At 37.8% G+C, this 57671-nt stretch carries 56 protein-coding genes (2 of these 56 running past the window's edge); 20 read left to right on the forward strand and 36 right to left on the reverse strand.

All coding sequences use genetic code 11. The features are described 5' to 3' along the window. Window positions 1-94: the 3' portion of a glutamyl-tRNA reductase gene (gene hemA, locus ACE01P_RS10960; RefSeq protein WP_379697401.1), read on the forward strand. It extends 1211 nt beyond the left edge of the window; 94 of the gene's 1305 nt are visible here — the last part of the coding sequence; its start codon lies beyond the left edge, outside the window; it ends in the stop codon at window positions 92-94. 863 nt (window positions 95-957) lie between these two features. Here hemA and ACE01P_RS10965 read toward each other — a convergent pair. The 3 genes from ACE01P_RS10965 to ACE01P_RS10975 form a co-directional block, all read right to left on the reverse strand. Beyond that, window positions 958-1746 (reverse strand): anti-sigma factor domain-containing protein, encoded by a 789-nt coding sequence (locus ACE01P_RS10965; protein ID WP_243234836.1) that lies wholly within the window; start codon window positions 1744-1746, stop codon window positions 958-960. Further along, window positions 1746-2276, reverse strand: coding sequence for an RNA polymerase sigma factor (locus ACE01P_RS10970; protein ID WP_243234835.1), 531 nt, complete (start codon window positions 2274-2276; stop codon window positions 1746-1748). The genes ACE01P_RS10965 and ACE01P_RS10970 overlap by 1 nt, the downstream gene beginning before the upstream one ends. A 504-nt stretch (window positions 2277-2780) precedes the next feature. Further along, a complete protein-coding gene (locus ACE01P_RS10975) occupies window positions 2781-3767 on the reverse strand; it encodes a GlxA family transcriptional regulator (protein WP_379697405.1) in 987 nt (328 codons plus the stop codon). A 140-nt stretch (window positions 3768-3907) separates the two neighbouring features. On the opposite strand from ACE01P_RS10975, the gene ACE01P_RS10980 reads away from it, so the two are divergent. Further along, window positions 3908-4588, forward strand: coding sequence for a DinB family protein (locus ACE01P_RS10980; RefSeq protein ID WP_379697408.1), 681 nt, complete (start codon window positions 3908-3910; stop codon window positions 4586-4588). Between the two features lie 77 nt (window positions 4589-4665). Here the strand turns inward: ACE01P_RS10980 and ACE01P_RS10985 are convergent, their stop codons facing one another. Beyond that, window positions 4666-5142 carry a DinB family protein gene (locus ACE01P_RS10985; RefSeq protein ID WP_379697409.1) on the reverse strand — a complete coding sequence of 159 codons (477 nt, stop codon included), beginning with the start codon at window positions 5140-5142 and terminating at the stop codon, window positions 4666-4668. Window positions 5143-5321: 179 nt separating this feature from the next. Here ACE01P_RS10985 and nhaA point away from each other — a divergent pair, with 179 nt between their 5' ends. Then, window positions 5322-6515, forward strand: a complete 1194-nt coding sequence (nhaA, locus tag ACE01P_RS10990) for a Na+/H+ antiporter NhaA (protein ID WP_379697412.1) — start codon at window positions 5322-5324, stop codon at window positions 6513-6515. On the opposite strand, the gene ACE01P_RS10995 is transcribed toward nhaA, so the two are convergent. From ACE01P_RS10995 to ACE01P_RS11005, 3 genes are all read right to left on the reverse strand, one after another. After that, on the reverse strand, window positions 6512-7822 hold the full coding sequence (locus ACE01P_RS10995) for a DUF389 domain-containing protein (protein ID WP_379697414.1): 1311 nt from the start codon (window positions 7820-7822) through the stop codon (window positions 6512-6514). The two genes, nhaA and ACE01P_RS10995, sit on opposite strands and share 4 nt — an antisense overlap. A 139-nt stretch (window positions 7823-7961) precedes the next feature. Beyond that, complete coding sequence (locus tag ACE01P_RS11000; protein WP_379697416.1) at window positions 7962-9746, reverse strand: chloride channel protein; 1785 nt, start codon at window positions 9744-9746, stop codon at window positions 7962-7964. An 83-nt stretch (window positions 9747-9829) separates the two neighbouring features. Further along, window positions 9830-10354 (reverse strand): hypothetical protein, encoded by a 525-nt coding sequence (locus ACE01P_RS11005; protein ID WP_379697419.1) that lies wholly within the window; start codon window positions 10352-10354, stop codon window positions 9830-9832. A 363-nt stretch (window positions 10355-10717) separates the two neighbouring features. Between ACE01P_RS11005 and ACE01P_RS11010 the strand changes: the two genes are divergently transcribed. Then, on the forward strand, window positions 10718-11299 hold the full coding sequence (locus ACE01P_RS11010; protein WP_379697422.1) for a Crp/Fnr family transcriptional regulator: 582 nt from the start codon (window positions 10718-10720) through the stop codon (window positions 11297-11299). Window positions 11300-11477: 178 nt separating this feature from the next. Beyond that, window positions 11478-11855, forward strand: a complete 378-nt coding sequence (locus ACE01P_RS11015) for a helix-turn-helix transcriptional regulator (RefSeq protein ID WP_379697425.1) — start codon at window positions 11478-11480, stop codon at window positions 11853-11855. Between the two features lie 389 nt (window positions 11856-12244). Here ACE01P_RS11015 and ACE01P_RS11020 read toward each other — a convergent pair whose 3' ends face one another. The 7 genes from ACE01P_RS11020 to ACE01P_RS11050 form a co-directional block, all read right to left on the reverse strand. After that, window positions 12245-12721, reverse strand: coding sequence for a hypothetical protein (locus ACE01P_RS11020; protein WP_379697428.1), 477 nt, complete (start codon window positions 12719-12721; stop codon window positions 12245-12247). Window positions 12722-12809: 88 nt separating this feature from the next. Next, window positions 12810-13994, reverse strand: a complete 1185-nt coding sequence (locus tag ACE01P_RS11025) for a DUF3570 domain-containing protein (RefSeq protein ID WP_379697431.1) — start codon at window positions 13992-13994, stop codon at window positions 12810-12812. Window positions 13995-14012: 18 nt separating this feature from the next. After that, entirely contained in the window at window positions 14013-14246 is a 234-nt protein-coding gene (locus tag ACE01P_RS11030) for a DUF4266 domain-containing protein (protein WP_379697434.1), read from the reverse strand. Then, the gene (locus ACE01P_RS11035) at window positions 14243-15136 is read right to left on the reverse strand and encodes an FAD:protein FMN transferase (protein ID WP_379697437.1); all 894 of its coding nucleotides are present in this window, start codon (window positions 15134-15136) and stop codon (window positions 14243-14245) included. Before ACE01P_RS11035 ends, ACE01P_RS11030 begins: the two co-directional genes overlap by 4 nt. A gap of 40 nt (window positions 15137-15176) precedes the next feature. Further along, window positions 15177-15611, reverse strand: coding sequence for a thioredoxin family protein (locus tag ACE01P_RS11040; protein ID WP_379697440.1), 435 nt, complete (start codon window positions 15609-15611; stop codon window positions 15177-15179). 112 nt (window positions 15612-15723) lie between these two features. Further along, entirely contained in the window at window positions 15724-16413 is a 690-nt protein-coding gene (locus ACE01P_RS11045) for a VIT family protein (RefSeq protein WP_379697442.1), read from the reverse strand. Further along, window positions 16403-16807 (reverse strand): hypothetical protein, encoded by a 405-nt coding sequence (locus tag ACE01P_RS11050; RefSeq protein ID WP_379697445.1) that lies wholly within the window; start codon window positions 16805-16807, stop codon window positions 16403-16405. The genes ACE01P_RS11045 and ACE01P_RS11050 overlap by 11 nt, the downstream gene beginning before the upstream one ends. 267 nt (window positions 16808-17074) lie before the next feature. Between ACE01P_RS11050 and ACE01P_RS11055 the strand changes: the two genes are divergently transcribed. Further along, on the forward strand, window positions 17075-17503 hold the full coding sequence (locus tag ACE01P_RS11055) for a hypothetical protein (protein WP_379697448.1): 429 nt from the start codon (window positions 17075-17077) through the stop codon (window positions 17501-17503). Between the two features lie 98 nt (window positions 17504-17601). Here the strand turns inward: ACE01P_RS11055 and ACE01P_RS11060 are convergent, their stop codons facing one another. Both ACE01P_RS11060 and ACE01P_RS11065 read right to left on the reverse strand, forming a co-directional pair. Continuing rightward, entirely contained in the window at window positions 17602-19110 is a 1509-nt protein-coding gene (locus ACE01P_RS11060) for an ATP-binding protein (RefSeq protein WP_379697451.1), read from the reverse strand. Between the two features lie 119 nt (window positions 19111-19229). Beyond that, entirely contained in the window at window positions 19230-19520 is a 291-nt protein-coding gene (locus tag ACE01P_RS11065) for a TIGR03643 family protein (RefSeq protein WP_379697454.1), read from the reverse strand. A 245-nt stretch (window positions 19521-19765) separates the two neighbouring features. On the opposite strand from ACE01P_RS11065, the gene ACE01P_RS11070 reads away from it, so the two are divergent. The 6 genes from ACE01P_RS11070 to ACE01P_RS11095 all read left to right on the forward strand — a co-directional run bounded on the left by ACE01P_RS11070 (window position 19766) and on the right by ACE01P_RS11095 (window position 25549). Further along, on the forward strand, window positions 19766-20449 hold the full coding sequence (locus ACE01P_RS11070) for an SDR family NAD(P)-dependent oxidoreductase (RefSeq protein ID WP_379697457.1): 684 nt from the start codon (window positions 19766-19768) through the stop codon (window positions 20447-20449). A gap of 12 nt (window positions 20450-20461) precedes the next feature. Then, the gene (locus ACE01P_RS11075) at window positions 20462-21874 is read left to right on the forward strand and encodes an SDR family oxidoreductase (RefSeq protein ID WP_379697460.1); all 1413 of its coding nucleotides are present in this window, start codon (window positions 20462-20464) and stop codon (window positions 21872-21874) included. 193 nt (window positions 21875-22067) lie between these two features. Next, a complete protein-coding gene (locus ACE01P_RS11080) occupies window positions 22068-22574 on the forward strand; it encodes a response regulator (protein ID WP_379697463.1) in 507 nt (168 codons plus the stop codon). A gap of 570 nt (window positions 22575-23144) precedes the next feature. Continuing rightward, the gene (locus ACE01P_RS11085; protein ID WP_379697466.1) at window positions 23145-24074 is read left to right on the forward strand and encodes an ADP-ribosylglycohydrolase family protein; all 930 of its coding nucleotides are present in this window, start codon (window positions 23145-23147) and stop codon (window positions 24072-24074) included. A gap of 405 nt (window positions 24075-24479) precedes the next feature. Next, window positions 24480-25112 carry a class I SAM-dependent methyltransferase gene (locus ACE01P_RS11090; protein ID WP_379697469.1) on the forward strand — a complete coding sequence of 211 codons (633 nt, stop codon included), beginning with the start codon at window positions 24480-24482 and terminating at the stop codon, window positions 25110-25112. 191 nt (window positions 25113-25303) lie between these two features. Beyond that, window positions 25304-25549 carry a hypothetical protein gene (locus tag ACE01P_RS11095; protein WP_379697472.1) on the forward strand — a complete coding sequence of 82 codons (246 nt, stop codon included), beginning with the start codon at window positions 25304-25306 and terminating at the stop codon, window positions 25547-25549. 92 nt (window positions 25550-25641) lie between these two features. On the opposite strand, the gene ACE01P_RS11100 is transcribed toward ACE01P_RS11095, so the two are convergent. The 4 genes from ACE01P_RS11100 to ACE01P_RS11115 are packed head-to-tail and all read right to left on the reverse strand — an operon-like array spanning window position 25642 to window position 28161. Continuing rightward, window positions 25642-26961 carry a PcfJ domain-containing protein gene (locus tag ACE01P_RS11100; RefSeq protein WP_379697475.1) on the reverse strand — a complete coding sequence of 440 codons (1320 nt, stop codon included), beginning with the start codon at window positions 26959-26961 and terminating at the stop codon, window positions 25642-25644. Next, a complete protein-coding gene (locus ACE01P_RS11105; protein WP_379697478.1) occupies window positions 26958-27344 on the reverse strand; it encodes a PcfK-like family protein in 387 nt (128 codons plus the stop codon). The genes ACE01P_RS11100 and ACE01P_RS11105 overlap by 4 nt, the downstream gene beginning before the upstream one ends. Window positions 27345-27370: 26 nt before the next feature. Beyond that, window positions 27371-27730 (reverse strand): hypothetical protein, encoded by a 360-nt coding sequence (locus ACE01P_RS11110; protein ID WP_379697481.1) that lies wholly within the window; start codon window positions 27728-27730, stop codon window positions 27371-27373. A 44-nt stretch (window positions 27731-27774) separates the two neighbouring features. Beyond that, entirely contained in the window at window positions 27775-28161 is a 387-nt protein-coding gene (locus tag ACE01P_RS11115) for a single-stranded DNA-binding protein (RefSeq protein WP_379697484.1), read from the reverse strand. 317 nt (window positions 28162-28478) lie between these two features. Here ACE01P_RS11115 and xseA point away from each other — a divergent pair, with 317 nt between their 5' ends. Together xseA and xseB are read left to right on the forward strand one after the other, a co-directional pair. Continuing rightward, window positions 28479-29915, forward strand: a complete 1437-nt coding sequence (gene xseA, locus ACE01P_RS11120; protein ID WP_379697487.1) for an exodeoxyribonuclease VII large subunit — start codon at window positions 28479-28481, stop codon at window positions 29913-29915. Beyond that, window positions 29890-30099 carry an exodeoxyribonuclease VII small subunit gene (gene xseB, locus ACE01P_RS11125; RefSeq protein WP_379697490.1) on the forward strand — a complete coding sequence of 70 codons (210 nt, stop codon included), beginning with the start codon at window positions 29890-29892 and terminating at the stop codon, window positions 30097-30099. The genes xseA and xseB overlap by 26 nt, the downstream gene beginning before the upstream one ends. A gap of 224 nt (window positions 30100-30323) precedes the next feature. On the opposite strand, the gene ACE01P_RS11130 is transcribed toward xseB, so the two are convergent. Further along, window positions 30324-32636, reverse strand: a complete 2313-nt coding sequence (locus ACE01P_RS11130; protein ID WP_379697493.1) for an ATP-dependent helicase — start codon at window positions 32634-32636, stop codon at window positions 30324-30326. Window positions 32637-32966: 330 nt separating this feature from the next. On the opposite strand from ACE01P_RS11130, the gene ACE01P_RS11135 reads away from it, so the two are divergent. From ACE01P_RS11135 to ACE01P_RS11145, 3 genes are all read left to right on the forward strand, one after another. After that, window positions 32967-33431, forward strand: coding sequence for a hypothetical protein (locus tag ACE01P_RS11135; RefSeq protein ID WP_379697496.1), 465 nt, complete (start codon window positions 32967-32969; stop codon window positions 33429-33431). A gap of 55 nt (window positions 33432-33486) precedes the next feature. Further along, window positions 33487-33879: a hypothetical protein gene (locus tag ACE01P_RS11140; protein WP_379697498.1), complete on the forward strand. Its 393-nt coding sequence runs from the start codon at window positions 33487-33489 to the stop codon at window positions 33877-33879. Between the two features lie 73 nt (window positions 33880-33952). Beyond that, a complete protein-coding gene (locus ACE01P_RS11145) occupies window positions 33953-34384 on the forward strand; it encodes a DUF1810 domain-containing protein (RefSeq protein WP_379697501.1) in 432 nt (143 codons plus the stop codon). 12 nt (window positions 34385-34396) lie between these two features. Here ACE01P_RS11145 and ACE01P_RS11150 read toward each other — a convergent pair whose 3' ends face one another. The 4 genes from ACE01P_RS11150 to dinB form a co-directional block, all read right to left on the reverse strand. Continuing rightward, entirely contained in the window at window positions 34397-34840 is a 444-nt protein-coding gene (locus tag ACE01P_RS11150; protein ID WP_379697504.1) for a hypothetical protein, read from the reverse strand. Window positions 34841-34850: 10 nt separating this feature from the next. Further along, window positions 34851-35474, reverse strand: coding sequence for an SOS response-associated peptidase (locus ACE01P_RS11155; RefSeq protein ID WP_379697506.1), 624 nt, complete (start codon window positions 35472-35474; stop codon window positions 34851-34853). Window positions 35475-35767: 293 nt separating this feature from the next. Beyond that, on the reverse strand, window positions 35768-38821 hold the full coding sequence (locus ACE01P_RS11160) for a DNA polymerase III subunit alpha (protein ID WP_379697508.1): 3054 nt from the start codon (window positions 38819-38821) through the stop codon (window positions 35768-35770). 4 nt (window positions 38822-38825) lie between these two features. Beyond that, the gene (dinB, locus tag ACE01P_RS11165) at window positions 38826-40007 is read right to left on the reverse strand and encodes a DNA polymerase IV (RefSeq protein WP_379697511.1); all 1182 of its coding nucleotides are present in this window, start codon (window positions 40005-40007) and stop codon (window positions 38826-38828) included. 402 nt (window positions 40008-40409) lie between these two features. On the opposite strand from dinB, the gene ACE01P_RS11170 reads away from it, so the two are divergent. Continuing rightward, on the forward strand, window positions 40410-40859 hold the full coding sequence (locus ACE01P_RS11170; RefSeq protein WP_379697513.1) for a response regulator: 450 nt from the start codon (window positions 40410-40412) through the stop codon (window positions 40857-40859). Window positions 40860-40915: 56 nt separating this feature from the next. Here the strand turns inward: ACE01P_RS11170 and ACE01P_RS11175 are convergent, their stop codons facing one another. The 6 genes from ACE01P_RS11175 to ACE01P_RS11200 all read right to left on the reverse strand — a co-directional run bounded on the left by ACE01P_RS11175 (window position 40916) and on the right by ACE01P_RS11200 (window position 48699). Beyond that, window positions 40916-41227, reverse strand: a complete 312-nt coding sequence (locus tag ACE01P_RS11175) for a DUF6965 family protein (protein ID WP_379697515.1) — start codon at window positions 41225-41227, stop codon at window positions 40916-40918. A 369-nt stretch (window positions 41228-41596) separates the two neighbouring features. Beyond that, complete coding sequence (locus ACE01P_RS11180) at window positions 41597-42895, reverse strand: hypothetical protein (protein WP_379697518.1); 1299 nt, start codon at window positions 42893-42895, stop codon at window positions 41597-41599. Between the two features lie 92 nt (window positions 42896-42987). Next, window positions 42988-43830 carry a tetratricopeptide repeat protein gene (locus ACE01P_RS11185; protein WP_379697522.1) on the reverse strand — a complete coding sequence of 281 codons (843 nt, stop codon included), beginning with the start codon at window positions 43828-43830 and terminating at the stop codon, window positions 42988-42990. Window positions 43831-43945: 115 nt separating this feature from the next. Further along, window positions 43946-44833 (reverse strand): hypothetical protein, encoded by an 888-nt coding sequence (locus ACE01P_RS11190; RefSeq protein ID WP_379697525.1) that lies wholly within the window; start codon window positions 44831-44833, stop codon window positions 43946-43948. Further along, complete coding sequence (locus ACE01P_RS11195; protein WP_379697528.1) at window positions 44821-47112, reverse strand: Piwi domain-containing protein; 2292 nt, start codon at window positions 47110-47112, stop codon at window positions 44821-44823. The genes ACE01P_RS11190 and ACE01P_RS11195 overlap by 13 nt, the downstream gene beginning before the upstream one ends. Before the next feature lie 207 nt (window positions 47113-47319). Further along, window positions 47320-48699, reverse strand: a complete 1380-nt coding sequence (locus tag ACE01P_RS11200) for a hypothetical protein (protein ID WP_379697531.1) — start codon at window positions 48697-48699, stop codon at window positions 47320-47322. 1119 nt (window positions 48700-49818) lie between these two features. Between ACE01P_RS11200 and ACE01P_RS11205 the strand changes: the two genes are divergently transcribed. Together ACE01P_RS11205 and ACE01P_RS11210 are read left to right on the forward strand one after the other, a co-directional pair. Beyond that, complete coding sequence (locus ACE01P_RS11205) at window positions 49819-50322, forward strand: hypothetical protein (protein WP_379697533.1); 504 nt, start codon at window positions 49819-49821, stop codon at window positions 50320-50322. Window positions 50323-50458: 136 nt separating this feature from the next. Next, window positions 50459-50635 carry a hypothetical protein gene (locus ACE01P_RS11210; protein WP_379697535.1) on the forward strand — a complete coding sequence of 59 codons (177 nt, stop codon included), beginning with the start codon at window positions 50459-50461 and terminating at the stop codon, window positions 50633-50635. Here ACE01P_RS11210 and ACE01P_RS11215 read toward each other — a convergent pair. The 5 genes from ACE01P_RS11215 to ACE01P_RS11235 form a co-directional block, all read right to left on the reverse strand. Beyond that, the gene (locus ACE01P_RS11215; protein WP_379697536.1) at window positions 50628-51953 is read right to left on the reverse strand and encodes an McrC family protein; all 1326 of its coding nucleotides are present in this window, start codon (window positions 51951-51953) and stop codon (window positions 50628-50630) included. The genes ACE01P_RS11210 and ACE01P_RS11215 overlap by 8 nt on opposite strands. Then, window positions 51946-54267 (reverse strand): McrB family protein, encoded by a 2322-nt coding sequence (locus ACE01P_RS11220; protein WP_379697538.1) that lies wholly within the window; start codon window positions 54265-54267, stop codon window positions 51946-51948. The genes ACE01P_RS11215 and ACE01P_RS11220 overlap by 8 nt, the downstream gene beginning before the upstream one ends. A 79-nt stretch (window positions 54268-54346) precedes the next feature. Next, window positions 54347-54979, reverse strand: coding sequence for a hypothetical protein (locus ACE01P_RS11225; protein ID WP_379697541.1), 633 nt, complete (start codon window positions 54977-54979; stop codon window positions 54347-54349). Further along, entirely contained in the window at window positions 54972-55592 is a 621-nt protein-coding gene (locus ACE01P_RS11230; RefSeq protein WP_379697544.1) for a hypothetical protein, read from the reverse strand. The genes ACE01P_RS11225 and ACE01P_RS11230 overlap by 8 nt, the downstream gene beginning before the upstream one ends. Window positions 55593-55594: 2 nt before the next feature. Next, window positions 55595-57671, reverse strand: the 3' portion of a protein-coding gene (locus tag ACE01P_RS11235; RefSeq protein WP_379697547.1) for an ATP-binding protein. The gene runs 44 nt beyond the window's last position; the window shows 2077 of its 2121 coding nt (coding positions 45-2121); its start codon lies beyond the right edge, outside the window — the gene reads right to left on this strand; the stop codon is at window positions 55595-55597.

The following is a 57671-nucleotide window of genomic DNA, read 5'->3' on the forward strand; positions in this document are numbered from 1 at the left end:
TGAATTTATTGAAAAAGTATTTCAGATAGGACAGCTTGCACCGAATAAGGCTTCTTCACCAATAGAAAAAAAATACAAAATCAATCTGTCATAAATGCTTAATCAGCTTCATTTTCAGATCTATAGCAAAGTTCTGAAACAAGCGATACAAAAATAGAACCCGTCAGCTGCGCTGTACGCTGCGACGGGCTTGTCCATAAACATAATCTTCCAAAAAATGTTTACTTAATTCTGCATGGGAGTAATCAATTCCTCATTTGGTAAAGTTAGACTAATTAATTTGGTGATAATTACATGATTATTAATTAATTTTATCGTTACCTTGTTTACTATAAATAATATGAGATCATTGATCCATATTATAAAAAAGGCAGGCCGGCGTGCCAGCTTGAGTAGTAAACTAATTTTCTGCCCCAGCTGAGCAATAATTGATAATAAGATAATGAGAGTGGAAAATTCAATAAATGATAAATAGTTAACGATTTAATGGGTTTTCATTATTTCAATTAAATAGAAATTTAAATAAAAAGAGTATGGGTCTATTCTATTTTTGGCGTTCGAATCCTGTTAACTTTTAACTTACGCTAAGTTTCAATTTATCTTATTTTTCAAGTGAATTTGGAAGATTACTATTTGAAATTGTTGGTCAAAAACAGTTTATAAACATCCTCGAGGGTTAAACGCTAAAAAACGTTAAGCTTAAATTTTTTAATTAAATAAAGTATCAGTCGAAAGTATCTAATTATTGAAAGAATGCTTTAAAATTCTACTTTGGCTACACAAATTTAAACTATTATCATGAGAAACTATTCAAATCAAAATTTGACGATGATTTTAGATTTTTTTACTATGGCTAAGGGGTTTGGTTAAAGTTCCGCCAGAGTGCAGTATTGAATCCCAAAAAGTGCATATTGAATAGTATCAATATGCGCTTTTTAGTTAGGACTTTTTATGGAATTAGACTTTTCCTAAAGTATAAAGCTGCTCCATTGTAGGTGTAAGGCTTCCCCCTGCAGGTTCCAGCGTGATGCCAAAAGCTTCAGCTGAATCGGTTTGGCTTACAGCGAAGATTTTTTGAGAGTTTTCTTCAAAATTATCCAGCAGACCAATACTTGTCGGTGTAAGCACCGGACTTAGTTTTAAAGACCAAACCTGGTAAACCATTCCTTTTGGAGGGTTTGGCAGACCTGCCGCGTCGATATAAGTCGTTTTTGTTTCTTTGTTCCAGTACACTTTTGCAAATGATGCCGGAGATACTGATTGTCCGCCCAGAGTAACGCTTGTATTTTTAATGTCTCTCACAATGCTCAGATTTTTCTCAGTCTGTTTATTCTGCTGGTCTAAAAAAGCATATTCTCTTTCAATTTTATTTTTTTCGCCTCCAGCCTCAGAGACTGCCTGTTTGGATTTTGTCAATTCTAAAGTCTGATATCCAAAACCTAGCAATAATAATACTGCAGCCGCCCAGCCGAAGTATTGCGGCAGGTTTGATGCTGGTTTTATATCGACAACTTTAGTATGTTTAAGCTCTAAACGCGCTTTTATTTTCTCGAAATTGGCAACCGAATGGAAAGGTGAGAAGCTTGATGATAAGGCTGAAACAGCTTTTTCTATAGCAATGATTTCACTTTCAACCTCAGGGTTTTTTCTGGCCAGTTCGGCAATTTCCAGGTTCTCTTTTTCTGTCAGCAGGCCGTAAACGTAAAGTTCTAAAATGCCTGATTCAATATATTCCTTATCTTCCATTATATCTTTAAATAATTTCTTAAATCGTTGATACAGTTTCTGTTTTGTGTTTTGATAGTGCCCAGCGGCATGGCAAGCTCTTCCGATGCTTCCTGCTGGGTATATCCTTTAAAGAATAGCAGATCAATAATCTCGATACATTTTGGTTTCAGTTTTTTTACGAATTCCTGAATTCCTATAGAATCAATTCTGTTTGTGAGCTTGTTGCTATCATCTAATAGATTTACGAAATTATCCGAGGAAAGGTTTTTTTGCGTGTTGTTGAAATTTTTGGATCGCAGCTTGTCAATAGATGTATTTCTTGCAATATTAAGGATCCAGGTGTAGAACCGGCCCTTGCTTTCGCTGTATGTATCGATGTTCTTCCAGATTTTTACAAAGACTTCCTGCAGGACATCTTCGGCTTCTTCCCGGTTTTTCACCAGAATATTTATGACCGAAAATAAGCTTTTTGAGTACATATCGTAGAGATGGGTGAAAGCTCTTTCATCTTTTTTACGGATTAATACCAATAATTCTTCTTGGCTCATAGGATTGGATTTAAAGCTTAAATAAATTTTAATTTCTTATAAAGTGGTAATGCCGGATAAAGGTAATTTATTTTTTACGTAAATAGTCTAAAAGCAGAAATAAAGGGTATCACTTTCAAAATGCCAATTTTCGAGGGGTAAGCTGTGAGGATGTTCTTCTCTTGCACCGTTGCTTTTTCTATTTCCATAAACAGGAATAAGTCAATTTTTAACCTCTGTCGAGCGGCAATTATTAATATCATTTATTAGAACTTAAGATTCAACTAATGATTGAGATGATGAATAATTTTCTAAATGAGATTGGCCTTACTGGAAGTAGAAGATGTCTTTATATTTTTTAGTATTTCGGTTTGGATGCCCCGCTAGGCACTGAAAAAAAATATTTGATTTCACAAATGATTTTAAATAAGATATTTCTTTCATGATTTATTAGAAGCAGACAGCCAACATTACCTTTTTGTGGCAAAAAGGAAGCATACCCAGTTTAGTTAGTTGAATTTAGAGTTATCCGCCTTGCAGTACATCTTTATTGTATTTGTTCCGATATTCTAATGGCGACAGCCCTGTAATTTTCCTAAACACTTCCCGGAAGGCTTTAAGGTCTGAATAACCCACCTCGTACATAATTTCATTAATAGTCCTGCGGCTTGTTTCGAAAGATTTTTTTGCAGCTTCTACTTTTATCCTTTGCAGATATTCTGTTGGCGTATTACCAGTAGCTTTTATAAAGCGACGGTCAAAGTTGCGCCTGCCAATGGCAAGACTGGCGGCCAGATGTTCAATTGAGATCTTTTCTTCCGGTTTGCTTTCCATATATACCTGTGCTTTTTTAACCAGTTCATCGCTATGTGTTTTTTGTCCCTCGAAAATAATAAAAGTTGACTGATTTTGCCTGCCTATATCAATCTGGAAAACCTTGGAACAAAAAATGGCAGTTTGTCTGTCGTAATATTTCTCCACCAGATAAAGGATAAGGTTTAGGAAAGAATAAGCTCCGCCATTGGTATAAATTCCCTTTTCATCTGTGATCAGTTGATCGGTTTGTAGATTGACTTTAGGATAGCGCTTCTTTAACTCATTTGCAGCCGACCAATGGGTAGAACAACTCTTACCGTCCAGTAATCCTGATGCTGCCAAAAGGTAAGCTCCGGTACATATACTGGCAATGCTGGCACCATACCGATATTGTTTCCCTAACCAATCTATCAATTGGCCATTAACTTTAACAGCCTGCTGATAATTATGGTTTAACGATGGTATAATAACAAGGTCGGTTTTGCTGATTTCTGCTATATTTTTGTGCGGTCTAGCAGTAAACAACCCGCCATAGAACTCGACTTCGCTTGAAATCCCTGCCAGTTCAATGTTAAATATTTCTTTTTTTCCGATTTCTTTCTGATAGTTGTTGGCACGCGTAAAAATTTTATAAGAGCCAACAATGCTGCTCAGGTTATTTTCGCCGTCAGGAACAAGTATGGTTAAGTTTTTCATAAATACTGCTTTGCGTAAAGATAAAACTTTATACTGTCCAAATCAACCCATTATGTTGTCTGAATAACACCCTTTAAAAACGTAATTTGGACAGTACATTTGTTATTCAATGTTCCTATAAAAAACTAAATATTTAATTTATGAAAAACACAGTTACCTTTTTTATACTGGCTTTTATCAGCCTTAGCGGTTATAAATGTAATGCCCAGCAAATAAATGCTAATCGAATAAAAGCGACAACTATGACAACAACACCTGTTAAAACTGAAAAAAATCTTCTTACAGCTAAGGAAAGGGATTATGCTGTTCAATTTTTAAAAGAAACCGAATCAGGGGTTTTTGATGCAGTAAAAAGCCTGAACGGGGAACAATCAACATTTAAGCCTGCTGCCGGGAAATGGAGTGTGGAAGATTGTGTTAAACATATTGCTGCTGCAGAAAAAGTACTTTGGGCGATGATCGAAGAATCATTAAAGCAGCCAGTAAACCCCGAAAAAAGACAAGGAATTAAATTTACAGATCAGGAATTAATCAAGGCCGTGGAAGATCGCTCGCAAAAATCAAAAACATTCGAGGCTTTAGAACCGGCAAATTCGAATCATAAAACAATGGCTGAGGCGCTTGCTTCTTTTAAAGAGAACCGCGAAAAATTGATCACTTTTGTTAAAAGCACAAGAGGAGACTTACGAAACCATGTAGCTGTGCTTCCTATCGGCACCTATGATGCGTATCAATTCATACTGCTCATTTCGGCCCATAGTAATAGGCATACGCAGCAAATTGAGGAGATAAAATCTAATATTGATTTTCCAAAGAAATAATAATACTGAAACCAAGCCAGATTAAATTAGGATTGACACCTTGTCTGGTGATGATTTAAATTTACAATTTAATTGTTTTATGGGGTTAATTTACGATACTTTGTTCCTATGTAATCCAGAAAGTCGGGTTCAATTCCCTGCTGGCGAATCAGCGTTTGAATTTGTGCCCTGTGATGAATCGAATGATAATTTAACTGTAAGGCAATATCTTTAGGGCTTGCTGCCCATTTGGTATTGTCAAATCCAATGAATGTGACTTCATCACTTAATTCTTCATCAGTCTTCGATGCGATATATTTCAGCCATAAATCAAGACTTTGATTCCATTGTTTTTCTAAATCATCAAAGCAATAAAGAGGATCCCACCAAGACATTTCTGCTGCTTTTGGATCATGTAAGATTCTTGCCATCCATTTATATTGAGAATTTATTAAGTGGCTAAAAAGTTTAACCGCGCCGGTTTTATCGGATAACTGCAGGATTTTCAAAAGAAGTTTTTTGTTGGCAGTATCATTATAGATAAAGGTATCTATCAAATATTTCTTCATACTCATAATCAGATTTTTTAATTAGGAAAAAAATTAAATCTAAACCTTATTGCTATATTCTTTCGGATTAATATTGTTAAATATTTTATTGAGCTAATATAAAACTAAAAATTAGAATAATTATAAAATGAATTGCCCAGCCTAAATATTTGCAGAGACAGTTTTGAAAAGCTAAATTTGTATTTATGGCAAAACTTATAAACCTTAAGATATTTTCTCATTTCTTCCGTTCTTCAGCAGCAGGAGGCATTATATTGTTAATCTGTGTAATGATATCGCTTTTTATCGCTAATTCCGGGTGGTCGGAAGGTTTTAAGGAAATCCTTAATTTAGAACTCGGATTCAATACAAATACGGTACATCTTCGTTATCCTGTTTTACTTTGGATTAATGACGGGCTTATGGCGATCTTTTTTCTTCTTGTAGGATTGGAAATAAAAAGGGAAATAATTGAAGGGGAGCTCTCTTCATTTTCCCAGGCTTCCCTGCCGGTTTTAGCGGCAATAGGGGGAGTAGCCGTTCCGGCTTTGATTTATGCTTTTTTCAATGGTGGAGATTCACTGACTGCTAAAGGCTGGGGGATTCCTATGGCCACAGACATTGCATTCGCACTGGGGATTTTGTCCCTTTTGGGAAATAAAGTCCCTTCAGGGCTTAAAATATTTTTAGCTGCCCTGGCTATTGTCGATGATCTTATTGCTATTTTGGTAATTGCTATATTTTATTCCTCAGAATTGAATTTTGTCTATTTAGGATATGCAGGGGCACTTTTTGTGTTACTGATTATTTTTAATCGGACGGGGATTAAAAATCTGCTTTTTTACCTGGTTCCTGGGGTTGTTATCTGGTATTTTATTCATCACTCGGGCATTCATGCCACTATTGCCGGTGTACTGGTAGCCATTACGCTGCCCACTAATGAAGAAGATACCGATTCGCCGCTTGAAAAATTAGAACATGCCCTCACGCGTCCGGTCAATTTTATCATTATGCCTGTCTTTGCCCTTGTCAATACCAATATTACTTTTGAATCCACTATGGTAGAGGGACTTTTCAGTAATCTGGGGCTGGGTATTATCCTTGGATTGTTTTTAGGAAAGCCAATTGGAATCTTTGCGATGTCATGGTTATCGGTAAAATTAAAAATTGCCCAGCTTCCCGAATCAACTACATGGACGCACGTCTTGGGCCTTGGGTTATTGGGTGGAATCGGTTTTACGATGTCCATCTTTATTGCCTTGCTCTCGTTTGGAGACCTGCTGCATCAAAATGAAGCCAAATTCGCCATATTAATCGCCTCTACAATAGCGGGTATTTCCGGATTTTGTATTTTGAGTCTGTACAATAAAAAGCAAAAAAAGACTTTTCAGGAGCACTAAGGCTTCCTGAAAAGTTCCACATCTTTAACGGATAATCTCTCATTAAGCCATTTTTGTAATTTTTCATTTTCAGCCTTATTAAGGTCTTTGGGGGCATCATAGATGACAGCAGTTATGGCAGTGGTGCTGTCCTTCTGATTGATTAATGTGCTTTTGGTTATGGAGAGTGAACTTATAGCGGGAAATAACACCCTGGTCTCTTTTAAAATCTGACGGCTGTCAAATTTGTTTTTGGTCAGTTCTTTTTCCAGCTGCATGATCCTCACATCTTTAAGGTTCATTTCGTTTTCACTGCTTTTGATCTGGTTCAGTATATCTCCTTTTAGGGCATTGAAACGATCGGTGCTGTCCTGTCGAATCTGTAACTGGGTGCCTGCAAGGTATTTGTTGCGGTTCAGCCTGTTGGTAAGATCTTTTATTTCTAAAGCGGAGAAACGCTTTGATAGGAAAGCCAGTTCTAGTTTTTTGCTTTTAGAGTTAAAATCAGTTTTTTTATAAACTACAGTATACCCTTTATTGCTGAATTCGCTTTCGATAAAAAGATTTACATTTTTTTTAAACTGCTGCTCCCTGTAGAGCGAGTAGGCAAGATAACTGCTGGGCACCAGCATAATGGTAATTAAAAAAGCGATGGTATACTTTACGCGTTTTTGATGTTTTTCATCGACCTGTTTAACAGCTGGATAGTTAAGGTATTTAATAATTAAAAACGTTGCGATCCCTATAAAGACGCAGTTAATGCAGTAGAGATAAAAGGCGCCAAGGAAAAAGGTCCACTGCGCGGTAGCGATACCGTAACCAGCCGTACATAATGGTGGCATAAGCGCCGTTGCAATGGCAACCCCGGGAATGGGATTTCCTTTTTCGGACCTTGTGACGGCAATAACCCCCACAACACCCCCAAAAAAAGCAATAAGGATATCATAAATATTAGGGGAGGTCCTGGCCAGAAGTTCAGACTGCACATCCTTGAAAGGGCTAAGGTAGAAATATAACGTTGAAACCACCAGGCTGACCACTGTTGCAATAAGCAGGTTATTGAGGGATTTTTTAAGCAGTGAAAAGTCGTAAATGCCCAGTGCAAACCCGGCACCTACAATGGGTCCCATAAGAGGGGATATCAGCATGGCCCCAATGATAACAGCCGTTGAGTTTACATTCAGTCCAACCGAAGCCACAATAATGGCGCAGGCCAGAATCCAAAGGTTAGCCCCTTTGAAGGTTATGTTTTTCTTTACGGCCTCTAAGGTTTTTGCCCTGTCATCTTCTCCGTCCCGAAGGTTGAGTAAATCTGTAATTTTTCTCATCATCTATAAAATTAGTAGCTAAATACCTTTTTTTGGCATGTATAGCTAAGATAAGACTAATTTTAATAATTATTAGGCTTATTGCGTAAATGACAACAGATGGAAATTGGTGTAAATTTAGCTGTATTAACGCAAAATTTTATTCAAAAATCATGGATTTAAGCCTGTTTCTGTAGGACTCCAGTACATCTGATTTGGTTATAAAGCCGTAATATTTGCCATTTTTCAGCACTGGCAGAAAGACCTTATTGCTTTTTTCAAATTTATTCATGACTGTTTCCATGCTGTCAAAGAGGTGGACTGTCTGGATGGGCTGCACCATAATATCCCCGACAATGATATTTTTGGTTTTAAGGTTATCGAAAATAACTTCCCGTATATCATTAAAATAAACCAGTCCCTGAAGATCATTCTCCTTGTTTATAACCCCGAAAATAACCTGGTCTGAATGTGCCAGAAGATCGGCAACATTTTCAAGGTTCTGATTGGTTTCTACAGTGAGGTAATCTTTTTTGACAAGATCCTCGATTTCCAGTGTGCAGAGGATATTGGTATCCTTGTTACTGGTAAAAACATTTCCTTTTCTGGCCAGATTCTTTACATCCAGGGAGTGTTTTTCAAAACGTTTGGAAACAGCAAAACTCACAGAGGCAACTATCATAAGGGGAATCATCAGGTCATATCCTCCGGTGATCTCCGCAATAAGGAAAATAGCGGTAAGGGGCGCGTGAAATAACCCGCTCAGGATTCCGGCCATACCAACAAGAGTGAAATTGCTGACCGGTAAATCAGTAAGGCCTGTCAGATTTAAAAATTTTGAAAAGAAATAGCCTGCATAAGAGCCCAGAAACAGGGAAGGGGCAAAATTACCGCCATTACCGCCGCTTCCCAGGGTAATACCCGAAGCAAAGGCCTTGAGCAGCATTGATAAACCAACAAAAACCAGTAAAACCCAATGATCACCGGCATAATCTGCAAAGAGCGTATTTTCCAGCAGTTTTCCAGGATCTTTATCTGCCAGGGTTTTAATGCTTTCATACCCTTCTCCAAAAAGGGTCGGAAATATAAAAATCATAAGCCCCAGAATAGTGGCGCCAATGAGCGCTTTTTTATAAATACCAAATTTTAAATGGGCAAAATAATGTTCGGTCTTCAAAAAATTTCTAGCATAGAAAACTGCAATAAAACCCGTAAAAAGTCCCATCAATACGTAAAAAGGAATATTGTGATAATCGAAGGTTTGTTTTTGTCTAAAAGTCAATAATATATCATCATTTAATACTATTGTAGAAACCAGTGTACCTGTAGCCGCTGCGATCATAATAGGAGTGAAGGCCGAAATGGTTACATCAACCAGCAGTACTTCAATAGCAAATAGGACCCCTGCAATTGGTGCATTAAAAGCTGCTGCTATACCGGCTGCCACTCCGCAGCCAATTAATAAAGTACGTTCCTGATAACTTAATTTGAACTGCTGGGCAAAGTTGGAACCAAAAGCAGCTCCGGTTATCACAATAGGACTTTCCAGCCCCGCGGACCCTCCAAGTCCCACGGTTAGAGAGCTTGTGATAATCTGCGCGTACATTTGCTTTTTAGGAATAATGCTGGCTTTTCTCGCTACAATATATAAAATTTGCGAAGTACCTTTTTCAAGAGTACCTCCCAGTACTCTTTTGACAACAAAAACAGTTAAAAGAATTCCGATAATAGGTAAGATACTATTGATAAAACTCAGTTTTAAAGTACCATTTATATATGTTGCAAAGGAATAAACCCAGTGGGCAAAAGCTTTTAGAAAAATAACGGCAAAGGCAGAAGTAATTCCAATTAACACACTTGAGAGAAAAATAAATTGTTTTCTGGTAATTTTTTCCTGCCCCTGAATTAAGAGCTGTTTTACTTTTAGAAGCTGTTTTTTGAGCATTTCTTGAAATTATATTCTATAAATGCAAAGTTACTTCCCCAATGAGGTCTTTGAAAAAATTAAACGTTAATGTAATGCTAATTTTAAAGGCAACTTTTACTGCCTGGCATAATTTGATTATCGCAACTGGTATTTAGAATTTTCGCCGCTACATTAAGTTCTATATAAGCAAGCATGCAGATGATGGCTATTTCAAGTAAAAAATATGTCAAACCAAGAGCTGTAAGCTCATCATGATGAATAAATAAAAAGGCAGAGGTTAACATACAATAAAATAAATTGGCAAAGCTTATTATTTTTATATAAAGCTTCCATTTTCTTTTTAGAAATAAAAAGCAGACTGCTGAATATAGCCAAAAACAAGCCGCTGTTGACCAAAGTATAGTTAGTGTATTTTTAGGCATGCCAAAATACTCTGTAAGATTTCGCAATACCACAAAAAGTAATAAGGCAGTAAGAAAAGCTCCTATGCTGTCAATTAAAAAAAGTGTCTTAGGTTTTTTTACTAATTGATTAGTCAATCCTTTGATAATTCTATTCATTTTCAATTGTAATTCAGAACTAATATAAGCTTTTTTTTTACTTGTGAGGTTTTCTTGTTTTATCAATAATAAATATTTATTTAATATTTACCACAAAAAAATAGCAGTTAGTTTTTGAATTTTGATAATAACAATTGCAAAATGGTTGCAGTAGAACAGGGAACTGCTAGCAAGGTTTCTGTCAGATAAAATCTTCGCTAATAAAGGCATCATCAAAAATTGTGAAAAAAAAATGAGTACACACTTTTGATGACTTTTATGAATGGCGGAGATTGCAATCGTATAAGTTAAGAATTGCTATTTGACGTCTCAATTATAGAAATGAAATCAGCTATATTAATTTTATACGGATAAGGAAAGGAACAATAAGTGAATAGGTAAAGCACTATTAAGGATAAAATTTTGTTATGTTAAAGCTAAAAGAAATTTATGAACAGTGAATTCAAAAGCATACGCGAACTTATATTGCATTATATAGATATTAGCGACCTTGAATGGGAGCAGTGTAAATCTATGTTTAATCTTAAGCGCATTAAAAAAAAAGAAATAATTCTTTCTCAAGGAGAAATCTGCCGCGAAATATATTTTGTAGTAAAAGGTATAATGCGGATCTATTTTATTGATGAAAATACTGATGAAAAAACATTTCATTTTTCACTGGAAAATACTTTTGCTACAGATTATCAGAGTTTTTTAAAAGAGACTTCTGCAGACTTTTATATTCAGGCACTTGAAAATACGACAGTAATAGTGATTACTTTTGAGATGCTGCATTTTTTATATAAGAATCTTCGATATGGAGAAAAGTTAGGGAGACTTATTGCAGAGGATTATTTTTTTTTGATGAATTATAAAATTAAAGGATTTTATACACAGACTCCCATACAGCGTTATAACAGTATGAATATTACCTATCCAAAAATACTCATCCGTGTACCTCAACACTATATTGCATCCTATCTTAACATTAGCCCTGTTCACTTAAGCCGTCTCAAACAAGGTATTGAGTGATAATTGGATCAAAATATAAACAAATGTTATTGCTGTAACTTTTTTAAGAATTTAATTTTACAAGATTGTAAAATGAATAAGGATTCAACATTTTGTCATTATGGATAATGATAAGCTGTATATGATATTGGTGCATTATTTGAATATTGTCGGGAAGAATTAAAAGAGATATAGTACTATGGAAATGTTAATAGGCGTGAAGATTAAAAGTATTAGGGAATTAAAAAATTACACTCAGGAGTATACAGCGTATCGGCTGGGAATAACACAGGCAGGGTATAGCAAGATTGAAAAAGGAACAACAGCATTGAGCCTGGAGAAACTTCAGCAGCTTGCAGTTATCTTCGAGCTGTCTGTAGAAAATATAATCAATTTTGAGATTCAGAGATATTTTAGTGAAGAAAAACATAGTAAAAAGTACGATACTGTAAAGGGCCAGAATAACTTTCATTTAATTGCAAAACTATATGAAGATAAGATTATGCTTTTAGAAAAACTCCTTGGCAAAACAGATCAGGAGCTTAAATATTATAAAGAAAAATGCAGCACTTTATAGTCTTCCATCTTAGGACAAGTGTGATAATAAGGAAAGCCGGCGGGAAACATAACAGTATCCTAATGAATCAAAGGGTATTTCAGAGATTGCTGCGGCTTTGAAATAATTAAATTATTGATTTGGATTTAACTATTTAAAAAAAGGAAAGTTACTAAAACATTGATTTGTTGGGAATTATTTGTAAATTAGGATCTGTTTCATGGAAAGGGTTCATTGTACTTAAATTAAGTCATGAACCCTTTTTTTATGAATCTAAATCATTGCAGCCATTTTAAAACCGATCTGTAAAATAGACTGATTGAATAGCTTTTATGGATTATATTTTAAAATATGACGTATTGGCTGCCCTTTGAAGATAAAAAAAGAGGCTCCCCAAAGCCTCTTTTAAATTAATGTTTACCATTTCCTTTTCCCTTGCCATTTCCATTTCCATTATGGTTTCCATTATCATGGTGGCTTTTATCTTTATTGTTTCCTTTTCCCGGCTTTTGTCCTATTGTTTTTTGAGGTTTTCCTTTATAGCCCTTTGCATATTTTACTTTATGGGATTTAAAGCTGTCGTAAGGCCTGTCTCCTCTGTAATCAGTCAGTACTACTTTATATTCATTATAAAGATCATAGTTTCGATAGGCAGAGGGAAGTGATCTGGTTCGAACCCATTTTCCGTTATTGAGATAAACATAATTGGACGTGCTTACATCGTAATAGGTTTCAAGATCCGGCAGATAATAATAACGGGCATCCGTATAACCGGCAGGTCCCCAGGCAGGAGGTGTTCCTATGTTTACATTTACTGATACCTGAGCCTGAGCGTAACCAAATGAAAGGAATAATACCCCGATCAAAAAATATTTTAAAGTTTTCATGATTTTACTTTTTAATTCATTATTACATTTGGATAAAAACAATAAACATGCCGTAAATTCATATCCATTACACTTGTTTGATTATGTGTTATTTATACTTAATGTTGATACTAATAATATCAGAAGTCATATTGGTAGTTCGTGTATAATGCCCATAACGAATCTCCAGCGTATTCCAATGCTTTAGGCCAAAAATTCCATTAAGGGGCGTGAATTTCATTCCCATTCCAAAGAAACTGCTGTCGAACTTGGATAGATCATAGTTGCTGGTATAGAATTCATCACCTGCAGTATGCTGGCCGTAAGGTTTGAAATACTTGGTTCCGCTCTGGGTGTAATACCTGTAAAATGGGCTTAATGAAAAAGCCTGAGTTAATTTTACCGGAATTTCAAGATCGGCCGTATGTGCTTTAAGGCTCCAGTCATCGGTGTAATATCTGTAATAGGCGCGGATAATTATATTGTCCCCCAAGAAATAACTGGCCCTTATTCCCAATGGGATTTTAAGCCTTGTATCGGGCATTTTTTCCTGATGGACAGAGCCGTCAGCAAAATAAACCCTGTGAAAAGGAAGACTTAAATAGCCATTCTGGCTGATGAAGTCCCCTACGAGCATTAGCTGCAGGTTTTTGTTTACAACCTGGGAGTAACTCAAAGTTCCTGCAAAAGTATTCCTGTTCGCACTGCCATAACCCTCGCTTGTTGTGCCTCGAAGCTCAACGGGCTCAATTAATTTCAGCTGATCAATAAAAGTCTGGAATTTGGCCGTGAATTCCCCGTTTCTGTCTTTTGTTTTCTGCGAGAAGCTGATGTTTGCTCCAAAAGACTGGTAATCAAATTCCGTTGATGATGAAACGCCGATTCCAAGCGTTCTTCCTTTTTCTTCATTTTCCCTGAGGTAGGTCAAAGAAGGGTAGAAGCGGTTGTCTGAAGAGGAAGCAGATGAATTGGCGCTCAGGTCAATCATATCTGATGAAGCAGAGGTATAATGGTCAATACCGGCTTCAATATCAAAGGTATGCTTGATTCCGGTCTGGCCGTATTTTACCAGTTTAACATCAATGGTATTGGCAATATCAGTTAGATGCTCAGAACCGATTCCGCCCGTAACGGCTGAATTGTTTCCGTCTTGTTTATAATAGCTCGAAACCAGATTAACTTCTTCCAATTTTAATTTTTTGCTTTTATAACTGGTAGAATCGACCGGGACATTCTGCGCCTTTGCCTGAAATAATGCCAATAATGCAAATCCCGTAATGAATATTCTTTTCATTTTTTGATCGTATGAAAATTAGTTACAGCCGCAGCCGCCGCCGCTTTTTCCTGAATTGGCCCCGGAAGCTCCCTCACGGTAGGATTGAAAACTAAGTTCTGTCTTTTCTATTTTCCTGTTGGAAAGCACCATTTCAGAATCGTTGATTTTTCCTTTCTGGTATTCCTTTACAGAGGTGCAGGATGTGAGCAGAATGCCTGTTAAAGCAATACTGCATAAAAGCGCGAGATTTTTTTGCCTTGGCTTTTTCATTTCAGGTTAATGTTTTTAGAAGTGTAAATTTTGTTGTTGTCGTCAATGATAATACAATACAGATCAGGTATCTGGTCTATTAAAAACAAGCCGGCTTTAATGCCCATAACCGCTATTGGGGTAGCCATTGCATCTGCAAATTCTGCATTTGATGCAATAATGGTCACGCTTTTTATTCCCGATATCGGAAGTCCTGTTTTTGGGTCAATGGTATGCGAATATTTTTTTCCGTTAATGGTCACGAATTTTTCATAATTGCCCGAGGTTGCCACCGCCTTATTTGAGATTTCCATATAGGAGAATGCCGCATTTGGCGAGTCAGGATCAGCCACACCGATGGTCCATTTTTTGCCGTTGGGCTGCAGTCCCCAGGCCGAAAGATCTCCGGAGGCATTAATAATGCCGCTCTGTACATTATGTTTTATAAGAATTTGTTTTGCCATCTCGGCAGCATATCCTTTTCCGATACCTCCAAAACCAATACGCATTCCTTTTTCTTTTAGAAATACTGTTGTATTTTCCCTGTCAAGTATAATATTTCGGTAATCAATAAGGTGTACCATTTTCAGAGCCGTCTGGGCATCAGGAAGACTGGTCATGGATTTGTCAAAATTCCAGAGGCTTTTGTCGATACTTCCGTAAGAAATATCAAATGCGCCTTGTGTGATTCTCGAAATCCCGATAGATCTTTCAATAAGGTTAAAAACCTCCAAATCTACTTTAACGGGTTCTATTCCTGCGTTATCATTGATCAGATTGGTCTGGCTGTCCTGTTTATAGGTAGTCAAAAGTTTTTCAATCCGTCTGATTTCTTCAATGGCAAGTGCAATATTCTCATTTCCTGTTTTTTCATTTTCGGCGACAACTGTTATGGTAAAGCTGTTCCCCATGAGTTTTAGGGATTCGGAATATTTTTGGTTTTTAAGCATGTTATTTTCGGCTCTCACAGATCGCTTTTATTTCGGCAGTCCACTGTTCAGGAGTAGTTTCGGGTTTTCCATGCCAGGTTTTAAGCACTTTTCCATCGGCATCCAAAAGAAGCGTCAGGGGAAAATTTCCTTCCTTGTTGTATATTTCGGCTAAATCTTCATTTCGTTTAACCTGCTGCGGTGTTCCGATATTTTTCTTTTTCCTTGGAAAATCGGCATTGACTAATATCAGATTTTCATTTGCCATGTCTGAGAATACCTGGCTTTCAAAATAATCTCTGCGCGTCACAATGCAGGGTCCGCACCAGTCTGAACCGGAGAAGTTGAGCAGTATTAATTCATGTTTTTCTTTTGCCGTTTTTTTTGCATTATTAAAATCAGGTTCCCAGTTAATGGGAAGCACGGTCATTAAAAGCAATAATGTAATTAGTTTCATTTTGCAGTCTGTTTTTAGGTATATACGAAATATACGCATTGCTGCGATTCTTATTTTTTTTAATTGCTTAAGATTCAATTAATTTTTTACTCCGGCTTCAGGACTGTTTTTCTTAAGCCGTATGAACCCCGAAAATATAACCGACCAAGGCTGAGGCTGCCATTACAAAAGTTCCCCAGACGCAGATACGCAGTACAGCTTTCAGCGTATGGGATCCCCCGGCCTTAGCGGCCAGCATTCCCGAAAATGCCAAAAAGAGTATTGAAAAACCGTACTCATACAATACCATTTCTTTTATGGGAGCGAAAATAGCCACCAGCAGCGGCAGCAAGCCTCCTATGACAAAAGATACCGCTGATGCGAAAGCGGCCATTAAGGGATTGGCCTGGGTAATTTCATTGATTCCGAGCTCATCTCTCGCATGTGTTTCCAGTGCATTATGGGCTGTCAATTCGACTGCAACCTGTTTTGCCAGTTCGCTGTTCAGCCCGCGCTTCATATAAATATGGGTCAGTTCCTCAAGCTCTGATTCAGGCATATTTTTAAGTTCCTCTTTCTCACGGGTAAGATCAGCAGTTTCAACATCAGCCTGAGAGCTTACCGATACGTATTCGCCTGCGGCCATGGACAATGCACCTGCCACTAAACCGGCTGTTGCCGCCAGCAGAATAGGTTCTCTGCTCACGCTTGCCGCTGCCACGCCAATGGCCAGGCTGGTGGTGGATAAAATTCCGTCATTGGCGCCCAGAACTGCTGCCCTCAGCCATCCGCTTCTGGTGATGTAATGATTTTCAGCTTCCATGATTTTTTTGCATTAATTTAACCCAGTCCCGATTTTCAGATATTTTTGGACTGCCTCCAAAATTGGTTTTCAGCAGCTCCCTGATCTGAAATTGTGTCTTGTTCCGGGTGCTGTTTTTCCAGTCATTAAAATCGTAAATATGAATCTGCTCTGCATTCGGATTTGCAATAAAAGAGATTCGGGATATGGAATACTTATATTTCTTCAGTTCATTTAAAGTACTGCGGCTGGGAACCACAATAAGTATGTTTTCCCAGTTCAGATAATCTTTGGCAATGTCATCTCTTTGCTCCAGTCCCAGAGACTCAAAGAAGGCTTTAATTTTTTGATTATTTAACCCTTCAATTTTTTTATCTATGTTTTTAAGAGTGTCCAAGAGGATCTCTCTATCCATAAAATCCATTTTCATAGGTCTATAATTTCCAAATAAAATTACTTCAAAATACCTTTGGTTATCAGGCTGCTGCCGTTAGAATGATTCTAAATTTTATTCAGGCTTTTATTGCAGGATTAAATTGCAGTAAGTTAGCAGTACAATAACAGTATCGGCTTTTTAAAATGATGCGGCTCCTGGTCATGGCATCAGTAATGAAGCATAGTTAAATCAGGGTATCTTTTTAAAATTGAATAGGAGAATTAAATTTAACAAAGGAAAGTCTTCATGTATACCATCAATACACAGCTGGCATATTTTATCTGCAGTTTTAATTCTCAAAGGTTAATTCTAAATCTCAAATGGTTCAGACTTGACAAGGCGGATAGTTCCAGTTTAAAGGCATTGTCCTTTAATAGTCTTGAGCTTGAGCAGTTTCAGGCTTTTATAGGGCAAAATCCACTTAACTTTCCAGGTCAGTATTTTGTGGAGCCCACTAAAATAGAAGAATTTGATTTTTTTATAAACAGTAACGTTCCGCAGGGAATATTGTCATTTTACCCTGTTCTTTCAAAAAATGCAGATACAGACACTCATCCTTCAATTCATCAGGTCATGAAAATTGCCCTCACCGATGAAAATTATCAGCCTGCTGCCCATTACAAATTGGATTTTGATGTAATTGGCAAGATTGAAATTTACAGGAATGCAAAATAAAAAAACATGTATTTTTGAAGCTGTATAATATTAGTATATCATACATATTGTTGTTATTTTTAAAATTCTTCTAATGGGGAAGTTATAAATTTTAATTACTAAAGCGTATCGGCTTTTTGTTTTAAAGGAAGGGTCACCGTAAATTCGGCGCCATTGTCCTTTTCCCCGGCGGCAGTTATTTTGCCATTATGCCTTTCGGCAATCTTTCTGCACAGGGCAAGGCCAAGCCCGTTGCCTTCATACTCATCTTTAGAGTGCAGTCTTTCAAATGCCGTGAAAATCTTTTCTGCAAATTCAGGATCAATTCCAATACCATTATCCTTTATTTTGATCTGTACAAAATCCTGGCCCTCACTATTGATGATGCTGCTTGTTATGATAACCCTTGGAGGCTGGTCCGCTTTGGAAAATTTCAGGGCATTTTGGATCAGGTTATAGAACAGCTGGTTAATTAAAATCGGCGCTCCCTGAATCTGCGGAAGATCAGAAGTAATTAAAATAGCACCTTTTTCCTTTATGATCAGTTCCAGATCTATTTTGATGTCTTCAATAACCTCATTGAGATTGATTGTTTCTATGACCTGCAGCGTTTTATCCAGTGTGGAATAAGTCAGGATTCCCTCGATGATATTTTCCATTCTCTGGGCAGACTGGGTTACTTTATGAAGATATTTTTTGGATTTTTCATTAACATTGCCTTCTATGTCATTTCGTAAAAGGGTATTGAAAATTTTAATTTTTCGCAGCGGTTCGCGAAGATCGTGGCTCACTACGCTGGCAAAATGCATCAGATCACGATTTGAACGTGTGAGTTCGTTTGTGCGGGCAGCCACCTGTTTTTTTAATTCCTCCTGAAATTCCCTATGCTCGTGTATATCCTGAACAATCCCAATAATGGTCTTTGCAGAACCGTCCTTGTCCTTGATAATCTTTCCATTGATTTTAGCCCAGCGGTAGGCGCCGTCATCATTTAAAATCCTTGCCTCATAGCATATTTTTCCCGTTGCCTCAGCCTGCTGGTGTGCTTTTTCGCGTGCCGGGAGGTCCTCTGGGTGCAGTTTTGCAGTTAAATCGTCATTTGTAGCTTCGATTCCAATCGAACAGATCGTATTGAAGTTTGCTGAAGTCTTGATTTTTTTGGTCTCAAGGTCTATTTCGTAGCTTCCTATCCCGGAGCTTTCTATAGCTATGGTCAGTCTTTCATTTGATTTGACGGTTTCTTCTTTTGCTTTATGCAGATCTGTGATATCAGCGCCGGTGTTAAGCACGCCATAGACTTTTCCATCCTCATCAAAGAGTGGAATAAAACTATAATTAAAATAATGTTCCTTGAGTATTCCCTCTATCACCAGATCAACTTTTCTGTCCACAGCGTGAAAGGCTGTTCCGGTTTTAAGTACGCCAAGGGCCTCATCGAGAATCTGCTGTTTTTCAATTTCAGGAACCACGCTCAGATAGGTTTTTCCAAGCACGTCATTTCCTTTGCCCCATGTTTTGATCATGGCATCATTGGCCAGTGCAATTTCTAAATTATCTCCCACATACACTCCGACAGGAAGTGGGATAGCATCAATTATATTCTGCAGAAGCCCTGGATTTCGGTACATAGCGTTAGGTTTGATTGTTATAGTTTTAATGGCGAAGATATTGGTTATAAAAAGTTTGCTGTTACAGGGATTCCATATTTTTTATCATAATTCCAATAATTGGCAGGTAATTATTTTTATTATTTCCGCTTTGCTGTTTTGTTATTGGAAATGACCCGCTGCTCGCTGCACTTAAAGCGGCTGATCTGCGCACAGCGTTTCTGCAGATGCTTTGTTTTACAATTTTCTACCCTTTTACGCCAAAGTGTATAACTGCCGGTTTTGAGTTCCTTCTTCATTAAGGCTTTTACATCAGCTTCCTTAAGAGCAAACTGGTGTTCAATAGCCTCAAAAGGGGTTCTGTCTTCCCATGCCATTTCAATAATGCGGTCCAGGTCACGATCAGAAAATGGCTGTTTTAATTTTTTCATAATTGTATTTTTTGAGAAATTCCCAGTTAGTAATTAAGCAGAGCATAGCTAATTTAGATAAAATAACTTTTATTTTGTTTAATATTTATATAAAATAGTTAAACAATTATTATCTTTAACATACAAAGATCACTTTCTGTGAAAACACACTTTAGCTTTTTTGATAATTAATAAAGAATATCTTATTTTCTTGAAAATTAGAGCACAAACAGTGAGCCTGGCTCTTAAATTTAATCTTAAAAAAAATGAAAACTATTGTAATTGTTGGCGGCAGTAAAGGAATAGGGAATGCTGTTTTAATGCAGAATCTGGAAAACTGCCGGATTATCAATATCAGCAGGACAGCTCCCGATATTACCCATCCGAATTTAATTCATTTTGCAATTGATGTGCTCCGGGATCCTTTGCCTGAATTTGGAAGTATTAATGCCCTGATTTATTGTCCGGGGTCCATAAACCTCAAACCCATCCTAGGCTTAAGCCTGGATGATTTCAGAAATGATTTTGAAATTAATGTGATGGGAGCCGTCAAAGTGATTCAGCATTATCTGCCTGCGTTAAAGAAAGGGGAAAACCCTTCTATTGTTTTATTCAGCAGTGTTGCGGCAAAACTCGGAATGCCTTTTCATGCCAGTATTGCGGCCTGCAAAGCAGCAGTAGAAGGTCTGGTTAAATCGCTCGGCGCCGAGCTTGCCCCGTTAATCCGTATCAATGCTATTGCCCCGACTATTACAGAGACTTCTTTATCAGCATCTATTTTAAGAAACGACAGGATGAAGGAAAATATGAAGGAACGACACCCCTTGAAAAATTATCTAAAACCCGAGGAGGTTGCCCGTATGGCTGGCTATCTTATCTCTGAAGATGCAGGCTCAATTTCAGGCCAGGTTTTCGCGATGGATTATGGTTTGGTAAGCTTTAAATTGTAAAACAGCTCAGAGATGAAAATTCTTTTAACAGGCGCTACAGGTTATATAGGCAAGAGGCTGCTGCCCTTGCTGCTGGATCACGGAAATGAGGTGGTCTGCTGTGTCAGGGATAAAAACAGGTTTTACTTTCCTGAACAGTTTAAAGATAAAATACAGATCATTGAAGCTGATTTTCTGGATCCGGCAAGCCTGAAGAATATTCCCGATGATATAGATGCGGCCTATTACCTGATCCATTCCATGTCCGGCGCTTCCAATTATGATCAGCTGGAAAGCATTTCGGCACATTATTTTATAGAAAAAATAAACCAGACAAATGCAAAACAGATTATTTACCTCAGCGGAATTGTAAATGATAAATCATTATCCAAACATTTGTCATCAAGAAAGGCGGTGGAAGATATTTTAAAGACTGCAGCAGTGCCCTTAACGGTGCTTCGGGCCGGAATAATAGTAGGATCGGGAAGCGCCTCTTTTGAAATAATACGCGATCTGGTGGATAAACTGCCCCTTATGATTACCCCAAAATGGCTCAATACCAAATGCCAGCCGATTGCCATCAGCGATGTTTTGGAGTTTTTAATCCACTCGCTGTTAAATCCATTAACTTATAATGAAAGTTTTGATATCGGGGGACCTGATATTTTGACCTACAAGGAAATGCTGCTGGAGTTTGCCAGAGCAAAAAAACTCCAAAGATACATTTATACCGTACCGATTATGACCCCTAAATTATCGTCATACTGGCTGTATTTTGTGACCTCAACTTCCTTTAAGCTGGCCTCGGCGCTGGTCAGCAGCATGAAAGTGGAAGTCATCTGCCGAGATAACAGGATTAACAGCCTGCTGGGCGTTACACCTATTACTTACCGGCAGGCATTAGAGAGGGCTTTGAAAAAAATTAATGATGATGATATCATTTCAAGTTGGAAAGACTCCCGTGTCAGCGGACAGTTTAAGGGAAATGTTTCCCAATATCTAAAGGTTCCAAAAAAGGGCTGTTACATTGACAGAAGAAAAAGAGCAGTCATAAACAGGGAATATACAATTGAACGGATCTGGTCCATCGGAGGAGAGACCGGGTGGTATTATGCCGACTGGCTCTGGGAGCTGCGCGGGTTTATCGATAAGGTTTTCGGCGGTGTGGGAACCAGAAGGGGAAGGACACATAAAACGCAGATACATGCAGGGGATGCACTGGATTTCTGGAGGGTTGTATACGCCGATAAGAAGCAGGGCAAACTGGTTTTATATGCCGAGATGAAACTTCCGGGCGAAGCCTGGCTGGAATTTAAAATAATCAACAATACCTTATATCAGGCGGCCACTTTTAAACCCCGCGGGCTTATGGGAAGACTATACTGGTATGCCGTGCTGCCGTTTCATGGTTTTATATTTGACGGCATGCTTAAAAAACTCATTTAAGGGTTTGTGGATAATGTGAGCTTGGCCTGCTGACTATTTTACAGCTGGGGATATTGTACTGATATAATGCTGTTTTCAATATCCTGCAGTTTAAAAAGTTTTGTAAAATGAGATCCTGTGAGCATTAATTTTGTACGCCATAATTTCATTTGGGCATTTTTAGTACATTTGGACATTCTAAAACCGCTTCAATATGATAAGTACTGAAAATCAGGATGCTGAAAGCCCAAAAGAAAAAGAGCCGGTAAAAATCTTATTGGCCGAGGATGATAAGGATGACCAGGAATTATTCATTGATGCCCTTCAGGCGGCTGATGTTCCCTCTGAGGTAACGGCCGTTGAAAACGGGCAGGAACTCGTGGATACACTTAGAGATAAATCCCAGAGCGATCCGGATATTATTTTTATCGATGTCAATATGCCTGTTAAAGGAGGAAAGCAGGCGCTGGAAGAAATAAAGGGAGATAAAGAGTTAAGGGACATTCCTGCCGTTATGCTCTCGACCTGGGATCATCCTGCAGATATTGAAGATACCTTTGATAAGGGGGCAGACCTCTATGTCCAGAAGCCCAATTCTTTTGACGGCTTTGTGCTGGTACTAAAAAAGGTCTTCTTTCTGCATTGGGCCAAAGCTTTGCTAAAGCCTGTTAAAAATTTATTTTTTGTTTCTGAAAAGAACATCTCCCAGGGAGATTCTTAAGCCCACCTGTGTTATACCTTTATTTTGTCCTTGCGATACTGCTTTAGCCATTTTTCTGGAGAAGCTGGATTTCCTTTGGATCCCCTGATGGGTTTGACTAGTAATGTTTCGAACTTTAGTGTTTAAATAGTTTTAATACAGTGTTTTAAAATTGTTTTAAATTTAAATGCACCGATTCTGCACCTTACATCCGATGTATGTATTTGAAAATTTTATCAGTCCCAACTATTATTCTTTAATATATTCGAACCTAAATACTGAAGTGGTTGTTTTTATTGATTTTGTTACTCTGCAGGAAGTATTTTGATACGATTCTGCCACAAAACTTGAAATGAGCGTTTTCGGCATATTTCAAGTGCTGTTTTGCAGCGGGAAGCATCAATTATCTAACCATTTTTTTGAGGATTATTACAAGATTTTAGCCTGCGCATCTTAATATTTTTTCTGCTTTTCGTTTTTATAGCCACTTTTGTAAATAATGGAAAGCTGGTTTGGTATTTGGAATGATTTGCCAAATCCGAAAATAGTCTTAATTTAGACGCTCCCTGCTATTATAAGAACAAGACAATTATGGATCACATTGATAATACATACAGAATTGAAAATGCTAAGAAATCACTATTAGGTGTGTCAATTGGAGATGCGTTTGGTGATAGCTTTTTTGGCGATTTAGACATAATTTCTGAAAGCATATATTTAAGACAAATACCTGAAACTAAATGGGAATTTACTGATGACACAGTAATGTCTATTCCTATTTTTGAGGAATTAGAAAGAAATGGCGATATAGATCAGGAAAACTTACTAAAACAGTTTTGCATAAATCATGATTTAGATGCAAATAGAGGTTATGGTGCAACTTTGAGAAGGCTATTAAGAGAAGTTCAAAACGGTGAGAATTGGCAGGAAGTATCAAAAAGAGCATTTGATGGACAAGGTTCAATGGGAAATGGAGCAGCAATGAGAGTTTGTCCAATTGGAGCTTTCCATTTCGATGATTTTCAAAAGGTAAAAGAACTATCAATAAAATCAGCTGAAATTACTCATTCCAATATTGAAGCGATTACAGGCGCTATTGCGGTTGCAATTGGTACTGCATTGACAACTCAAATGAAATTTGACAAGTGTATATTAAAACCAACTGATTTTATAGATAAAATTTTAAAAGAATTACCAGATAGCGATACAAAGTCAAAGATATCAAAATCTAAAAGCGTACCCTACGATTATCATATTGAAACTGTTAAGGGTATTTTAGGCAACGGCTTAAATATGACTGCACAAGATACGGTACCTTTTGCAATTTGGTGTACCGCATATAATCTACAAAATTTTGAAGAAGGACTTTGGAAAGCAGTATCTATTTTAGGTGATAGAGATACTATTTGTGCAATTGTAGGCGGCATGTCTATAATGTCATCAGATGATTTAAATATTCCTTATTCTTGGACAAATTCGGTAGAAAGTATTGACAAAAGTGTATTTAGAAGAAATCAATAATAGCAGGCAACATCGATTGGTAATTTTTGGCCTAATTTAAAATTGGTTTTGTATTTGCAGTGAATTGAAAAATCAAGATAATAGACTTGATTTAGTAATAGTAAAACATTTCTATAGTTTTCCAATTCAAATCGAGCCATGTATTCTTTATTTAGTTATTCTTTCATTTTTCCATTTAGTTCTTTTTCACAAAACCGCGTTAGGGTTCTGCGACAAAATTGGAGGCAGCTCCAGTATTGGATCTGGCACCGGCATGAAAAGCAAAAAGTCTTTCTTAGAGCGGAATGTTGTATCGGCCTTCTCATTTTAATTGTATTTTCGCTGCGTTTGGAAATCATTAATTGGCAGGCTACGGCCTTTTTTAACTGTATTTTTTTATAATTTATTTTGCAACATTGCGGTGCTATGGACAGATATATTGAAACTTTTGAAACCTGGAACAAAATTGCTTTCCTCTATAAAGAGAAGTTTATGGACTTGGATTTGTATAACGAAACCTATGACTTCATATGCGGATCTCTTTATAAAACAGGGTCAAAAGTTTTGGAGATTGGCTGCGGTCCGGGAAATATTACCAAATATTTACTTTCCAGAAGGCCGGACCTTGATATTTTCGGGATCGATATTGCACCCAACATGATCGATCTTGCGGCCAGGAGCAATCCAACGGCCAGTTTCGCAGTAATGGACAGCAGAAATATCGGCCAGCTCCAGACAAAATATGATGCGATAGTCTGCGGCTTCTGTCTGCCTTATCTGTCCCAGGAGGACAGCGGAAATCTAATAAGGGACTGTTATGATCTGCTCAATGAAAATGGACTGATTTATATAAGTTTTGTAGAAGGAGACCAGAGTAAGTCCGGTTATCAAGTGGGAAGCAGAGGTGATCGCATCTATTTCTATTTTCATGAGTTGAGCGAATTGAAAGCGCAGTTATCTGCAAACAGATTTGAAGAGCTTAGAACCTTTAAGACAGAGTATAAGAAATCCGAAGCAGACATTGAAATTCATACCATACTGACCGCTAGAAAGATTTGAGTATGGAAACGGAAAAAATCAGGAAGACAAGTATTGGGCGGTGTGGGTTTTGCTGCAGATCCATTTAATTTCCTTTTATTTTCAGCATTAAAGCAATGGGGGCTTTTTTTTAAGCGAAAAAAGAACAATCCATGATCTATATGCCTATATTTGATAAGGAGCAAGAGACAATCAACATTAAATCTTTCGCAATGGAAAAAGCAATATGGCTGAAGGTGAGAAAGGATTTGGATGCGCATCAGCAGCACACCATCCTTAAGCTCAAAGGCAGCCTGATTTCAAAAGGGTATACTGAGATAATCCATATTCTGGACCATGACGAGGACTTTCATATCAATACCTTTGAAACCGAAGTGGAGAAGCGCAATGAAGTAAGAGAGTACATTACCGCTTTTATAGAGCAGGAAAACCTAGCCCAAGCCATTAGCATTAAGTAAATCCAACTTCCAAGTGCATTTACTGTCCGAGCCCGCCGGCTGCAAAGCCGGCGGGCTTTTGGGTATTATCCGGACAAAAAAAAGCCGATAGATTATCGGCTTTGGTCTGCAACTGCTTTTTTTCTTTTTTTCATGCGTTCCCTGATTTGATAGAGGTTTTGATCCAATAGGTGCAGGATCTGTTTATGATGTCTGGAGGGGTTGTGTTTCTCCCCCGAGCATTGGAGCACCTGCATACGGCTTAGTGAGACTTCGATAGTCTCTACAGACTGTCCGCCGATTTTAGCGGACAGGATAAGGGAATCTTTTTTAGCATAATATTCATTGGTAAATATGCAATGCCCTAAATCATCTCCCTGCTGCATAAAATCCTTAACGTTTTCAATTACAGAAATCGTCAGCTGTTTGTCCTGAAAAAGCAAACCAAAAAATCTCTGTTTATCGCTTCGGTATTTTTTCTGCGCTTTTTCGATTTCAAGGCGCAGCTCATGGATTTTTTTCTTTCTGAGCAGCTCCCTTTTTTTCTTTACCAAATGGTCGTGCGCCTGCTGCAGATTTTCAGGACAGACAAAAAGGGGATTGGAAAGGTCTTTTTTGAAATAGCGCAGCAGTTCGATATAATCCTCCCAAATTTTTAAGTCCGCTATCTTATAGCCATTTTTAATGACGGTCTTTACCGTCTGCCAATTGCGTTTTATTTCCTGATTCGGTCGGCAGAGATAATGCTGCAAAAGAGCGGTCTGTTTGGCTTTTAGCAGGGTTTCTGCGATAGAATCGTTTAAAAGTGCAGTAAAGAGAATCTGCGGTGCGATGCCAAATACGGATGATTTAAATCCGTTTCTTCTCAAGACAGGTAGCACACTGATCTGCGGATATACCTTATAGGGATTGATGCGGTATTTGGCATTTAGAGCGAAATCCTTTGGCTTGATTTCGAGACAGGAATAGAATTTCCATGCATCACAGGTCTGCGCAAAAACATTCACGCTCAATGAGAGCGTGCGCACTTCCCCTTTAGGACTTATCCAATGCTGCATGACCTCATTATGAAAATAGGTCGGGGTCAAGTTCTTTTTCATGTGCTTATAAGAGCAGATGATGCGCACCACCTGAAAGCCTCCGCAGGTCTGCAGCAAAGCGCAGTAGTCCATTTCCCTGAAACGCACCTGATTGTAGGGCTGCATTTTCAGTTTTCCCCCGCAGGCAGCACAGGCGGTATATTTTGAAGAGGTATTTGGACAGGCGGGTTTCCACACGTGCGTGCATTCCAAGCAATGGAACTTGGAGCGTGAAAGCACGCCCCATTTGAGAAAGATGTTTTTTTCAGCCCATGCGAAAACCTTTGGTTCTATAGGGGCAAGGGAGGCGCTGAGCGCAGTGAGCTGCTTTTCGATGTGGGTCTTAGGTATCATAGGTCAAAGAGTGTTAGGGCGGTCTGCACGGGTTTTACAATCTGTTTTACAGGGGGAATAGGTTCTGTTTTGGGAGTCACAGCAGGGATTTCGGGCTGCGTAAAAAGATCAGCGGGCGCAGGGGGCTGCACTACGGCTTTGCAGGCGACAGGGGCAGGCACACCAATGGTGTCGTCTGTGTAATACTTCACTGCCATGTCATAGATTTCCTGATTGTCAAAGGCACACAAGCCTGTTTTTTTGACCTCGCCGAAAATATAATGGATGCAGCTTTCCAAATTTTTGGAAGATTTGGCAAAGTGGGGCGCAAAGGCGGTATCGCTCTGCGCCCTATCACTGAGGTATTTTTCTATTGCGGTCTTAAAATTTTCAGAAGCTTTCATAAGAGAAGATTTAAGATTGAAAATTTCTATTCAAAGAGCCTGGAGTAGAGGTCATAACAGTATTCCTCGAAGCAGAGCCAGCAGACAAAAGTGTAGTGCGGTGCGCTAAAGCGGTTTTCGATAGGCTCTCCGATTCCTTCTTCGAGTTCGGTACGGATATTTTCAAGGTCATCGATATGCTTGATGTAAAACTCTTTGCAGTCAGCGTGGTAGATAAATTCTGAAATCATGCCGCTCACGCATCCTCCCTGCTGCAGGTCAAGGAAAAAGGATTTAAGTTTTTCTCTGCGTTTTCCGTTGTAGGAAGTAATGCTTCTTCGGATAATTTCATTAAAGGCATCGCTTACACGATAGTGGCTGTAATTTGATTTTTCTAAGGCTTTCATAATGTTTTATTTAGGCGTGTATAAAAATGTAATGGCAGCAGCAATTAGAAAGGCAGGTCGTCAGGCTCCTCTTTTTTATTGTACTTTTTAGCCACGGGTACAGCTTTTGCGCTTTCGGTCTGAGGAAAAACCAAGATTTTAATATCCGAGGTGTGAAAGGTCAATGTACCATGTGCCTGAGCATCATTTCCGATATAGACATTCATCCCGATGCGCCCGAAGAGCTGCACAAGCGTGCCTTTTTTGAGCCACTGCACGAGTGATGCGCTGAGCCAGTAGGAGCAGTCGATGTAGGTTACAATCTTTTTTGTTTCTGTGCTTCCTTTGGGTTTATAGCTGTCGTTGACTGCTATGGAGAAGTTTACCACCTCACGGTTTTCCTTTACTTTAAAAACTGAGGCATCTTTTACAATTCGTCCTGTGATTTCCATGACATAAAATTTTTAGTGAATACTTATTTCAGATTTCTTTCCCCATCGCCCCAAATGAAATTTTTCAAAAGAAAAAACGGGAAAAAAGAAAGCAAAGAATAAGTATCCGGTTTAGGAGCCGGAGTGCTATAAGTCCCGAAGGGCGGCGTAAGCGGTTATGCGCATGCAGGTGAGGGCGGATACTAATTTGGCTGCCCTTTTAACCCGTTTTGAATTGAAAAGGTTCTCTTTTTTTTATGCTCTTGAGATTCCGTCCAAGAATAGCTACCTTAGCTGTCAGCAAACAAAAAACAAAAAACAGCAGAAGCCCTACTATTATGGGACCAGACCAGTATATCAGATTATCACAGCTGACCGACCAGGTACAGGACACGATCAATTCGAGCTTCCGAGGACGCACCTATTGGGTGGTGGCTGATATCACCAATCATTCCTTTAAGGCCGATAAGAAGATCCATTACTTTGAGCTGGTGGAGAAATCTGATAACAGCAGTGTCATTACAGCTAAGATACTGGGCAAAGCATGGGGAGGGGGAGCGCTTAAAATCCTAGATTTTGAAATCTCGACCGGACAGCGATTTACCAATAATCTGCATGTGCTGGTGCAGGTAAGCGTGGATTACCATCCGCTGTACGGACTTTCTGTAAACCTTCTGAATATAGACGCCAATTTTATGCTGGGCATTCTGGAGCAGCAGAAAAATGCTACACTGCAGCGTCTTGTAAAAGAAAATGATTTTATTCGCAAAGAAGGCGATGGGTACTCGACGCTTAACAGCCGTCTTACACTTGCGGCAGTAATCCAGAGTGTTGCGGTCATTTCTTCGAGCAGTTCAGCGGGAAACGAGGATTTCCGCCATACAATGCTCCACAATGATTTCGGGTATGTCTTCCAGATTGATGATTATCATACCGTGGTGCAGGGGGACAACAACGCCAAACTGTTCCTAAATAAACTCATTGAAGTCTATAATACCGGAATCCCTTATGATGCCGTTGTCATTACAAGGGGAGGCGGCTCGCAGTCCGATTTTCTGATTTTTGACAATTACAGCATCGGAAGGGCTGTGGCCAAATTCCCCATTCCGATTATTACCGGCATCGGACACCAGAAAAATGTCAGCATCACCGACCTAATGGCCCATACCCATACCAAGACACCGACAAAGGCCGCAGAGTTCATCATTGCCCACAACCGCAATTTTGAACAGAGCATCCTTTCACTGAAAAGAGGCATTGCCATTAAATCACAGCAGCTCTTTCTGGAGCATTACAAAGAGCTCAATGCCTTGAAAAACTCTGTTTTTTTAAGTGCGGGAGAGATTGCCGCCAGCCATAGGCGCCAGCTGGATAGAGAGCGGGAAAAGCTTACCGGTAATTCAAAGGCCATGCTGCATGCCAGCCAGAAGAAACTGCTTGTAACCGCCCAGCAGACCCTTCAGTACCCCAAAATGCTGCTTCTGGAGCGGAGGGGAGAACTGCAGCAGTTAAAAAATACCATAAAAACATCCAGTAATTCCTATCTTCGCAGACAGGAGCTTACTCTAGAGCATCATCGCAAGTCCATAAAGATGATGTCCCCTCAGAACATCCTTAAAAAGGGTTATGCGATTGTAAAGCTCAATGATGCCATTGTCAGCAGCGGAGCCGGCATAAAGAAGGGAGATGATATTGAAGTGATTCTTCATGATACCAGACTTGTAAGCATTGTTAAAGAAAAAATAGAATATGATGGAAGAGAACCTGACCTATGAAAAGGCTTTTGCCGAGCTGAGCACCATTTCAGGAGAAATTGAGAATGAAACCATTTCGGTGGACGATCTGGCGGCAAAGGTAAAAAGGGCATCGGAGCTCATTGAGTTCTGCCAGGCCAAATTGAAATCCACAGAAGCAGAAGTGGCAAAAATCATCAGCAGCATGGAGAATCCCAAAGAGTAAAAATTACGCTTTGGGATACTAAAAAGCCCTGCAAATGCGTTGTTATATCACATACACGCCGATAAAGCAGATTTCAAGCCTATAATTTTCGAAATAACTGCTATATGCCTTATATAACAAAGCCCCTTGTCTGAGTCAGACAAGGGGCTTTTATAGTAAGATAGAGAAGATGGATTATGATTTTTAGCCGCAGGAGGCACCAATAAGCTCTTCACATTTGTATTTTACCAATGCTGCCGCCCTGGGGACTCCTTTTTATCATCAAAAATGTTCCGGTCCTGCTGATGGTCCTGCAGGCCGGTCTGCTCTGCAAACGGATCGGGAGCATTCTTTAAGGTCTCATGAATATTTAAAAGATCTGCGGGTGAAGAGCTGTCCTGGTCAGACTCTGAAGCAGAAGTAAGAAAACGAAAGGCAAAATCAATGGGTTTTTCTTTTTCCATTTCAAAAAAGTGCACGATGTACTGGTTTTTCTCCTTGTCCACAGTCTGTATTTTTCCTAAGTTCCAGACTGGGTGCATCACCAGGTCCCCCTCAGTGAAAGCGGTATCTATGCTGTTTTTTGATGCGGCTGATGCCGCCTGGGCCGCCTGAAGGATCTCAGGGGAGAGCTTTCCCTTACGCACATAAAATTCTTCCTTGATCTCAAAGAGGAACCTTGAAGGATATTTATTAAGCCCTGTTGTAAAATTAAAGCCTTCCGAATCGGTCATGTAAAACCTTTTCTCGGCGCGCGTCACTGCCACATACATGAGCCTTCTTTCCTCTTCAATGGCACGTTTTCGTCTTTCTTTTATGGAAAGCGCACTCGGCAGCACCCCTTCGGTAAAACCGCAGAGAAACACATAAGGGAATTCAAGCCCTTTGGAGATGTGGATGGTCATCAGACGCACCTTGTCCTGGTTTTCGGTGTCTTTGTCCAGATCGGTGTAGAGCGCTATTTCCTGCAGGTATTCGACAATGTTCACCGGCCCGTTGTTTTCCTTTTCCAGCAGGAGCATGGAGCTTACGAGTTCTTTTATATTCTCCAGCCTATCTTCATCCCCATCCTTACGGTAGAGTTCTGAAAGACCGCTTTTATCGAGTATGATTTTGACCAGATCCGAAATCGAATTATGCTCCGCATCTGTTTTCAGTGCCGTAACTAAATTCAGAAAATCAACCGCCCCTTTTTTATTGAGCTCTTTGTCCTGAATGTTATTTTCCAGTGCCTGAAGCAGTGAAAGGTTCTGTTCTCCTGCCAGAAAGCTCAGCCTTTCGAGGAACTTTTTGCCCAGACCTCTTGAAGGATGGTTGTGCATGCGAAGAAAAGAAAAATTATCGCCCTGCACGATAAGCCTTAAAAAAGAAAGCACATCTTTGATTTCCTTTCTTTCAAAGAAACGCACGCCGCCAAATATGGCATAGGGAATATTTTCTTTGATCAGTGCCTGCTCGATATTTCTGGAAAGGTGGTTGGAACGGTATAAAATGGTAATATCAGAGTAAGCGGCATTTTCCGTTTTAAGGATTTCCTTGATTTCGGAGGCCACCCAAAGGGTTTCCTCAAAATCATTTTTTCCATGGAAATGGACCACTTCAACCCCTTCGGGATTATCGGTGACCATATCCTTGTCCACCCTTACCTTATTGTTCTTGATGATATGGTTGCCGACTTTCAGGATGTTTGGCGTAGAGCGGTAATTCTGGTTCATGATAATGGTCCTGGTGTCTGGAAACATCCTGTCGAATTCCACCAGATATTCCGGTTTGGCGCCGCGCCATTCGTAGATGGTCTGGTCGGGATCCCCAACAAGAAAAAGGTTCTGGTGCACACGGGAGAGCATTTCCACCAGATGGAACTGGCTGTCTGAGCTGTCCTGCGCCTCATCGACCTGTATGTAATGCAGCATCTCCTGCCATTTGGCAAGCACATCAGGATTACTGTCCAGTATAAAAGCCGTAAAATGGATCAGGTCATCAAAATCCAGCGCATAGTTGCGTTTCTGCTTGTCAAGATATTTCTGGTAGACGCGGCTGGAGAGCGAGTCCTTTTCATCGGGTTCAAAGCTTTTATTTTCCAGCATATAACCCAGATAGTCTGAGGTGCTTTTCTGCTTTGAGATAAAGCGCAGGACCTGTTTGAAGGTCAGGTTTTTTGAATTGATGTCCAATTCAGTGAATACGTCGCGCAGAATGGTCTTCTGGTCCTCGGCATCCAGTATGATAAAATTTTTGGGATAATGCAGTTTATTGATTTCCTCGCGCAGGAATCTCACACAAAACCCATGATAGGTAGTGATGAAGCTGACATCATAAAGGTCGCCGATCAGCGCTTTGACCCTTTTTTTCATTTCCTGCGCCGCTTTGTTGGTAAAGGTCACGCAGAGGATATTGGAAGAATTGATTCCGAGCCTGTCGACTATATAGGCAAAGCGGGAGGTAAGGGCCTTGGTCTTTCCGGATCCTGCACCTGCAATAACACGAACATATCCTTCAGTCGTCTTAACGGCCTGAAGCTGGTTTGGGTTGAGGTTTTCAAGAATAGGATCGGTCATGGCATAATGTTTAAAAGTAAAAGCAGGGTGTATCTGCAAATTTATGGAATTTATTGAAAGCGGGTGGAATTAAGAAAGGCAGACGCTTATTTTTTCACGAGCAGTATCCAGTTTCTGCTTTTAATCCGAGATACTGCAAAACTGACTTGCGCACAAGCTCCTGCGTTTACATGTTCTTATTTTTTCCATGATGTCTGCTTTTTAGTTCAAAACGGCTTTAGCGCTTATTGCAGTAAAAGATATGTAAGGTATTCTTTTTTAGTGTATTGCATTATAATTTTGTCTATATTTAGATTTAACTTTCAAAATTAACTTTAAATGCCATATTGTATGGATATTGATTATAAGGATCGAAATGTTTTTGAGGTCGATTACATATTGCGGATTCAGACCTTTGAAAAGTATCTTGCCAGCCCCGTATGCTCACAGGATCATTATGCGGACTATAAGGCCGGACTGATCCCCAATATTTTTTACGGGCATAACATGCATGCTGTCCTGCAGCTCTTTAAAGAAGAGTTTTCAGAAGTAAAGTCTGGACTGGAAAGGTATGAAGCGGATAATAATAATGATTTTCCTATGCTCAAGTCCTATGTAAAGACTGAAAGGGCTTTACGCAGCTTATTGGACCAGAAACAGCTCAATGATTATAAGGCACTTTTGGAACGCTCCTTTGACAGCCAGAAGCTGGATGCGAGAGCGGCCGCAATGAGCCGTTTTTTCCTGCCCACACCAATATTGGACAGTTATGTGTTTCAGGTGGAGGAAATATTCGGGAAAGGTATTCTGGACTGATTTTTATCTATTTTGGAAAGACCTTCATAGCAGATAAACTGATGATTTTCGATTTATGGAACTGCATTTTGACGATTTTGCATTGACAATTAAGGCTGCGAGTTTTGATCTGCCTTACGGCTTACGTGATGAGGACCTGTTTTTAGCTGTCCGTTCCCATTTAAGAGAACTTCTGAGCAGCGGCAATGCAGAAATTTTACATTTTGGGTTATCTCCGGACAATACGGCCGACGGGCAGGATGAGCTGCTAGAAGATGGTATTTTTTACCGCATTATTGGATATGAAAAGTGTCTAGGCATCGATCTGGAAAGTACAAGGGAAGAAATTCTACACGCTTTCCATTACCTGGTCGAAAACTTCAAACCGAGATGGACCACAATTTTAATGGAAGAAGGAGCAGCAAAAAAAGAGGTGATAATCGAGCTCCTGTATCAGGAAGTATTTTGATTTAGGCTTAGGCGCTATTTTTTTCAGCCAATGAAGTTAAGTAAGCATTCAGTATAGAAAAGAGAGAACACTTATGAACCTAGACGACGGAATTGAACGATTTATTCTGGCACAAGAGGACGTGTATCCTCTGGCATTGCAGGAAATTAGAAAAGGCAGGAAAACAAGCCATTGGATGTGGTTTGTTTTTCCGCAGATCAGGGGGCTGGGATTTACAGACTATAATGTTTACTTTGGATTAAAGAACCTTGCTGAAGCCAAAGAATATATTGAGCATCCGGTACTGGGAAAACGTCTGGTTGAAATTTCAGAAGCAGTTCTCTCCCAGAAGGGAAAAACCGCACTGGAGATTTTTGGAGTACCTGACCAGAGAAAGCTTAAATCCTGCATGACGCTCTTCAGCCGGCTCCCCAATGCAGATCCTGTATTCCAGACAGTATTGGAAAAATATTATGAGGGTCTGAGTGATGAGAAAACAATAGCCATACTTGAAGCTCAAAATTAGCATTTGATTATATCAGAGGTCTACGTAGATTATTTTTACTTTCTGGTGATGCTCGTCAATCAGAGCAGCAATCTCGTCGCGAAGCTCTTTGTATTTATTTTCCATCTCAGCTTTTTCCTGCGTTTTTTCGATCTCAAGCCTTTCCCTTTTTTGCTCGGGAGTCTGCTGAACCATTTCGATGCCACGCCGCTGCATTTTCTGATCAGATGTCTCATCATTTTCCAGCGCCAGGTTTTTCTGTTCCCTTCGGGCAGCTTTTCCATTTTTGAAGCATAGCAGAATGTAGTCTTTGAGCAGCATCAAGCATCGCTGGACATGCTCCCCAAAACCGCTATCCTCGTCAAGGAGCTCATGGGGATAGGTATAATTGATGATCTCCGTTCGTGAGTGCAGGTCAACTTTGAAGTAGGCTATAAAATCCTGGTTTGTAACCCCGTTAAATAGATCCGGTTCCATAATACTATTTTTACACTTGAAATGCGATTAAGTTCCCTTCATAGGGAAACGCAAAATCTTCCATTTTAACAGACTGGTCCAGCCATGCCGATTCATCATGTTTTTTGAGCATGATGGGCATACGGTGCTTATGGTTGTGCACATAGTCCATAATTTTGTTCGCTTTTGTGGTAACCATGGTATACGTATTTTTGATTTCACCTGTTATGGGACTGGTCCATGAGGCATATAATCCTGCAAAGGTGAAGATTTGGTCCTCCTGTGAATTGATCTGGTATTTATTTTTCGATTTTCCCAGTGGATCATTCCAGTGCCATTCGTAGTAAGCGCTTGCAATAATCAGACAGCGTTTATGGGTTATGTCTTTGTAGCTAGGTTTCTCCTCAATGCTTTCAATTCTGGCGTTAAGGGTGTTTTTTCTGAAGTCTTCATCCTTGGCCCATGAAGGGATCAGCCCCCAAGAGTAATCTGTGGTGATCAGTTTAGGAGACGTATCAAGGATAACCGGAATGTTGGGATGTGAAAACCCATTTATAAAATCCGACTGCAGATAGGTTTCTTCATTATCAAGTTCTGCATTAAAGCGCCTTTTAAGATCTTCTATTGAAGCATTCTGCTGGGTGTAATAACACATATTTATTGCTTTTAACTGTTCATAATTCAGTCTTATTCTGATATAATTAAAGCCTGATGAGGCACCGTGCTTTCCATCTCTGCACTAAGTTTGATACAAACAGGCGACAATGGAAAGGGGACTCATCGACCTTAAGCGAATTGAAATGCTGGTACAAGAAAATAGGCAGCGAAGAATGAAGCTCCTCAAAAAAAGGAGCGCGAGGATGCTTTACTGGCTGCTGTTCTTTCTGGTTCTATTTCTGCTTCTCTATCAAAATTAGTTTATTATTAGGGATTTACGAATAAAATGTATTAAAATTTCATTCGGTGGCGCGGCAGGTTTATTTCATTCTCCTGAGGATAAGGCTGGCGCTGGGTGCTGCTGATATCGGGCCTGATCTGATTCTGTGTCGTAAAACGCTTGTCCGAGTCACCGTACCGCGGATCAGGTATGAATGGCATCTTTGCCATTTTGGAAATGGTGATTGTAGGAAAATGATAATCAATTTCCACTGTCCCCAGCAGCAGGTAGCAGCCTCCTCCCTGAAAAGGATGCTGCAGAAGAGAGTCCGGAAAATGTGCAGTATCGAAATAAGCCCCTTCGTGATCAATCCAGGTGCCGAAATACATATTGCCTTTTTTGGTGGGCACCTGTTTGGTGGAAATCAGATAGGCCAGCATTCTAACCTGTTTTTTATGGTGCAGTAAAAGATCCTTCACCAGAACATCACCTCTGTGGCGGGTCTGCAGCAGGTCAAAGACAGTACAGGAAACCGGAAAGCTCAACAGTTCAATCTCATCAAAGGCATCTTCAAAAACCGAGCGTTCGAGCTCGGGCAGCTTAAGCTCTTTTACGGGTTCTCGCAGCAGGGTAAGCCCCCGGTTTTCAGGCTTGAAATTATTGAGCAGCATGCTTATCTGAACCAGCAGCTCATTTTTGGGTTTACCGGTAAAACGGAATGCTCCGATAAAAATCAGCGTCTTTACATTTTCGAGTCCCATCGGAACCCTGCTGATGAAATCTTCCAGAGAGGCATATTCTCCGTTTCGTTCCCTTTCAATGGCAATGAACTGCGCCAGTTTGGAATCCAGGTTCTGCAGGTGCATAAAGCCCAGATAGATATCCCTGCCGTGAAGGGAAGTTTCAAAACTGCTTTTATTCACGCAGGGATTATGGATAACGGCTCCTGCCATCCTTGCTTCATGAATGTAAATTTCGGTGCGGTAAAACCCTCCCTGATTGTTTATGACCGCCGTCATAAACTCTATGGGGTAGTGCACCTTTAGATAAAGGCTCTGGTAGCTTTCCACGGCGTATGATGCAGAGTGCGCCTTGCAGAAAGAATATCCGGCAAAGGATTCTATCTGGCGGTAGATCTCCTGGCTCAGCATCTCAGGATGCCCTTTAGCCCGGCATGAAGTAAAAAAGTCGTCCTTTACTTTCTGCAGCGCCGCTTTGGACCTTCCTTTTCCCGACATGGCCCTTCTGAGGATATCCCCGTCAGCGGCAGAAAGCCCTCCGTAATGCAGGGCAATTTTGATGACATCTTCCTGATACACCATAATGCCGTAGGTTTCGCCCAGCTGCTCTTCAAATACGGGATGGAAGTATTCAAATTTAGAAGGATTGTTATGCCTGAAGATGTATTCCTTCATCATGCCCGACTGCGCCACGCCGGGACGTATGATCGAGGAAGCTGCGACGAGGGTTTTATAGTTGTCGCATTTCAGGCGTCGCAGCAGCCCTCTCATGGCAGGACTTTCGATATAGAAACATCCGATGGTGCGTCCCTGCGCCAGATAAATGTTGGCGGAAGCCTCATCTTTAGAAATGCGGGTATCCCTGATGTTGAGTCTGATGCCCCTGTTTTTTTCAATAATTTTGACAGTATCATCGATATGCCCGATGCCTCTCTGGCTCAGGATATCAAATTTGTCAAAGCCGATGTCCTCGGCGGTATGCATGTCAAAAAGCACGATTGGAAAACCTTTTGGGGGCATTTCCAGCGGTGTGTAATGGGTTATGGGCTCCTCTGAAATCAGGATGCCGCAGGAATGCATGCTCCGCATATTGGGATATTTCTCCAGCATCATGCCGTACTGCTGCACCAGCTGGACAATGTGATTGGTCTCATGCATCTTCATGGGATTCTTCGCCAGCAGGTCCAGCTCGTCTTTTGGGAGTCCGAATACCTTTCCGACTTCCCGGAAAATGGATCTGTATTTAAATTCCACATTTGTGCCGCAGAAAGCCACATTTTCATAGCCGTAGCGCTCGAAAATATATTTCAGGATATCGTCACGTTCCTTCCATGACCAGTCAATGTCAAAGTCGGGCGGGCTCTTGCGGTTCTCATTGAGGAATCGCTCAAAATAAAGATCCAGTTCCAAAGGGCATATATCGGTAATGCCCAGACAGTAGGCAATAATGGAATTGGCGCCGCTGCCGCGTCCGATATGCATAAAACCCCGGCTGTTGCTGTAGCGGATGATGTCCCAGGTAATCAGGAAATACCCGCCGAATTCAAGCTCGTCGATTACTTTGAGTTCTTTTTCCACCCTTGCCTTAGCGGCGGGGTTATTTCTGCCGTAACGCCATTCAAGCCCGTGATAGGCAAGAGTAGTCAGAAGACGGGAGTCTCCTTTCCTGTCTTTGGTATAAAACCTTTTATTTCTAGGAGTTTTAAAGTCATAATGAAAATTACAGCTGTCTATTATTTTCTGGGTATTTTCAATAAGCTGCGGATAATCTTTATAATAGGCTTCAAGCTCTTCCAAAGGAAGCATGACATCAGATTTCCTACAGCAGTCGTTTTCTGTCAGTTTGGATAATAATTCATTAAGATCGACCGCTCGAAGTATCCTGTGCAGGTTGTATTCCCTTTTGGTTCTGAATACAACCGGCTGAAGCACTACCATTTTAGATAGTCTGCTTCTAAGTTCAGGCATAAAGAGCCTGCCCAGCTCATCGGGTCTTATTCCGATGAATTCATTATCATTCAGATTTTGTGGGATATTATCAAGTGTATAGATAAAATACACGGCATCAAGATCTGGCGCTGTCTGGGGAAGAGGTTTTCCGCTGAAATTATGATCGGTCAGAAAACGATTCATTTGTGCCAATCCCAAAGCATTTTTTGCAATGCCGATATAGCGGAGCTGATGTGCGGATCTGAATTCTATTCCGACCAGCGGTTTTATACCTGCGGTCTGGCATAGTTTTATAAAATCATAGATTCCCGTTACGGTATTGATATCAGTCAATGCCATTGCCTTAAGCCCGCACAGCACTGCGCGGGACACCAGATCTTCAAGGGGGATCGTGCCGTAGCGCAGCGAATGGAAGGAGTGGCAGTTGAGGTACATGGAATCAGGTTTTGCGTTTTAGAATTTCATTTTTATTGTTGGGTTTAAAGGACGCTCCGGCGCAGCGCATCACTGCGTCAAAACCATAGCGGTTTTTCATGCGGTCCATTGCCTGGTAAAGCGCAAGCATTTCCTCAGTATCGGTAAACAGGTCGATCTGGTAGGTGCCCCTGACCAGTCCGCTGAAACGGACACCTATCAGGCGGAGCCTCATGCGGCGCTGGTAGAGTTTTTCAAAAAGATCGGTCACCGTGCCGGTCAGTATATGGTCAGCCGAGGTATACTGTATCCTGCACTGTTTGGTTTCAGTATCAAAATTGGCATACCTGATTTTCACTGTTACAATCGATGCAAGCCACTGTTCGGAACGCAGCTGATAGGCCAGTTTTTCAACCATGCCCAGCAGCAGCCGGTTGAGTTTTGCCATATCAATAGTGTCCTGGGTGAAGGTATGTTCGGTGGAAATGGATTTTCTTTCCGAGTAGGGCTCCACCGGATTGTTATCAATGCCGTTGGCTTTTTTCCAGAGTTCCAGTCCATTTTTGCCGATCATCTGCTGCAGGGATTCCGCGGGCATTTCTGAAAGGGTTTTGATGGTCCGCACTCCGATGCGCGAGAGCAGCTGGAATGTTTTTTCGCCGACCATTGGGATTTTCTGAATAGACAGCGGATTTAAAAATGACTGCACCAGATGCTCGGGGATTTCAAGGTTCTGCTTCTGCTTGCCCTCGCCGGTCCCGATTTTGGAAACTGTTTTGTTAACCGAAAGGGCAAAGGTGAGGGGCAGGCCTGTTTCCTTTGTAATGCGCTGTGCCAGTTCATCGGTCCATTTGTAGCTGCCATAGAATTTATCCATTCCGGTAATGTCAAGATAGAATTCATCGATGGAAGCTTTTTCCACTACAGGTGCTTTCTCCTGAATGATTTCGGTAATGTCGTGTGAAAGCTTAGAATACAATTCCATATCACCTTTCATGACTTTTGCCTGAGGGCACAGCCTGAGTGCCATGCGCATGGGCATGGCAGACCGCACGCCGAATTTTCGGGCTTCATAAGAACACGAGGCCACAACGCCCCTGTCCCCGCCGCCGATGATCAGCGGAATTCCGTTAAGCTCTGAATTTGTCAGTCTTTCGCAGGAAACGAAAAACGTGTTCATGTCGATGTGCACCACTGCCCTTGCCATAATCTGTTCCTTTTTTGCAGATCAAAATTAGTACAGATGATAACAATTTTTAAAAATAAAATGTTCTAAATAGTAACAAAAAATAAAAATCCAGATTTTACTGGGTATATGAAGGGATGAAGAAAATGGGTAAACAGGGTTTATTCAGAATTTACGTTCTTGGGATTAAAGCCTTCTATTTTATTTATTGCAGCTGGCTTTTTTTATGATGGAATTTCTCTTTGATATAAAGCTCTTTTTTTTTTGAAAGTGTTTTCCTAAATAAAAAATGCTTATCTTTATAAGAAGCTGTACCCCCCTCAGCTGCAATTTAATCCATGATATTTTTTAAAGGTTTATTTTTTTAGTAACCACTGCAGCTTCAACGCCATTTGCTGAAACTGCATTATAAAATGTAGAGTGATGTCAAATCAGCAGCAAAACCCTGAGCGAATTATTTATTTAGCCGAAGATGATGAGGACGACAGAATGCTATTTCTGGAAGCGTCTGAGGAATTAAACCTGCCGATCCGTGTGATACAGGCACCAGACGGAAATGAGCTTCTCGATGCCCTTAAGAATGCTGATCATCTTCCCGATATCATATTTTTGGACATCAACATGCCGTTGAAAAACGGTTTTGAATGCCTTAAAGAAATCCGAAGAAAAGAAGGCGCTCTTGGAAGGGTTAAAATAGTCATGCTTTCCACCAGCAGCAGCTCGATCCATATCCAGATTTCCTATAAACTGGGGGCGGACTACTATGCCGTAAAGCCTGGCACCTATCAGGGGCTGAGGGAACTGCTTGATAAAGTATTTAATGACTTTGGGAGCCTGAAAAAAGAAGTGAAAAAATTTCTGGCGGCACAATAAGCTACTGCCGATTTCATACGCATGAGTGGAAGGCCGGACTGCTTTTCAGCCTGGCTTTATTCTAGGTCAGGATCTTCTTTTATCTTTTCATCTTGGGAAGACTCTTCCTTTACTGATGCATCAGCTGCTGTGTCATTCTCTTGAGATGAAGCGGACAGCTGCGAGGAGGTTTTTTTCATGAGAATGTAAAAATCCCTCAGATGCCACCAAGCGGAACATCTGTCTATTGGTCCGTTAAAATTTCTGATAGTTGAGTAGCAGCTCTTCAGGAAAACCTGTGTATCGGTAATATTTGCCCATTCCGTCAATCTTACTTCCTTTGGCGGCGGATTATTCTCAAAATAACGTTTTATCTCTTCATGATTCATGCAGCAAAATTAGCCAAAAAAACGAGGTATGTCAATACCTTGATTCCAATAAATACTGAGGAAGAGCAGCAATTTCAACTGCGGTTTTTCCACTAAACTGTGGGACACAGAATTGACAGCTGTCGACACAACTACTTTTGTACAAGTTTCGAACCTAAGCTCGTCAGTACGTTATTTTGCTGAGTTTTTAGATTTCGAAAATTGGGAGTGCCGCGATTCTGCCACAAAACTTAGACAGGTGAAATATCTTTAAAAACCGTCTTAACTTTTTGTGGCAAAAAAGGGTATGACTTCCACTTATATTTTTTGTCAATTTTGAGATAATGCTGTACATAGATTATCTGCTGTTTTTTTATTTACATCGCCGGGTTATTTTAGTTTGTGCAGGAAATAGCAGAGGTTATTTTGAGCCTCCTTTTTCGGTTTCGCAAGTCCTTCGTATACTTTGTACAAGGCATTGGCTCCTGTTATCATAAGCGGATAGTACTCTGTTGTTGTTAGCATGGTGGCGATGTCTAATGATGTAGTGAAAATATCGGAACCAGAAAGTTTGAACTTAAATTTCATCTTCGCTTCAATCTCCTTAATTGACGCTTCGTATTTTCTCTCCAGTTCTTTTGAAAATTCTTCAATATGTTTTTCATCATTTATCTGCTGCAGGTGCAATACATCATCCTTTAACTGTTTGCGGAAATTCTCAAAAGTCTCGTCGAAAAATTTTCTAACTTCCATTACCTTGTCAAAAGACGTAGAAGCAAGGGAGGGTAGTTTTAATTTGGTAAGAACCTGCAGTGCTTTTGCATCGGTCGTATTTGTTGGGGATTTAATTATGGAGTTTAAAAAAGCAAATTCAAATTCTGTGTCAGCAGATACGATGGCTCCAAACTTTATTCTGAATTCATTTTTTCTAAGAAGTATAAGATAACGGTCCCTTATAGATTTTATTATTTCCTCTTCTTTCCATGTTTGATAAAGAGAAACAGAAGGTATCCCGTCAGTCAAGAGAGCGGGAAGAAAAAGGTCGGATCCGTCATTTTCAAAAGAAATAGCTAGTTTTTTACAAGGTTCGACCAAATCCACTACTTTTTGATTATCATCTACCGTTCGTACTTTAATATTTTTCAGGAACCATTCGTAGATTTCAGGAAACTCTTGAGGAAAGCTTAAATCAGGTATATTAACGAAGTGCAACAGCTCATTTGTTGGCTCTTTTGACAGGGGATAAAACTTAATGTAACCCACATTTGCATTTACTCCTGGAAGCAGTCCTTTCATATATTGGACCGTATCCCATAACTGTTCTTTTGCTTGCAGTTCAGAGATCCTCTGATAACCTCTGTACTCTCTTTCCAAATTTATCAAGTCGAAATTTTTATACGATTTTGAATATAAGGGATCATCTATCACAAAACGGTTTAAGAAAAGTGATTTCTGAAATATCTCATCATGATCCGGGAGCTTTTGCAGAATTCGGAAATCTGAAATCTCGACAGAATCTTCATTGTCTGAAATACATTCTTTATCCATACCGCTTCTGTTGGAATTTAAATAGGTTCTGTAGCTGTCCAACTCCTTCTCAATATCCGGGAGCGGTTGCTTTAAAAAGTATTCTTTATTGTTTGTTGTCAGGAAACTGTTGGATAAAAAATTGAATGCGGTGTTTGACATATGTTGTAATTAGTGTATTTAGCAATGGTTGTTTAAGGTTTTAGTAATTTGTGTATGTGTCCGACGTTTTTAAAGGATCATTATCGGATATCTTATTTTTGGACATTTTTGAAATAGCTTATAATCTTCTTATTGTGATAAAGCTCTTTATTTCTCTCCCAATACCCGTATGCTTCCTGAACTGACCGTGTCGGGATGCCGGCATCAAAGTTGGGTTCACCCGGAATCCTGTAAGGGAGCGGCTTTACATGTTTGGTTCTGGTTACTTCATCGATAAAGAAAGTATTGGTCTGGACTGCTTCCTCTAAATGCTGATCCGCCAGCTTCAAATTATCATTCAGGATATGTAATGCAACTATGCCAAATTTAAATTCTATCGTAAAATCGTCTGGATATTGATTTAATAGATCTTCAGCCTGTTTGTAATCTTTTAACGCAAATAAGGTCTCCAGAAGGAGATATCTGATACCCTGATGATCTTCGGGATTCAAAGCTAGATTTAACCTGTAGATTTCAACAGCTTCGGAATATTTTGTATGATACTGCAACTCAACTCCCCAATTTTGACATGCCCTTAAAAAAGGTCTGTTATCAGACATAGGCCATATTAGTTGGTCTTTTTTTAGGTTAAATGCTTTTGGCAGACATCCGATTCCAACATTAAATGCTTTCTCAGCAGTCAGAAGACTTTCAAAGGTTTTTTCCTGACTACGATATGCAATGCTGAGATGAACATAAGCATCGATATAATAGGGGTGCTCTAAAATCAGTTTTTTCAGCATTTTTTCTGCAATCAAGTCACTATCATCCAGAAATTCGACAGCTTCCCAAAATTCATCACTGACTCTTTCATCAATAATGGACAAGGGATATACAAATTCCCAAGTATTGCCATACTGTTTCTGTACTATTGGCTTTTCAGATGCATTGCTCATAGTTATGTGTTTTTTTATCTTGTTTTTTGTTTTTAAAAGACCGAAACGCTGCTATTGTTAAACCGCTACATTTTAAATAATTCCAGTAGTCTTAGTATTAAGTAGATACAATCAATTACGATTGTTTAAGCATTTCTTTGGGATAACCTAATAACCTCATTGTAAATTCTTGCGATTTTCGTTTGATGAAACTTAATTGATTACTTAATACAGTGATGCCGGATGCTCCTATTAACGTAAATACATAGCCATAATCATTAATTTTTTTAACAAAATCAGGAGAATAAACAGGAAGTTTTAGTAACCCATAAACAGCGAATGAAAAAAGACTTGCTTGTAATAACCAAGATAAGATTTTTGTTCTGCGAATGAAACTGTCATTAAATTTTTTAAGCAGATGCATTTCACTTCCTTCAGGTCCTTCTTTCAATTCAATAATTAGTTCATATGCCCTTAGCGCAGATAAGATTTGGAAATCATTTCTATTTTCAAACAATACCGTATTGTCCATTATGCTTTTAAAGGTGTTATTAAGAAGCTGGTTATTAATGAATGATTGATCATACAAGTTTAAATAAACTAAGACAACTTCCATTTGATTGCTTGTACTGGAATAATTTTTATTTAGAATATTTTCAAGCGTAATAGTTATAATGTTTCTGCTACGTATGGAGAGAATATTTTTTATCCAGTTGGTATCAAAACCAAATTTTTGGATACCAATAATTAAAATTAAAATCAAATAATCATCATTTACAAAAGGAGCTGGTGAATCCCTGCTAGGATTACTCTTGTTTTTTAATGAGTAAATCTGCTCAAAAGCGTTCTTGTTATTTGTTTGGAGTGCTGCAATCATATTCACAAACTGCTTGTCGGAATCACTAACTTCTGAATTAAGATTCAAATCAACGGCAGAACCGCTTAAAAATTGGTCAAATGCAACAAGTTTCGCACTGCTTTTTATCCTTTCCTTATAGGTGATTCTGTTGTCTATAGAAACCATTTTTTTCGTTTTAATCCATATTTTAGTGTATCGGGATCCCAGCCCTGAACGTTTCTCATTTTCCCCAAAAGTCTTGAAATCAGATTTGAATATTTCATTGTAGCCGGTTCTTCACCAGGCAGAAAACTTCTCCATGACAAATAAGTAAAGGAAAAAATCTGCTGTGTTATGTAGGTTAAATCATAGAATAACATATCATTTATTTCCGTATTATTATAGTTGCCCTGAGGCGTGAGAATTTTAATCTGGATTGGTTTGCTCATTCCGTGCTTAGACGTTTTTAATTCGCTTGCGCCCAACATTTGAACAATGCAGGTTTCCGAATCAAGGAAAACGTTGCTTCCCCGCACCGGTATGTATTCCCCTTTTTTGACAGTTGATCCATAGGAACCAATTCCTGGCTGATTGATATCAAATAATGTGACCGGATGTATGTTACCAATAGTAACAAAAGCAAATTTTATTCTGTATTGTGAAATGTCTTTTATGAGCTGGGTAATCACATCAAATTCTGTATTTTTAATTGGCTTGAAAATGTGAAATATTAGGCGGACAGTCTCATCGTCATTCCAGCCTTGTTCAGATGAAAGCCTATGTATGGATTGTTTAAGACTTTTTAAGAGTTCATCAAAATAATTTTCATATGATACGTCTTTAACTTTATCTCCAAGGAGGTATTGTCCGTCGCTGGAAAGAAATGTTGTAATTCCGACTACGCGGTTGGATTCTGATCCAGTATATTGATTTTTTCTAAGCCAGCTGTGACCGATACCGATTACCAGTTCGCGATCCACAGAACGCTGCGTCGGCAGGACCCAAGGAGTTCCTCCCAGTTTGGCATAAATTTGTAAAGCTATCGAGTTAAGGATATACTCATTGTAATTATTGATAATCCTGGTCGTAATAAATTGAATTGGTATCTCAAGAGCTAAAAGTTTTGCTTTTATTTGATAGTAGGGGTTGGTTTGATCACTATATTGTTTAAAATTTTCGGGTATTTCAATAATGGCTAAATGTGGTTTGCTATCGTCATCCTCAGTTATTGCTTTCAAGTACTGTTCTAAGGTATTGCTTTGGATTTCTTTAATATTAAACGATACCCTATGCAGGTCGTACTTTTTTTGTAACCCTTTTTGGAAATACCTTGACTGTGGTAATCCATCCCTTAGGTTAGATAGAAATTGCGTAAAATTTCCTCTAATTGTTTTGTTGCATACGCACAAAACATTGGGAGATTTGATATCAAAGATGTTACTGTCATAAGGACCGAAATTGTTGAGGCCATTATCAGGAAAGGTATTTGTTGTTTTTGTTGCGGCAGGATCAAAAATGAAAGTAGGTGGCTTGATTTCAATGCTGTTGTAAACTGTTAATGGATTTGATTTAACTGTAAAACAGAAACCATCTTTGTTTTGAAATAGTAACGGGTTGCCATTCTCATTAAAAAGCGCTTTTGCTATACTGTTAATTTCATTATATAACTTCTTTGTATCATAAATATCAGATCTTTTATTCTCTATGAGCCTTAATATTTCATCACTTTTTTCCTGAGAGATTGCAAATGCAAGATAATTTCCTATGCTACGTTTGGTTTTACGGATAAAAAGTTCGCCCAAATCATATTCTTTTTCGCCCTCATTGGTATTAATTTTTGCTTTTGTTCCACTTATAGAAAGAATCTCCCCTATGAAATCCTCGTTTGGTGCCAGGATATTAGTAAGTCCCGGCAAAGTTTCCGCGTGCAACACCTCAGAACCGATTAAGTTATAATTTTCGGAATGCAGTTCTGCACAGGTTTTATCAAAAATCCAATTGCGTTTAATGTTGATTAAAAATCCAAATTGCTTTTTGTTTTCTATTTCCGTTAGACGAAGCTGCACTTCAATTAGTTTTTTATAGCCTATACGGTTCTTCAGATTGTCCGGGAGGAAATCAAAGATGATATCGTCTCGTTGCTGTCCAGAGAAAAAACGGAACGGATAAAAATCAACAGGCGTGTGCTGCTGGAAGCGCTCCTTGAAAGTACGGAAGAACAAATGTTTAATGAGTGATGCTGTAATTTGGGAATTGCCAAATATACTGCGTTCAGCTAAACTACCAATTGCAGTGCCGGTATTGTCGTCTTTATTGGATATGTAAATTAGATCGCCGTTCCTAAAAAAAGAGTGCGTATTATTATGTAAAGCCCGTAATTCGCCAAGGCGCTCATGACTGTAGGGTTCAGCATTGAGCTGGTATTTTTCGAATTCAAATTCTATTGGAAAGTAATTTAACTGCATAAGGTATGATTAATTATTAATCTTCTAACAGCTTACTAGTGAGCAAAACGGCCATTTAGCTTGACGCAAATTAAGATTAATTTTGGTTATGTATAGATAAGTAAATTTTGTCAGTAATTTATATAATTTATTTGTTACAGCTTTAGTTTTTGCAAAGTTTTATTTGATCTTTTCCGTACTATATAAGTAGGTTTGTTCATATAGAGTTTATTGTGGCAATGGGCGGTCCCAGTGCCTGCTGTTATTTATGATATCTGCTTCTTCCGGAATGACAAGAAAATTTTTAGGCAGAGGGGTTATTGGTACTACATAGGAAGAGGCGACATCAACAGACTCATCAAATATCCATTCTTGATTACTTCTGGAATAAGACTGAAAAAAATGAGTAAAGAGCCAGCTTAATCTGGTTTTTTCCGGATTTATGCTTTCAATTGTCTTAACTATTTTTTTTAATCTTTCCCTTTCAACTGCTGGACCGTCAAAAGTTTCCATTCCAATATGAATAACAGCTTCATAGGGAAGCGTCAACTGTCTTAAAGCTTTGGCAAGCAGTCGGTCAAGATCGCGGGCTTTTCCGATATACGCTTGAAGAGAATCACATGTACATTTAACTCCTGCGGCATTAGTAATCTGATGAATATACCGGTTATTCGCCAGACCTTCTCCCACATGATATCCTGTCGAATTGAGTGCTACCGTAAAACCCTCATAATCGATAGGTTTTTTTGCCAGCAATTCTAATAATTGTGGTGAATTGTACTTTATGTGATATTTTAAAAGCTGCGTATTAATCATTTTCAGATCAAACGTTGATGCGATTATCTCAATTTTTTCGTTAGATAGCCTCCAGTTTTTTTCTTTTATTTTTGAATTTTCGAGTCTGAACAAATCGATCAGATAAGTTTCTGGCAGTGTTTTTAATTCTACATGAAAAGTAATTTCCAATAAGTAGTTGTGTGCTAAAACAAATGGTATGATATGGTGGACCATTTTTTGACGCAGTAGGGTTTCCTCATAAAAATAACCGCCTGATTTCTGCTGTCTCTTGCATTCCACCTGATAAGATTTGTCCTCTTTTCGGACTAAAAGATCAGGGGTTTTATCAGCCTCTTCTGGAAGGAATTCTACTTGGTAGCCATTCCTTTTCCAGGCAAGTGCAGCTAGAAATTCAAACAGGATCTGGTCCGCTTCAATTGGTCTTTTTTTTATGAGATCGCTGATTTTTTTTCTGAGTCCATCAAGGGAAGGAAGCAGATCAATGTCCATTCCGATACGTTTAAAAATAGGCACAATGCGTGCCCCCTGATAATATTCATACTTGTGGGGTTCATGTATTAAGCAATGTACCAGATAAAGATACCAGCCTATTCTGTCTTTTTCAATTACTAGTAACAGTCCGTCCGATACGGGTTTTGAAAGAGGTGGAGAGTCAGAGTGGAAATTACTGAGATATTCTTCAATTGCCTGCTTTCTTTTCTGCCACTGGTCGGGTGTCATAAATGTCATAAAATAGTCAAAGGCAGCAATCACATCTTTGTCATCATATTCGGGAAAAATTAGTTCAGTTATTGGAATTCTCGTCGTCATAGTTGGTTTGAATTTTAATAGTTAAAAAGAAACTAAATCAAAGGAAATTTTTTTGGTGGTATAGTAGACTCCAAAAGTAGCATTTGTGATTTTTTTTGGATCAGTAGAAATACGGGTTTTAGCAATCCAGCTTTAAACTGTATTATTTTAGTGCAAAACTGAAACGCTAATGAATGTTGTATACTGCTGATATATTTTTAAGTCATTCAGTAGTAAACTTAGGACTAAATGCTATTAGGTTTTTACGGTTTTCCATAATTGGTAAACTTACTTTAGTTTTCACTCGAAACGGGTAAATAGGGTAGCTAAGGTAGCTTCAGTCGTCTGCTGTATGCGCATAAAGAACTCCAGTTTCCTTTCGTCCGCCCTTCGGGACTTATAGCACTCCGTATCTTTAACTGACGCCTGATTCTTGCTTTAATTAATTAGTTAACAGTTTGTTGTGTAGTACCGCTCAACTTCGTTCGACTGAAAATGCTGATTAATTATAGAAGATGTTTAAATATGTTTTTTTTGAGCTTTTCCCGCTATGCCTTTCAATCTTTTGTGCAAAACACCGCAAAAAAGGATTTCCAATACTATCGAGGCTAAAAAGTTGAATGCATTTTATGTTTCGGTTTTCACTTTTTTAATAATAATTTCAAAAAGTGTTGACAAAAAGGTGCAAAATAGTTTCGAACCTAATCTCGGCAAGTCTTGATTTTTCTATGTTTATCGTTTCTTAAAATTGCAAGTGCTACCATATTGTTAGGAAATTTAAATTGATGATTTTCAGTGTGTTTAAATTAATATTTTTTAGAGGAACTGATTAATTATATATCCATTTTATTGGATTATCATATGGTTATTGTGTTTGTATCTTATAATATGTATTGAAAATTCTTATGCGTAGTTATTTTAAATGCGTGTCTTTGTCACCACAAGAATAATAGCAATGATTTTTATCTGTTGAGATATATTTTGCAGCCCTCGATTACAAAGCTGTTAAGGGGTTAAGTAAATTCATGATAAAATAATTTTTTAGTACGCAAAAACACTGCGTACTATATGTCTATCTTTGATTAATTAATTAATACAGCTAGATAATTATTGATTCTAATCAAAAACAAACCATCAGATATGGAAAAAAATGTTATAAAAATAAAAGCAAACAATAATGAAATTAATTTGTATTGTTTTCTTGGAGAAGCTCTATCGAAAACCCAATTGGTTGAACAAGCGTTGAGTTATTCAATTACTCTTAAAATGAATTCCAAAGAAACAAAAGAAAAGGCGGATGAATGTTTAAAACAAAATCAGGGTTATACTTTAGGCAAGGCTATTAATATTGCAATTAGTGATAACCTATATAATTTGTCATTACAAGATGAATTAAATGCTTTTTTACAGCAAAGGAATTGGTTGATTCACAAAGTTATCATTGGAAACGAGGAAGATTTAAATGCTGGAAACATAAAAGACGAATTGCTTCATAAAATTAAAAATATTTCCGATAAAGCGGAAAGTATTCAACGCGCATTACAATATGATTTGATAGACTTTTGTTCTTCTAAAGGAAACGATATGTCACAAACGCTATCATTATTAAAATTACAAGACCAAGGAATAAGAATTCGAAAGTAAAATTTAAAACAGCACTCTTCAGTTAGGTTGAGCGTATTGTTTATATTGTCTGATTTAATAAATTGATGAGTAATTGATTTTTTATCCAACAATAGAAAGAGTGATCAAGCTTTCAAATTAAATAAATATATTATAAATGTATAAAGATTTCGTTAAAGAGTTTAGTTCAGAATTATTTGCAGACTTGTCAAATGATAATTCCGATCAAAAAAATGAGCTTAAAATACCAGCATTCAAAGGAGTATTCAAAAAAAAGACTGATGACATAGAATTATTTGAAAATATTAAAAGGATGAAATTGAAAGTTACTTAATCCAATGTTCTATGCAGTCATTAATTTCTTTTTGCCATAGTTTTATATCAGTATTCACAGATACTTTTATAATACTGCACTCTTCATCCTTTAAATCATGAGTTCTTTTATAATAATTACCAGTTGTTATATTTTTATTATTGTCAGGATAAAGTAATGCTGTTTTAGAAGCATTGTAGTAGTGATGGTAAGCAAACATTTGTCGCAGGTCTTCATTTGAAGGTATATTATGTGCTAGATTTTTCCATTTAGTATCGATAACAAAATTTTTATTTTCATACGTAATAAAAATATCAGCCTTAAAATATGATTTTCGTTGATCATTTATGTGCCAAAAATCTGCTGTTTTTTGCTCTTCAACTTTAAATAAAGGATTTGATTTAATACTGTTAAAAATAAATTTTTCCCATAAATTATTCATGTCGAACATCAGTGCTAAAACTTCGTCTTTCCCTTTAGAGATATCTGGGTGAAAATTTAAAAGTATCATTTTCGCTATGTTTAATGCAGTCTTATATTGTTGGGATTTCCTATTTAGCACTATTTTATTAAATGTATTTTCTTGTACGGGAAAGTCTTTCATCTCGGGAAAACTTGTGACTAATCGATTAATTCTGCTCTTTAATAATTGAGATGTGTTTATTTGTTGTAGTAATTTGAGTGCTTTATAGAGTATTCTGTGTAATTGATGTTCTTTATCATAACCAGTAGTTTGAACATAAAAGCGTTCTTTATGTATTAAATTGTACTGAATATTTTTGGAAAATATTAAATTGCCATTTAGCGATTTTCGGTTTTCTTCTTTGTCTCTATATTTATTTATCAGACCTTTATAGAGTAGGCTTTCTATTTCACTAATGAACAGTTCATAATAGATATCAAGAAAGTTGTTGGGTATTATTTTTAACGAAGAAAAACTAGTAATATTGATATCAAAAGAATTTATTGTATAAAGCATCTTTATTAATAAATTACGCCAAACAGCTTTTTCGGATATTCCCTTTTTTTCAAAATTAATATTCCAATTCTTGTCGGCTTTAGGTAAAACTTCAATAATTAGATTATTTAATTGCAGAATACCAACAAACTGACAAAAACGTACTCCATTTTTTATTAAAGAATAGAATGGAAAAGACTCTAGCTGGTTTTTTATTTTACTAATTTTTGTTAAATCTAAAAATGAGCTATGGCTGTAGTTTCCATCACCGAAAAAAGTTTCTAGAGATTCTAAATGAGAAGATTTGAAAATAATTCCACTATATTTTTGCCCAACTATTAGACTATCATGTTCAAATATTGTAATTTGTTGCTTATTCATAATTAGTTGAACTATTGCGTATGTTCATTAGAATTTCTAATGCTTTGTAAAAAGTGGCATCATTAGAGTATTCAATTATATTGAAATTATATGAATCTGGACTAATATAGTTTGTACCATTAAAAACTTCACTGTTCGCAAATAATTCTTTATGATTTATTACTTTTTCTTTTATTACAAATCCATTACCCAATACTAATCCAATTTTGTCATAATCTCCATAGAAATATTCTTGCAATAAAGGGATAATATTCTTGTAAAAGGCAGTTACTAATTTCTTTTTAATATCTTCTTCTTCTTGTAGTAGAAAAAAAGAATGACCAATTAAATGATCTCTCCCTAATAGAACTTCTATTCGCTCGTTTATTTTTTTTAGAATATCAAATGCATAAAATTCCCCGATACGGTAATTTTCAATTGTATCTTCCTTAAATAAATCATATTTTGGAGGCATCTCGATAAATTCAAACCTTCTACGTAAAGCAGTATCTAACGCCTCAATAGATCTATCAGCTGTATTCATTGTTCCCAAAATATAAACATTTTTTGGGATGCAAAATTCGCTCTTGCTATATGGTAATACAGCGGTAATTGCTTCCGGTTCTCCTAATCTTTTACTTTCTTCTATTAGGGTAATTAATTCTCCGAATATTTTGGAAACATTTCCTCGATTTATTTCATCAATAATTAATATGAAATTTTTACTATCATTATCAGTATCTTGTATTTCAACAGGAAATTTTTCCTTTATATATTCCCCTATGGCAATCGTGTACGGCTTCCAATCTCTAATGTAGCCATTAATAATATAATCTCGGCACATTTCTTTTGTAACACCCATTTTTGTTCCTTTTTCAGTTTCAGGAATCGCGACTGCCGTTTCATTAGTATTTATTACAACCTTAAAATTTTTACTTTGTGCAGGAGTCTTTAATAATATTGAGCCATTTGCTGTGACTTCTTCAACAAATTTTGAATAAGATTCATCAAAGTTTGTAGAAGTTTTTTTTTGAATGGCGCGCTCGCAAAGTGTGCGAAAAATTCCTTTTTCAATAATATAATTAACTTTGTTGTCAACAGTTGTAGGTTTTATTCCTTCAATAAAATCTTCGTAGCTCATGTTTTGGTGAAAAGTTGTAAAAACAATTTGACCTTCTGCAATTTTTTTTTCAAATAGTTCTTTAACTTCAATTCGTGTTTTATCTCCAATGGATTCTCCAATAAGTTCTAAGGACCTGTTTATGGTATTATAAGTTTTTCCTGTTCCGGGAGGGCCATAGAATATCTGATTTAGACTCATATTGTTTTGTGAAAATATATTATGTGAATTGCCTAATGTATTTAATAATGACCTATATTTTTTTAGAGCTGAACTATATCTTGAATGACCAGTACGGTCCATTTTTAAATATTCTTTATCTATATTTAAATCTTCTAGAAATTTATCAAGTATGTACAAGTTTTGTAATTCGTAGACATTTTCTTCTAAAAGTTTTCTTTTTAAAGCTACCTTTGTTACTGCAGGAATAGCAGAAAAGTATGAGGTAGCACTTTTAGGAATCACTTTATCAAGATAGTTTTTGAATTTTATTTCCATTTCAGCAATGGAATATTTAGATGTAATTAATTTTCTGATTTTGTCGCTTAAATTTTCTTCAAAATAAAGTAATGCCTCTTCAATTTTTTCAAAAAAATTTTCATCATCGTAATTAACACTGTTTTTAAAAGCGATACTCAAACCAGGTTGGTGATCTTTATTCCAATATGTAAGTTCTGGTAGATTATCTTTTAATTTTGAGAAATATGTTTTTTTTAATTTATCCTCAAAATGGATTTCAACAGAAACTACTTTTTTACTATATTGAACATTTGTTCTTTCAATTATTTCGTAGTGACATTTGTAATCACCTATAATGCCTACAGCATCAGATATAAAAAGCCATTTAGACTTCGGTTTATGCTCTCCAACCTTAAAATTTTGAACTATCGAAGAACTTTGACTAAGATATGTCTTTAAAGGAGATATGATAGATTTAAAACTTTTATAACTAGGTTTTTTACTTTTGCTTCCTATTTCAAAACCTTCATTTTCTAACTTTTGAAAAGCTGGAGTATCTAAGCCACCCTCGAAAGTATTAGGGTCAAGTTCTACTCCCGTAGCAAATCGATTAGCTATGCTTATTACTAACTTCGGAGGATATCTCTTGTTATTATATATTAGATCGTAAGTAGTAGACTGCCGGTGTGATGGGATTCCGTTTTTTTCAATTTCCTGGATTGCTTCAATTATGTTTTGTTTTGTAATGGTATGCATTAATTATTCCTGATATTTTAATTTACATTAGTTTAATTATTATAGGCTTATAATTAAAAAAGATAATTCAAAAAAAAAATTAATCACTATGCAAGTCAGATGCCATTAAATTCTGATTACCTAATATAGTTAATAATGTTTGATTATGTGCTAAAGTTGATGCGGTGATAACATCAGCCATGGAATCGGACATTAACAACCTTATAATAGTCTCATCATATTTTCTATGCATGCTTTTATATGCATCACCTATTGAAACATCAGAGTTCAAAAATTCAACAATTGCATGGATCTCGCAGTTAATAAAATCATCTTGATATTCTGGATGTATGTTAACCTTATCGCTATATCCAACAAATGAATAGCAGCCGTTTGCTATAAGTTCCGGTCCTAATTCAGTGGAGCAGTGACATGCGGTAGAGTAAAATAAAGTATCTTTAAAAGAAGAACTATTTGTACTGTTTACATATTCATCACTACTTGTATGAAGACAGTTATCTCTTCCATGTGAAAATGCTACAAATATGAATTTATTTGAATTGTATTCTTTAATTCTTTGTTCAATGTGGTCAAGCGTACAAAGCGCACCATCTAAATAATTTGGGGCAATATTAGAGTTATTAATTCTTTTTTTAAGTTCTTCTAAACTTTTATGGAAATATTCACCAAGAGAAAAATCTTGGTCATCGTAAGAAATTAAAGTATTAATCATTGAAACTGACCTTTTGTTTTGTTAAAAGATTTACTGCTAGTTTTAAAATATTTCTTTCAATTTTTCGTCCTAAAGTTTCTCCCAATCGAATACTTTTAATTAAATCTTCTAAAGTATGTTCCCCTTCTGAACTAACAATAAATGGTTTTGCCCTTTCTTCTTGGCTTAAGCTTGATATCCATTCTTCAAGAATTGTATCAACCCGTACTTCGAGCTGATGCTGTGCTTTTGTAACTAGCGGCAGAACTCGTCCATAATCGGTTGTACTATGCTCTAAGGAAAGAAAATCATTATTAACCAATTCCACCAAATTAGGTTTTGATAAGCTATTAATGTCTTTTGCGGTCCAAATTATAATATAGACTAATGAAGTTTCTTTTCTAATTGCCCTGAAAATTTCGATTCCTTGTGGCTCATCTTCATGCAAATCTAAATCAAGAATTACAATCATTTTTTGAGTTCGATTTTTTAATACAAATTGTAGACCTTCTTCAGAATGTTCAATTAATGTAACGTTTTCTTCACCATACGCGTCAATAAGTTCAACAATTAATGGATCGTTGTACTTTAAAGTGTCATGAATAACAACAATTTTAGTTGGAGATGGAATCATTTTTAACCTTTTTTAAATGGAAGAGTAATTTTAAATGTAGCACCGCAATCACCAAATTCGCTATCAATAATTTCGACTTTCCCATGTAATGCTTCAATCCTTGTCTTAACTATAAAAAGTCCCAGTCCAGCACCTCCTTGTTCAGCAGTAGATGTGTAGTAAATTTCAAAAACTTTTTTCCATTTATCTTTTGAAATCCCAATACCATTGTCAGAAAAATATATCACAAATTGATCCTCAATTATTTTACCGCTACACTTAATTATTTTTTGATCAATTGTTTCCAATGCCTTGATGGAATTGGATATAAAATTTTGAAAAATATCTTCAAAGAATTTCCTATTAGCGTTGATTATCAAATCGTCCTCAAATTCTATTAGTGCATTAATATTTTCAGATAAAAAAGTTTGTTTGTACGATTTAAGTAGTAAATCATTCAACATTTTTTTTATACTAAAATCTTCAAAATCTATATTTGAACCTGCATAACTTAACATAAAATCTATTACCTTGTTCAAGGTTTCCATTTCATCATATATGAGTACTGCGTAGTCTTTAAAAACGTCATCGAAACGAGCATTTGGAAACTTATTTTTAAAAAACTCTGCCATTCTCTTTGTCTTGCCTAAGGAGGTTCTAACAGCATGAGAAAGTCTAATAGCATAGTCCTGCAATGACATTAAACTCAAATAAATATTTTCTTTACGGACGTATTCTTGTTTGGCTTCCTTCTGTGCTGAAATTCCCTTTTTTAAAGAAGTTGAAACTTCTGCTGCTTTCTTTTTTAATGGTTGCAGATATACTTTTAAATCGGGTTTTTCTATTTCGAGTTTTTGAATTGCTTGACTAAAACTCTGTACATTATCATCAGCCTTTTTCAGTGCATTATCTCCTTCATCCTGACGTTGAATTCTTTCGAAAACTTTTATTTCAGAGAAAATATTCAATTGTTCAATTACAAATTTTTTAAGTTCCCTGTATTCATTATTGTCAACAAAATCTTGGCGGTTAGTAGCATCAATAATTTTTGGATTTTCCTCTTTTGTAATTGACACAATACCAATAACTTCTCGAGTTGATATCCTGTTGAATATATCTCGCCATAATCTTTTATCTATACCTAAGACATCTCGTTTGTTATCAGGGTGGTCATTGTATTCTGCAAATGGAGTAGTAACTAAACCGTCTCGGTATATTTTTACCCCATCAATTCTTGTTTCATCTCCTTTAAACGCTTGATTAAAGATTCTTTTAGCTTTTGTATTAAAGAAAAATAGATTCATTGAAACTGGTCCAAAAGACTGGATTGGAATTTTCTCCGTATAAATTTCACCTTTTATAGAATTAAATTTTAAAGTCTCCTGTTCATTAGTCTTAATATCAAAAGAAATGGTAGCTGTATGCGACGCATATTTGACAATGTCTACTTCGACCAATCGTTTGTTAAAGTCAGAAAAATCATTTGAATCTACATATATATTAAAAGGCGGGCTTAAGGGGTAAAAAGGAGACACTATTTTAGTTAGCTCTTTATACAATCTGTCAATGTCAGATTTTGTCCAAGGTTCATTTAAATTTTTTATTAGTAATTCAGTTCCATGTTCTGTAATATCTCCTTGAAAATAACTATAGTCGTTTTCAACTTCTGTAAATAAGGTCAATTGCTCAGAGGCAGCTTTTGTTTCATATTCATCCCAGTGAAGTTTGACTATCAGCCCTTCATTTGTGTTAGATTGTTTCGTTATAATTTCTACTTTTTCACCTAACTTATCCACAGCAAATCTTCCAATCCCTTTTTCGCCCACATATCTTCTATTGAAAGGTGAATCCGAATAAAGATTTTTTCTTTTACTATTAGTTCCGACAACCATCCATTTATCTCTAATATCGTCTAATGACATACCCGTACCATTGTCTTTAATGGAGATTGTAGAGTCGGTAGTTTGATTATTTACATTGGAAAAAGTTACGATGACTTCAGTAGCATTTGCATCATAAGCATTTTTAACTAATTCAAATACAGCTGTTATGCGATCAGTAATTAGATCTCTGCCTAAAAGGCGAAAAGCATTTACGTCG

Source organism: Flavobacterium sp. HJSW_4, from assembly GCF_042436695.1.
In the GTDB taxonomy this organism is placed as follows: domain Bacteria; phylum Bacteroidota; class Bacteroidia; order Flavobacteriales; family Flavobacteriaceae; genus Flavobacterium.

What these genes read in the sequence shown, in the direction of transcription:
- ACE01P_RS11100 (WP_379697475.1), bottom strand. Translation starts at nt 26,961, where the DNA reads ATGATACCTAAGACCCACATCGAAAAGCAGCTCACTGCGCTCAGCGCC.
- ACE01P_RS11090 (WP_379697469.1), top strand. Translation starts at nt 24,480, where the DNA reads ATGGACAGATATATTGAAACTTTTGAAACCTGGAACAAAATTGCTTTC.
- ACE01P_RS11020 (WP_379697428.1), bottom strand. Translation starts at nt 12,721, where the DNA reads ATGAAAACTTTAAAATATTTTTTGATCGGGGTATTATTCCTTTCATTT.
- ACE01P_RS10980 (WP_379697408.1), top strand. Translation starts at nt 3,908, where the DNA reads ATGAAAAACACAGTTACCTTTTTTATACTGGCTTTTATCAGCCTTAGC.
- nhaA (WP_379697412.1), top strand. Translation starts at nt 5,322, where the DNA reads ATGGCAAAACTTATAAACCTTAAGATATTTTCTCATTTCTTCCGTTCT.
- ACE01P_RS11050 (WP_379697445.1), bottom strand. Translation starts at nt 16,807, where the DNA reads ATGGATAGAGAGATCCTCTTGGACACTCTTAAAAACATAGATAAAAAA.
- ACE01P_RS11095 (WP_379697472.1), top strand. Translation starts at nt 25,304, where the DNA reads ATGGAAAAAGCAATATGGCTGAAGGTGAGAAAGGATTTGGATGCGCAT.
- ACE01P_RS11065 (WP_379697454.1), bottom strand. Translation starts at nt 19,520, where the DNA reads ATGAAAAAATTAAAACAGCCATTTTCTGATCGTGACCTGGACCGCATT.
- ACE01P_RS11185 (WP_379697522.1), bottom strand. Translation starts at nt 43,830, where the DNA reads ATGAGCAATGCATCTGAAAAGCCAATAGTACAGAAACAGTATGGCAAT.
- ACE01P_RS11145 (WP_379697501.1), top strand. Translation starts at nt 33,953, where the DNA reads ATGAACCTAGACGACGGAATTGAACGATTTATTCTGGCACAAGAGGAC.
- ACE01P_RS11205 (WP_379697533.1), top strand. Translation starts at nt 49,819, where the DNA reads ATGGAAAAAAATGTTATAAAAATAAAAGCAAACAATAATGAAATTAAT.
- ACE01P_RS10985 (WP_379697409.1), bottom strand. Translation starts at nt 5,142, where the DNA reads ATGAGTATGAAGAAATATTTGATAGATACCTTTATCTATAATGATACT.
- ACE01P_RS10965 (WP_243234836.1), bottom strand. Translation starts at nt 1,746, where the DNA reads ATGGAAGATAAGGAATATATTGAATCAGGCATTTTAGAACTTTACGTT.
- ACE01P_RS11115 (WP_379697484.1), bottom strand. Translation starts at nt 28,161, where the DNA reads ATGGAAATCACAGGACGAATTGTAAAAGATGCCTCAGTTTTTAAAGTA.
- ACE01P_RS11060 (WP_379697451.1), bottom strand. Translation starts at nt 19,110, where the DNA reads ATGTACCGAAATCCAGGGCTTCTGCAGAATATAATTGATGCTATCCCA.
- ACE01P_RS11105 (WP_379697478.1), bottom strand. Translation starts at nt 27,344, where the DNA reads ATGAAAGCTTCTGAAAATTTTAAGACCGCAATAGAAAAATACCTCAGT.
- ACE01P_RS11070 (WP_379697457.1), top strand. Translation starts at nt 19,766, where the DNA reads ATGAAAACTATTGTAATTGTTGGCGGCAGTAAAGGAATAGGGAATGCT.
- ACE01P_RS11000 (WP_379697416.1), bottom strand. Translation starts at nt 9,746, where the DNA reads ATGCTCAAAAAACAGCTTCTAAAAGTAAAACAGCTCTTAATTCAGGGG.
- ACE01P_RS11045 (WP_379697442.1), bottom strand. Translation starts at nt 16,413, where the DNA reads ATGGAAGCTGAAAATCATTACATCACCAGAAGCGGATGGCTGAGGGCA.
- ACE01P_RS11230 (WP_379697544.1), bottom strand. Translation starts at nt 55,592, where the DNA reads ATGATTCCATCTCCAACTAAAATTGTTGTTATTCATGACACTTTAAAG.
- ACE01P_RS11025 (WP_379697431.1), bottom strand. Translation starts at nt 13,994, where the DNA reads ATGAAAAGAATATTCATTACGGGATTTGCATTATTGGCATTATTTCAG.
- ACE01P_RS11075 (WP_379697460.1), top strand. Translation starts at nt 20,462, where the DNA reads ATGAAAATTCTTTTAACAGGCGCTACAGGTTATATAGGCAAGAGGCTG.
- ACE01P_RS11035 (WP_379697437.1), bottom strand. Translation starts at nt 15,136, where the DNA reads ATGGGGAACAGCTTTACCATAACAGTTGTCGCCGAAAATGAAAAAACA.
- ACE01P_RS11030 (WP_379697434.1), bottom strand. Translation starts at nt 14,246, where the DNA reads ATGAAAAAGCCAAGGCAAAAAAATCTCGCGCTTTTATGCAGTATTGCT.
- ACE01P_RS11015 (WP_379697425.1), top strand. Translation starts at nt 11,478, where the DNA reads ATGGAAATGTTAATAGGCGTGAAGATTAAAAGTATTAGGGAATTAAAA.
- ACE01P_RS11200 (WP_379697531.1), bottom strand. Translation starts at nt 48,699, where the DNA reads ATGACGACGAGAATTCCAATAACTGAACTAATTTTTCCCGAATATGAT.
- ACE01P_RS11195 (WP_379697528.1), bottom strand. Translation starts at nt 47,112, where the DNA reads ATGCAGTTAAATTACTTTCCAATAGAATTTGAATTCGAAAAATACCAG.
- ACE01P_RS11180 (WP_379697518.1), bottom strand. Translation starts at nt 42,895, where the DNA reads ATGTCAAACACCGCATTCAATTTTTTATCCAACAGTTTCCTGACAACA.
- ACE01P_RS11140 (WP_379697498.1), top strand. Translation starts at nt 33,487, where the DNA reads ATGGAACTGCATTTTGACGATTTTGCATTGACAATTAAGGCTGCGAGT.
- ACE01P_RS10995 (WP_379697414.1), bottom strand. Translation starts at nt 7,822, where the DNA reads ATGAGAAAAATTACAGATTTACTCAACCTTCGGGACGGAGAAGATGAC.
- ACE01P_RS11150 (WP_379697504.1), bottom strand. Translation starts at nt 34,840, where the DNA reads ATGGAACCGGATCTATTTAACGGGGTTACAAACCAGGATTTTATAGCC.
- ACE01P_RS11210 (WP_379697535.1), top strand. Translation starts at nt 50,459, where the DNA reads ATGTATAAAGATTTCGTTAAAGAGTTTAGTTCAGAATTATTTGCAGAC.
- ACE01P_RS11135 (WP_379697496.1), top strand. Translation starts at nt 32,967, where the DNA reads ATGGATATTGATTATAAGGATCGAAATGTTTTTGAGGTCGATTACATA.
- dinB (WP_379697511.1), bottom strand. Translation starts at nt 40,007, where the DNA reads ATGGCAAGGGCAGTGGTGCACATCGACATGAACACGTTTTTCGTTTCC.
- ACE01P_RS11160 (WP_379697508.1), bottom strand. Translation starts at nt 38,821, where the DNA reads ATGTACCTCAACTGCCACTCCTTCCATTCGCTGCGCTACGGCACGATC.
- ACE01P_RS11170 (WP_379697513.1), top strand. Translation starts at nt 40,410, where the DNA reads ATGTCAAATCAGCAGCAAAACCCTGAGCGAATTATTTATTTAGCCGAA.
- ACE01P_RS11220 (WP_379697538.1), bottom strand. Translation starts at nt 54,267, where the DNA reads ATGCATACCATTACAAAACAAAACATAATTGAAGCAATCCAGGAAATT.
- ACE01P_RS11190 (WP_379697525.1), bottom strand. Translation starts at nt 44,833, where the DNA reads ATGGTTTCTATAGACAACAGAATCACCTATAAGGAAAGGATAAAAAGC.
- ACE01P_RS11010 (WP_379697422.1), top strand. Translation starts at nt 10,718, where the DNA reads ATGAACAGTGAATTCAAAAGCATACGCGAACTTATATTGCATTATATA.
- ACE01P_RS11085 (WP_379697466.1), top strand. Translation starts at nt 23,145, where the DNA reads ATGGATCACATTGATAATACATACAGAATTGAAAATGCTAAGAAATCA.
- ACE01P_RS11130 (WP_379697493.1), bottom strand. Translation starts at nt 32,636, where the DNA reads ATGACCGATCCTATTCTTGAAAACCTCAACCCAAACCAGCTTCAGGCC.
- ACE01P_RS10970 (WP_243234835.1), bottom strand. Translation starts at nt 2,276, where the DNA reads ATGAGCCAAGAAGAATTATTGGTATTAATCCGTAAAAAAGATGAAAGA.
- ACE01P_RS11215 (WP_379697536.1), bottom strand. Translation starts at nt 51,953, where the DNA reads ATGAATAAGCAACAAATTACAATATTTGAACATGATAGTCTAATAGTT.
- xseB (WP_379697490.1), top strand. Translation starts at nt 29,890, where the DNA reads ATGATGGAAGAGAACCTGACCTATGAAAAGGCTTTTGCCGAGCTGAGC.
- ACE01P_RS11080 (WP_379697463.1), top strand. Translation starts at nt 22,068, where the DNA reads ATGATAAGTACTGAAAATCAGGATGCTGAAAGCCCAAAAGAAAAAGAG.
- xseA (WP_379697487.1), top strand. Translation starts at nt 28,479, where the DNA reads ATGGGACCAGACCAGTATATCAGATTATCACAGCTGACCGACCAGGTA.
- ACE01P_RS11155 (WP_379697506.1), bottom strand. Translation starts at nt 35,474, where the DNA reads ATGTGTTATTACACCCAGCAGAATGCTTCAATAGAAGATCTTAAAAGG.
- ACE01P_RS11055 (WP_379697448.1), top strand. Translation starts at nt 17,075, where the DNA reads ATGTATACCATCAATACACAGCTGGCATATTTTATCTGCAGTTTTAAT.
- ACE01P_RS10975 (WP_379697405.1), bottom strand. Translation starts at nt 3,767, where the DNA reads ATGAAAAACTTAACCATACTTGTTCCTGACGGCGAAAATAACCTGAGC.
- ACE01P_RS11225 (WP_379697541.1), bottom strand. Translation starts at nt 54,979, where the DNA reads ATGATTAATACTTTAATTTCTTACGATGACCAAGATTTTTCTCTTGGT.
- ACE01P_RS11110 (WP_379697481.1), bottom strand. Translation starts at nt 27,730, where the DNA reads ATGAAAGCCTTAGAAAAATCAAATTACAGCCACTATCGTGTAAGCGAT.
- ACE01P_RS11175 (WP_379697515.1), bottom strand. Translation starts at nt 41,227, where the DNA reads ATGAATCATGAAGAGATAAAACGTTATTTTGAGAATAATCCGCCGCCA.
- ACE01P_RS11040 (WP_379697440.1), bottom strand. Translation starts at nt 15,611, where the DNA reads ATGAAACTAATTACATTATTGCTTTTAATGACCGTGCTTCCCATTAAC.